Consider the following 57671-nt stretch of genomic DNA (forward strand, 5'->3'; position numbering starts at 1 on the left):
AATAATTTTTCACTAATTTTGACATACATATTGGGGTTTGTTTGGCGACTTTAAGATACTGAATTTCAGTATCTTAACCCAATATGTATACACTTTTCTTCCTTAATTATATTTCACCCAACGGGTTCAAATATTAGGTTTTTATTAACTATCCTGTTTTTTACTATGATTTATGGTTATCTGAGGGTGTATACCGACAAGCAATCTGTCGAAAATCAACGCTATGAAATTCTTAAATACGACGACCTCAAAAAACTCTCCATTGATGAATGGGTTCAAGAAACCGCATCGGGACTAAAATCGGTAAAAGACCGTAAAATATCGGCATTGCTGGGCCGGATGAGAAAAGAGAATATCTTTCTGGTAAGCGAGCTTTCACGGTTAGGAAGAAACTTAATGGAGGTGATGTCAATCCTTCATGACTGTATGGAAAGAGATATTAAAGTTTTTTCGGTAAAAGAAGGTTACGAACTAGGGAAAAACTTCAATTCAAAAGTATTGGCGTTTGCATTTTCACTTTCGGCTGAAATTGAAAGAAATTTGATATCACAACGTACCAAAGACGCCTTGTCCAGGAAAAAAAGTGAAGGGATGAAGTTAGGGCGTCCGCAGGGTTCTCAGAATAAGGAAACAAAATTAACCGGTAAGGAGGACGATATCAGAAAGCTGCTAGATAAAAAAGTGGCCGTCTCGGCCATTGCCCGAATACTGGATGTAAATCGTTTGACGGTCAGAAATTTTATCAAAACCAGAAAATTAGGATCGTTGAACCCTGAGAATTGAATATTCGTGCGGATTCCGGAAAAGAAATTCTATGCGACCCGTGTGAAATTTTTACTTTTCTTTAGTTGCAACCAATTTCCCAAACTGTTGGGGATAGCTTATAGAGCAGTTTACAATTATAGGGTATAAACTAAAAACATAGTTTATTATTTTCATATTGTATATTGTGCTGTCTAATCGATTATAATCTTCGGCAAACTGTATCTATCAATATGAAAAAGTCTTATTATCCACTAGTTTCAGGGATAACCATTGTTTTGTTTATTTGTAATTTGGTGCATGCACAGGATGGGCCAGATTACAAGAATAGTAAGCAAATTGAACAGCTATTTTTGAATGACTCAACTCAAAACTATCAATTCGCCGCATGGGCTTATTCATTTATAGGGGAATATCACAAAGCTCTAAAAACATACGATAAGTCTGGCGGTGAAGAGCCGGAATTTCCTTATTCAGATATAAATATTTTGTCTAAATACCAAGTTAGGCCAGCTGTCGATTACATAATCGAGCAGAGTAAAAAGGAAAAAATTATAATTATTAATGAAGCGCACCATCAACCTGCACATCGTGTTTTTACAGAATCACTATTAGAAGGACTCTATAAAAATGGATACCGTTATCTTGGTCTGGAAACTCTTGCAGAAGATTCACTACTTAATATTCGTAAATGGCCATTAGTGAATGATGGTTACTATTCCCGTGAACCTCAATTTGGCAATATGATCCGTAAAGCTCTGAAAATCGGGTTTACTCTATTTTGTTATGAAGATTTGAGTGATCCGGAAGGAAGAGAGATCGGAGAAGCAAAAAATATAAAAAAAATTATTGATAAAGATGAAAGAGCTAAGATATTGATTCATTGTGGCTTCGGCCATTTACTGGAAGATTATAATGTTGAGCCATTGAGAATGGCTGGCGCATTGAAAAAAATATCTGGTATTGACCCATTTTCTATCGATCAGGTCGATTGGACTGAGCATAGTAATTCGGCATATGAGGCTCGTTACTATCAGTTTGCTCAAACTCAATATTCTGCCGTTTTTATTGATACCAACGGGAATCCCTATAATATGAGAAGGGATTCAAGTCTGGTTGATTTGAAAGTGGCTCACCCACGCACGCAGTACATCTCTAAACGTCCAAGCTGGTTATTACGTAATGATAGTTGGAAAGAATATAAACTAGATAAAATAAAATTTGATATCAATTTCCCATGCTTAATTTCTGCTTATCCAATTAAAGAAGATGATAAAGCAGAAAGTGTTCCTATCGATCAAATAGAAATTAACAATTATGGCGAAAAATCACTGATTTTGCCTCCCGGAACATTTATATTACCCCTGACAGACCAAAACGGGAGGACACAAAAAAGACAAATAACTGTTAAATAAGATCTTAACTAGAAAAAGCCGTCGTGGCTATGCGCAATTTTTACCTGTTTGTAACGAAAAACTTAAGTGAACGGTAGGCTACTGCCACAATATTCTAAATTCATATAAAGATTTAAACCGCTATTTTCCGGCCATTTGTAATGAAAACCTCGAAGACGATATCAGGAAACTACTCGATAAAAAAGTGGCCGTCTCGGACATTGCCCGAATACTGGGTGTAAATTGCTTGACGGTCAGAAATTTTATCAAAACCCGAAAACTAGAATTGTTGACCCTTGAGAATCGAATATTCGTGCGGATTCCGGAAAAGAAAAATTCTACGCGACCCGTGGGAAATTTTTGACTTTTCTTTACCGGGAACCATTTTTCGATCCTGAAATAATTTTCCAATACAATGACCACGATGTAGGGGAGGTTTTGCTTTTAAGTGGTATAATATCTTAGTGAATTTTGCTTTTTTTCTTTTATTGAATAGATATTGCACAAATATTCTATATTCTTTCACTTTGAGTATTATTAACGTTATTTTTAATCATCAGAACTAATAATCTGATGTGAGAAATATTTGTAAAGGGCGCTGGATATTCCGGCGCCTTTTTTCGTGTACTAGTATAATATACCGGCGTCTCCGTTTCCTTGTGGGATTCTTAAAATCTTATTTTGCGTAATTTGAAAATTTGGCATTGTAAAAACGATTTCAGATGGAAAAGAATAGGCAATGATCATACTTTATTCACACAAAGGAAAAATCCCCAAATCCACTTACGAGCTGAGCGTGGATTTGGGGATAAGATCTGCAAATGGCAAAGAGAATGCCAGCTACCGGGCCACAGGCCGAATCTCTAATTTTTTGAAAACAACTGATCCGCCAGTTGAAAAAAGTTCAATATTTCCCTCATGTTTCTTTGGGAAAACCACATCTGTCATCACCTGCTCACCGCCGTTTGCGAAAATTTCAACGATTGATTTGTCGACAAGTATCTGTAAGGTAATCTTGCCATTTTTTGGTTTTACAGCAATGGATTCCACACTTGGGAACCGGTCGCTAAAACTGACATTACCGGACTTTGTCCTGTCAAAACTCAATGTGTTTTTTGCTGAATCGTAAGTAAGGATACTTTCTTCTCCCTCACTTTTTAATAACCTGATCCCAAACGTTTTTGCTGTTCCAATTTCTATTTCAGCCTTTAATTCATAGGATTCGCCATTATATTTCAGTGGTAGATTTTCTTTCACTTGAATATTTGTAAGTTCAATAGTCTTCTTGGCTATAAAAGATAACTCAATCGGCGTTTGTACCAAACGGTAACCGGCGTCTGTTTTTTTCAATGAAAGCTCGCGCGGAATTGACATGGCGCCTTTAAATTTTTCCGTAGGTACTTTATTTGCATATTCCCAATCATTAATCCAGCCAATCATCACGGGTTTTTTAGATTGAAGATTACCAAAAGGAATTCCTGCATAAAAATCTTTTCCCTCATCAATAAAAAGAATTTCGTCTTGCTTCTGCGGTGTGAAGTTTTTGCCGTCAAAGTCGCCAACGAAATACTGCATGGCAAGATAGTCCTTCTGTCTATGACCGCTTGAAAGCGTAAGTATCCATTTTTTTTCTTTCTCACCCTGAACCGGAATCTGGAACAACGCGCTGCATTCCCAGATTTTGGAAACATCTCCTTGCTTGCCAAATTCGCTTAACAGTTTCCAGTCTTTCAGATTGGGCGATTCATAAAACTGAACGGTATATTCCAGCGCTTTAACGACAGACATAACCCACTTTTTACCAGGCGCATACCAAAAAACAAACGGATCACGGAAATCGGTCAGTCCTATGTCCAGCACCGGATTCTTGTCATAATGTTTCCAGGTACGGCCCTTATCTGCACTGTATGCAAGATTTTGATATTGTGCTAGACCTTTCAGATTGGCGTGTTTGTGAGCCGTATAAATGGCCACCATACCATCCTTTTTACCCTTGTCAAAAAAGCCGGAAGTATTTGCACTGTCTACAACAGCCCCGCCCGAAAAGATCATGGTTTGCGTGGAATCGTCCGCATTTTTGAATTCCTCCAAAGCAATGGGCAAATGCTCCCAATGCAGCAGATCTTTGCTCACGGCATGTCCCCAGCTCATATGTTCCGATACATTTCCAAACGGATTATGTTGGTAAAACATATGATATTCGCCGTCCAGATAGACGAGTCCGTTAGGGTCATTTATCCAGTTTTCAGGAGCTGTGAAGTGATAAGCCGGACGATATTCTTCCTTTGAGGATGTTTGGGCAAAGAGTGCGCACGATGATGATACCAATGCAATCGCTGCAATCCCGATGGATTTGATCATAATTTAGAAAGTTAAGTAGCTCGGCAATTAGCTTTAAGCGATTGGCCCTTCAACTACATTATTATAGAAAGTTAACGTAATCCATGACTGCATCTGACTCAGACGCAGTCATGTTTTTTAAAATCCTGGATTCTGTTTATAAAGACCTTTTGTAAAACTAATCTCACGCTGTGGAATCGGGAGATATTCGTCTCTTCCAGCGGTAAATTTCGCTGTGGCTAAAAACTGTCTTCTCGTTTTTTCCTTGTCAATATAAGCGTTCAGTGTTTTTTCAGCAATTCCCCAACGGACCAGATCAAAGAACCGCGGACTTTCTGTTGCAAATTCCAGTCTTCTTTCCCATTGCAATGCTTTTCTTGCAAAATCCTGCGTCCATCCTGATGCATATTCTTTAATATTATATTTTGAAGGTAGAGTACCGTCTGTTTTCTTCAAACGTCCGGTACTGGCAGCTGCGCGTCTTCTGATCTGGTTGATCAACGGAAGTGCCAGTGCCTGTTGTCCGAGTTCAATATAAGCTTCGGCCTGCATCAAAATAACATCGTCATAACGTATGATATCAATGTTTTTGGATGTACCAATAAAGGGGCCTTCTTTGTGATAAGAGGCGCTGGTAGCTAGCTGCTGCTCTTTCATGGTATGGAAAAAACCATAAACGCCCGGGTCACGGATCCAGCTGTTGCTGAATGGTTTAGTTGCGTCATACTTATACGGATGTCCGTCAATACCGATGGTATGGTCTACGCGCGGATCGACAGTTTCCGTGTTAAAATCTACGTTTTTATCATTGAATGTATCAAACAGTGGCAATCCGTTTGCATCGGTTTTGTAAGCATTCGCCAAATTCTGGCTTGGCTGGTGAAATCCGCAGCATCCGTATTGAGGCGCTCCGTGAGGATAATTTAATCCTGTCACATAACTCAATCTGCCCGCTGCTGTACCATCATTGATCGAATACTGGATGGCGAAAATCGATTCGGGACCATTTTCAGTTTCAGCAATGAAATTTTCCGCAAAATCCGGCTGCAAACTATATTGTCCCGACGCAATAACCTGCTGTGTGAGCGTAACAACTTCCTGTAACCGGGTTTTGTTGATGCTCGTCACTTTGTGCGTATCATCCTGTTCATAAGCCTGATACAGTCTTAGTTTTGCAAGATAAGAAGCTGCGGATAATTTATTAGCACGGCCAACCTGGCTTTGTTTCTGAGGCAAATTATCAATCGCAAACTGGAAATCTTCTCCGATTTTATTCCACAATTCATCATTTTTATACCTGACATTCGACTCGTTTAGAATTTCCTCGCTGGTCATTACCTCCGTAATGTAGGGAATATTCTTAAACAACATTTTTAGCATGAAATGCGAGTGTCCACGCAAAAAACGCATCTCAGCTTCTCGTGTTTTTTTCAAAGGAAATTCTTCTTCGGTTACTGTATTTAAACTTGCCAAAGCGGCGTTGGCTCTGGAAATCGCTTTGTAAAAATTTTCCCAGGTATACGGATGCATAAAAGTCAGATCCGGCCTTGTCAGATTGTAATGTTCGTAAAAATCGACTTCGGCCACATCCGAAACGCCGCCCCCACCTTTGTAAGCGTCATCCGAGCGGACGCTTCCATAGACCCACATGCTGGTCATCGGGCCAATCATTTCATCATTTCCAATGCCTGCATAAGCGGCGGTTACCAGTGATTCAGCAGCGGACGCTGATTTAACATTATCAGAGGATAAAAGGCCCTGCGGTTGATAGTCGAGGTAATCCTTGCAGGATGAAGTGATCATCAAACTGCTTGCCAACGCAAGAGAATATATATATTTATTTTTCATTGTTCGGAAAGGATTAGAATGAAACATTTAGCCCAACGGTAAATGTGCGAGGAATAGGGATAGCGTTGATGTCCGTACGTTCAGGATCAGGCCCAAGGAAACTTTTGGATTTGACAAGGAAAAGATTTTCGGCCATCAGATAAACCCGGACGCGTTGCAGCTTGATTTTCTCTAAAAATGCAGAGTTGATCGCGTATCCAAACTGAACATTTCTCAACTTGAAATACGAAGTATTGACGTTGAAATAATCCGAAGTCCGCGTTTCATTGTTGGAATCAGACAGGGAAAGTGCAGGGATTTTTGAACTTGTATTCGTCGTTGACCATGCATCAAAAACACCCGGTCCCACATTCTCGCGACCTCTGACGAAGTTGTTGTAGAATGTATAAGAGTCAAATCCTTTTCTGCCAGCAATACCTGAACCAAATACAGACAAATCAAAGTTTTTGTAAAAGACTTCTACTTTCAGGTTATATTCAAAAGCAGGCAAAGTAGTACCAAAGAACACGCGGTCCAGATCATCAATTCTGCCATCTCCGTTCGTATCCACATAACGGATGCGACCAGGTCCTGCACCGACCTGAGTTGGTGCAGCATCCACTTCCTGCTGGTTTTGGAAAAGACCGTTTGTTTTGTAGCCAAATAAATCAAACTGCGAATGTCCAAGAATCGTGTTCGTTACGTTTCCTGCATAGGCAGCTCTTACCTCCTCAGGAAGCTCGGTGATTTTGTCACGGAAGCGGCTGATACCCGTCATGATGTTATAAGTAAAATCACCTTTTGGTTTTGCATAATATCCCATCGAAAACTCGAATCCGTTGTTGGATTTTGCTGCACCGTTTACCACTTTCAACTGTCCTTCTCCCACGGCTGAGGCGATTGGAGGGGTGATCAATATGTCGCTCGTTTTGCGGGTAAAATAATCGAAAGATCCCTGAATACTTCCATCCAGAAACCCAAAGTCTACACCAAAGTTCGCTTCATTGGTACTTTCCCATTTCAGGTTTGGATTAGCGCCCTGGATTGAAACAATACCTGATGGAAGATTTCCTGTATTGGCACCGTTAAGGTCATAGGCTGTTCCGATGTTGTAATACTGATCAAAAAAGCTGTTGTGACCGTTTGAAAACTGTGATTGTCTGGTGCCGTAACGTGTATCATACAAACCGAAACGGGCAAGATCTCCAATTTCCTGATTTCCAACACGGCCAACGCCAGCTCTTACTTTCAGGTTACTGATCTTTCTTACATTTTTAAAGAAATTTTCCTTATCAATTCTCCATCCAACCGAAGCTGCCGGAAAAATACCATAAGCATTTTGACTACCAAAACGTGAAGAACCATCCCGGCGAATTGTCACGGCGGCCAGATATCGATCAGAAAAGCCATAGTCAACCCGGGCAAATTGGGATAATAAACGGCTTCCTGTGCCAGTCCCGGTCACGTTCGTATTACCCGTACCTGCATTGAGCACAAAGTAGTCTTCGGTTTGAACACCAAATCCTTCTTTTCTGGCAATCTGGTTATCAAGCGTATTTTTGATCGCTTCGGTACCGATCAGAAATTTCAGATGATGTTTTCCAAGATCCAGGTTATATCTTGCCGTATTGGACCAGGTCAGACTTAAATAACGATTTTCATCCAAGGTCAAACTGTTGCTGGTACGCCCAAAAGAACCTTCTTCAAAAGCCTGTTCAATATTTTTGAAACGGTAATTGGCATTATCAGCGCCTAGACTTGTTTTCAGGAAAAGGTTTTTAATTGGCTGGAGTTCGACAAAAACATTGCCAAAAAGTGTCATCCGGTTGGTGTTGTCCCATTTGTTAATATCCTGCATGTGAAGCGGATTATTCCGATCTGAATACCCTGAGCCAATCCCGCCACCCCAAGAGCCGTCTTTTGCATAAACAGGAATGGTTGGTGCCATGGTCACCGCAAGGCCTGGTGTAAGCGCGCCACCAATATCCGTTGAGGCAAGCGTTTCATTGGAGGTTGCCAGTTGAACATTGGCGCCGATTTTAAGTTTTCCATCAAAAGCACTCGTTAAGGCATTGATACGGCCACTGATTTTTTGGTAATCCGTAAAACGCAGCATACCAGTATTTTTGAAGTATCCAAGATTGACTTGCAGCGAAGAAGTCTTGTTTCCACCTGAAATCGTTAGTTCATTGTTGGTAACAATTCCCGTTTTGTACATTTCTTTTTGCCAATCGGTATCACCGGCAGGCATGTTCGGATTGCCGCCTACGAAGGGTTGAACCGTTACTCCGTTTAATATAGGGTTTTTAAAATCCTTGTTCCAGTCAAACGTGTACAAGGCGCCATAACCGTCTTCCGGATTCGCACCGTCGTTTACCGAAGCTCTCCATAACGCACGTCCCCTGTCAACCGAGTTAAGCATTTTAAACCTTGAATATTTTTCAGACTGCGCGGAAATGCTGCTGTTAAAATCAATATTGATCTTGCCATTAGAATTTGCACCATTTTTCGTCGTCACAATAATAACCCCGTTGGAGGCTCTTGACCCGTAAATCGAGGACGAGGAAGCATCTTTCAAAACCTGAATCGATTCGATTGAATTAGGGTTTAATCCCTGGAAAACTTCGGGTCTTTTTGTAGGGACGCCATCAATGATATAGAGCGGATCAGTATTTCCCAGCGTGTTTGCTCCACGGATTAGAATCCTTGAATTGGTACCATTTGGTGAGCCTGTTTTTTCAATATACAAACCTGGAACCCGTCCTTGCAAAGCCTGCATCGGATTTCCCGAGCTGATATTTTTTAGCGGTGCCATATCAACGACCGCAATCGCTCCGGTCAAATCTTCCTTTTTGGAAGAAGTATAACCGACCACGACAACCTCTCCCAGGTTTTTAGAATCGTATTCCAAAGTCACATCCAGTTTGGAGCTGTTGCCAGCCGGAAGTTCCTGGGCGATCATGCCCACATAAGAAAATACCAGGGTTGCAGTCGAGGAAACAGAAATCGAATATTTCCCGTCAACGTCTGTGATCGCGCCGTTTGTCGTTCCTTTTTCAAGAATGCTCACGCCTGGCAAGGTTAACCCATCAGAAGCTTTGACGGTACCGGTAAGGGTACCTTTGGTTTGCGCCCAGGCTATTTGCATGGAACACAGGATGGTCAGGACCACCAATCGTAGTTGTTTTTTCATAAATTGTAGAAGATAACCGGTTTAATTAGTAAGGAATTTTTCAAGTTCTAAATCGGAAATTGAAGGCGTAGCACCCTGATAAGTGGCTACCAAAGCACCAACGGCACAAGCATTTTTAAGCGCCAGAGAAACCGGAGAACCGGCCAGAATGTGTTTGAGGAACATGGCCAGAAATGAATCTCCGCTGCCGATCGTATCCTGAACTTCCACCTGGTATCCGCCCTGGCTTGTAAAACCATCTTGGTCAAGAACCACCGCCCCGTTAGCTCCCAGTGTCAAACAGATCATTTGGAGCTCAAATTTGTCAACCAGAAATTTCATCTGTGTCTGCGCATCCGGCAGGATTCCATACCATCCGGCAACGATAGCGAGCTCATGCTCATTCACTTTTACGATGTCAGCTTTTGATAGTAAATATTCTATCGTCGGACGGTCATAATGCGGAGGTCGAAGGTTCACATCAAATACTTTCAGCGGTGCTAGTTCCAGTAAATGATATAAAGTGTCCTTCGTCTGCTGATTTCTAACGGCCAGACTGCCGTACAAAAACACATCCGATTTGGCCACCACTTCATCCAGTCGTGGATCCGGCTGTATATAATCCCAAGCCACAGGCTGGACAATTTTGTAGGCCACTTCCGTTTTATCGGTAAGATTTACTTTGACTATACCTGTCAAATGGGTTTCTCCGATCTGCACAAACTCGGTAGATAATCCCTTCCGGTTAAGATTTTCTGTCAATTCCACGCCCAGATCGTCAGTACCTACGCGGCTAATGAAAGTTGGGTTCAGACCAAAGTTTTTTAAATGAATCGCTACATTCATGGGCGCTCCTCCGGGCTGTTTGCCAGATGGAAGCATATCCCATAACATTTCTCCAAAAATTACAATAGAAGGTGTCATATCAACGGGTTGGATTAGTGTAAAACCATTGTTTTTTCAAGTCGCTCCAAAGAGGTCCCTTTTGTTTCCGGCATTACGCGCCATACGAAAATCAGCTGCAAAACCATCATCACTGCGAAGAACGAGAAAGTGATACCGCCGCCTAAAAATTCTGAGATGATGGGAAAGGAGAAGGCAACGACGGCAGCCATAAACCAGTGCGTAAAACTTCCGAGCGCCTGGCCGTTGGCGCGTACTTCATTCGGGAAAATTTCCGAGATAAACACCCAGATGACAGCGCCTTGGGAAAATGCAAAGAAGGCGATGTATACAAAAAGGAAAATAGGTACACCTGAAAAATCCTGAATAAAAAAGGCTCTTGCCACAAGGCTCAATGTCACGATAAGTCCCACCGAACCGATCAACATTAGCGTGCGTCTTCCAAACTTATCTATAAAATTGATTGCCAGTAATGTAAATGCAAAGTTGACCAAACCTATACCCGCGGAAGAAAGAAACGCTGATTTTGTCCCAAGTCCGGTCATTTCAAAAATCCGGGGACTATAATAAATAATCGCGTTAATGCCTGATACCTGATTGAAGATTGCGAACATGACCGCCAGTCCAACGGGTGATTTGTATTTGGCTGAGAACAATTTTGCTTTGGGCTGGCTTTTGGTATCCGCCGTACTTTTTAAAATGTCAGAAAGCGTCTCTTCGCTGGTTCCCGGGTCGATTAGTTGCAGTATTTGGCGTGCTTCATCCAGTTTGCCTTTTTTCATGACCAGCCAGCGTGGACTTTCCGGTACATAAAGTATAGCCAAAAGGAAAATCAAGGAAGGAACTGCCTGTATACCCAGCATCCACCGCCAGGCATCTTCTCCGAGATCCTGCATGAAATAATTTGAAAAATAGGCGATAAGAATACCGAAGACTACATTGAACTGAAATAGTCCCACCATTTTTCCACGTGAACGTGCGGGTGATATTTCGGATATATATAAGGGAGCAGCCACAGAGGAAGCGCCAACACCAAGACCGCCCATAAACCTGAACAACAAAAACAGATACCAGTCATTGGACAAGGCTGATCCAAGAGACGATACCAGGTATAGTACGGCAATCCAGAATAATGTTTTTTTCCTTCCAAGCCTATCTGCCGGAATGCCGCCCAGCATTGCCCCGATGACTGTACCGATCAAGGCGATTGATACTGTGAAGCCGTGTTCAACGGCTGTGAGCTTCCATAGGATCTGGATTGCTTTTTCTGCTCCTGAGATCACGGCCGTGTCAAATCCAAAGAGAAAGCCTCCCAGCGCCACAACGATTGACCAAACCAATACTTTGCTATTTTTCATTCCTAGTTCTGATTTTTTTATCAAAACTACGCTCCGAAGATGCTATGAATAACTAAATAATATCTCAAAAAAGTTAAACTTTGATACTAGGTCAACTTTAAGCTCTATATGGATCAAAATCAGCATTTTATAACATATTCAAGGAAAAATTGCAGCACTGTTATTTCAATTTTGATACACCCGATTTCAAAAATGATACATTTGATGATGTTACATTTTTAAAAATGGTACAATGCAGAGAATTGATGAAACAAAACTTGAACAAATCAGGCGTTTTTATATTCCAAGGGTGTTTGGCTATACCTGGCTTTAAAGGCCGTTGAGAAATAAGTAGGTGACGAGAAGCCAACGCTGTATGCAATATCGGCAACGGTAAGATCATTTCGTCTCAGTAAGAAACGCGCCTTGTTCAGACGTATTTGCTGGATGTATTCATTTACACTGAAACCCAGAAGCGCCTTTACTTTTCTATAAAGCTGCACGCGTGACATCCCCATGTCCCTGGCAATATCCTCGACGTTCAAATCAGAATTCCCGTAGCGTTCTTCGATATAGGCTGTGAATTCTGTGACAAATTTCTTGTCCAGTTTATTGGGATTGTTGGTCGATGTTGTCTCGATCGGTAGTTCGCTGGTGTAGTGTTCGCGGAGTATCGAGCGGTTGCGGAGCAGCGTCTTTATAGTTTCTTTAACAAATTTCAAATTGAATGGTTTTGTAATGTAAGCATCTACACCGGTCTGAATCCCTTCAATTTGTTGTTCGGTTGTATTTTTAGCAGTCAGTAAAATGATCGGAATGTGGGAAGTTCGGAAGTCCGATTTCAGAACGGACGCAACATGTAATCCATCTTTTCCGGGTAACATGATATCACAAACAATCAGGTCAGGGATTTGCTCAAAGGCTAGTTTCAATCCTTCTTCTCCGTTGCTTGCTTTAACAATCAGATAATTATCCTGAAGTTTTTGCTCCACCAGACGGATCAGATCATCGTTGTCTTCAATAAGTAGTATTGTCTGATCATGATGAATGGCTGATCTTAAATCAGGTATATCGGTTATCTTTTCTTCCGGAATTTCCATACTTCTGACCAGGGATATTTCATCGGTCGGCTCGTTCCATATTTCATTTTCTTCAAAATGATCCTTTCCAAGAGGAAGTTCTATGGTAAATTTAGTCTCCTTTTCGTGCTCACTCTCTACTGAAATTGTTCCGTGATGCAGATTGATCAGTTCTTTGGAAAGGGCCAATCCTAAGCCCGTACCCAGCGTTTTATAACTTCCCTCTCCCTGATAAAAAATTTCGAAAGCATGCTGAACTTCTGATGCGGTCATGCCGTGACCATTATCTTCAATCGTAATTTTGACGCTGTAATCGGTAACAGATTTTACGTAAATGTATATACGTCCTTTGTCGCGGGTAAACTTAAAGGCATTGGAAAGCAGGTTGAATATCACTTTATCAAGCATGTTGCTATCAAACCAAACGGTAATATGCGGTTGGGAAGTGATCATACGAAAATCAATTTTTCTTTTTACGGCCATTTTTTCAAAAGAAGCCATAATATCTTTCAAAAACCCGACAATATTTTGCTCGCTGGCCCGGATCATCATTTTATGCCCTTCGATCTTTCGAAAATCCATGAGCTGATTGACCAGACGAAGGAGCCGGAATGTGTTTTTTTTGATCAGATTCAGTTCCTGTTTTATGAGCGAATCTTTAATTTTTCCATTGTCCAGCAGATCCTCAACCGGTGCTAAAATCAATGTCAGCGGAGTCCGGAACTCGTGCGAAATGTTTGTGAAAAATTTCAGTTTAGCCTCATGTTCAACGGTCGCTTTGTCGGCCATTTTTGAAATCTGATCTTTTTGATCCGAAATTTCATGGTTTTGTTTTTCAAGTCTTTTATTGATTTTTCTATTTTCCCTCAGCGAATAAAACGATAAAGCCCCGAAGAGTAAAGCCAGCGCAAGTGTGATGGAGATCGCATAAATGATGATGGATTGATTTTCGGAAATAGCTCGTTGTTCTTCGATTTTATGCTGTCTTCTTTCAATATCTTCCTGCTGGGAGATTACTTTCTGGTTTTGAAGCTTCATAATTCTCACGTTCGAAGAATCGATAAGCGTACTTTGCAAACGGTTTTCCCGCTTGAATGGTTGTTTTTCCAGAATATTAATAGCGGTTCGAATTGATTCTTCTCCTCCTGTCGGATAAATTATGGTCGCGTTCAGAATATCCCGGTCAACCAGATCAATGCCTTCATTGATACCGTTTAAACCGTCAACTCCGATTATTTTAATTCGTTTTTCAAGACCCAGTTTTTTGCAAATTTCAAAAGCCCGGATTGCGCGCCGATCATTTTGACAGTAAATAAAATCAATCAGACGATCACTTTTTAGCAGCGTGGTCAGGTCATTTTCAAACGAATATTTATCCCAGTCACCGTCCAGTTTAGCAACCAGATGAATTCCCGGGAAACTGCTGATACTTTCGACAAATCCTTTATGACGGTCAATATCCGCTGATGATCCGGGTAGCTCGCTTATTTCAACAACATTACCTTTGCCTTTGAGGACGGTATTTGCATAAATCCCTGCGGTGCGTCCCACTTCGATGTTTTCCGCACCCACATAAGCTGTGTATTGATCGGACATCGTGCGCCGGTCAACAATTATAACCGGAATACCTTTTTGGTATGCTTTTTCAACAATGGGTGTAATCCTTTTGGCTTCATTGGGTGAGACAATCAGCAGATCTACTTTTTGATCGACCAATTGCTGTATCTGATCAATTTGTTTCAAGCTTTGTCCGTCTGCATCTTTCATCACAAAGTTAATTTCAGGATGAAAGGACAATTCCCGCTGCATATTTTCCAACATAGTTTTGCGCCAGTTGTCAGACCCGGTACATTGGGAAAAACCGATGGTGAACTGCCTGGTCTTGTCATCAGAACAGCCCAGAGCAATAAGCAAAATAATCAGGATTAACGCAGCAGACTTCAATTTTTTATTGTATTTGTTCTAGTGTAGGAAGGGTTAAAAGTATTACATTTTATTGGTCCAATCAAATTTTTTCTGCCATGCTTGTCCTGCATCCTCACGGGCAGACGGAATGACCACAGCCAGTGAAGTTTATAAAATCAGAAATCAATTTTATCCATTTTCCGGATTTGAATCAAGTATAATGATCTGATGGTTAGAATGTAGCATTTATTAGACGGGCACTATGTCATCAGTTACTGTTCTTATAACTGCTCTGTTCCTTTTGATGAATTCCACATATTCAGGTCGTTTTCGTTATCAATGTCTGTAAGTGTTTTAAGCAAACAATAAGTTAAATGATGCTGCCTGCATTTTTGAAGAGTTAGTTCAAGAACCTGCTCAGTACTCCACGGGATATCTTCAAAAAGAAAGGGTTGAAAATGTTTCATGCCCAGCAGATAATAGCCTCCGTCCATTGCCGGACCTATCACAACCTCATTTTCATCGAGCGCTTTCATAGCTTCTGAGATTATTGAGGCATCAAGTCCAGGGCAATCGGTTCCTATAATGACGATTTTTTGCTCGGACGTTTCAAATACTTCTTTAAAGGCATTGGACATTCGTTCCCCCAAATGCTCCCCATTTTGCAAACGGATGTTAAACGGATGTTCGATTACCGGTAAATCGCTATCCAAAGTATCAGAGAAGTAAAGGAACGTAGTATTAGCTGATTCGTTTATCTGCCTAAGGGTGTGGGTTACCAGCCTGCCATAAATTTCAAGTGCTTTATGATCGCCTATTGTTGCCGCCAAACGAGTCTTAACCCGGCCAAGTGTCAAATTTTTCAAAAAAACAATAACTGATTTTTTCATAAATAAAATGCTAGATTGTATTACCGCCACAGCTCGAACCTGCGCCTGCGGTACAGCCATAGCAATGCTGGCCAGTTAAAATCTCACGTTTATCGACCAGCTCCTGGTTGTACAGGCTGATATGGTTATAAGCAGGGTCGAATTTCATGTCCAGCATTTGATTAAAATCGCAGTCATATAACAAACCATCCCAGCCAACCGAAACCATAGACCTGCACATGACCCCGTTTGCAGCGGTGGGATTGAAAGCGTTGACAAGCTTTTCCATATAGCCGTCATAGTTGCCTGAGCTGATCAGATAATCCAGGTAGCGGCTAACAGGAATGTTGGTTATTGCAAACAGCTCATTGAATACAATTCCAAACTCATCGTAAAGTACTTTCTTGAACTGGCGCTCCAGGCCTTTCTGGGGCGCAGGCATAAATGCACCGTTTGGATTATATACCAGATTAAGGATTAGTCGGCTTCCATCAGCGCCGTAACCCTGGGCGTTCAGCATTTTCAATGCTTTTACAGAATCTTCAAAAACCCCTTTCCCGCGCTGCCGGTCAGTTTTGTCTGCATTGTAGAAAGGTAGCGAACTAACCACTTCAACCTTGTGGGTTTTAAAGAAAACAGGCAGATCATTGTATTTCGGATTGGCTACGATAATGGTCAGATTACAGCGCACAATAACATGTTTGTCCAATGCAGTCAGCTGTTCTACAAACCAGCGGAAATCCGGATTCATTTCTGGCGCTCCGCCTGTCAGATCAACTGTGGTGATTTGCGAATTTACAAGTGCATCCAGACACTGCTGCATGGTATGCCTGGTCATGATCTCTTTACGGTCAGGACCAGCATCCACGTGGCAATGTTTGCAAACCTGATTACACATTTTACCTACATTGATCTGCATCGTGGTGGTGCCTGTGGGTTTCAATGGAAACAAGGATGCAGCCTCAAGCTTTTGCTCAAAAAGAGGCAGATGTAAATTGTCAAAAACCTGGTCATGCAAGGTTTTAATCTGTATTGCTGAATCCGCTAAAAGATTTCCACTTGCTTTGAGTGATTTCATTCTTTGCTTTAGATAAAAGTACGACAAGAACATTTACATTGAAAGATCCTTTGCTTTGTTCATCATCTGCACACCGTGCACCAAAGTTGCACCACCACGAATGGCAGCAGCCACGTGTACGGCTTCCATCATTTCAGCTTCCGAGCATCCTTTTTCCAAGGTATCGGTAGTATAAGCGTCAATACAATATGGACACTGGACTGTATGGGAAACGGCCAGGGCGATCAGTGATTTTTCCCGGGCGGTCAGGGCACCTTCGGCAAATACTGAGCCATAATAGGAGAAAAACTTATCGGCAAGTTCTTTCTGGAATTCTCCAATTGCACCAAATTTTTTCAGGTCTTCCGGATTGTAGTAGGTGTTCATTTTTTTTCAGAATTTAGGTTTTAATTATATACGAGATTCGGAATTATATAGATTGAACATTTAGATATTACCTGTAATCCAGCATGGCTTTGTATTTTAAAGCAATTTTTGAAGGATCTTTTTTCATATAAAACATCGTAAATGCGGTCAGATTGGCAAGTTGCACGCGGAGCCAGCTATTGGTATCATATTTTCTTGCTGATACAATGACGTCTTTTGGAATAATTTTAAACCGTGCAATTTTCCAGATCCGGATGATGATATCATAATCCTCCATGATGGAATAATACTCATCGAAACCATGAAGCTGATCAAATAATGTTCGCGTAACAAAAAGCGTCTGGTCACCTCCACGGCACATCAGTCTGTTGAAACGGGTAAAATAGCTGTTGATTTTAAGCATATTTCGATCGGAATCAAAACGGAATCGGTAACAGCCTGCATCAAAACCACCTGATACTGCGCTTTCAATATCTTTAAAATAATCCGGATGGATGCCAACATCCGCATGAACAAAATACAATACGTCACCCCTGGCAAACCGGGCCGCGTAATTCATCTGAGCGGCTCTGCCCGGCCAGGGCGATTTTATTACGATGGCGCCAGCCTGAGCGGCTTTTTGCAAGGTATCATCTTTACTTCCCCCATCCGATACAATAACTTCAATTTGCTTACCGAGAGCAAGTTTAAATAAATCGCTGACAAGACCTGCAATGTTCGCAGACTCGTTATAGGTGGGAATAATAATACTGAGCTTCATAAGAATATGGGCATGATTACATCAGCTTATTGGACTGGGTTTAAAAGACATCCGATCTAAACCATTTTGTTATGCGTAAGTACGAATATATTGATCAAAAGTAAAAAACTGTTTTTCAATTGATTCATATGAAAGTCATAATCGCTATACTGTCGCTTTGCTGCATCCCCAGTTTTGGCCGTTGTCAGCCCAGCCCGGATACACTTAATTACATGATTGAAGTTGCATCTTTTAAAGTTGGGACAATGATGGCAACTAGGCTGCACCTTGGAAATGGAAAGACAAAGTATACATTAATCAGTAATGTGAAAGTCAATCTATTACTATACCATTTAAAGCTATTTTATAAGGTTGAAAGTAATTATATGAACAATAAACTGATCACTGCATTTGTAAATACCAAAAGCAATAAAGGAAATTTTTATACGCAGGTGATTGAAGTGAATGGTCGTTATTTTATCAAAGCGCACCAGTACAGTCACCATCTTGAAACTATTGAAACAGACCCAATTCTATACTCAGTAGCCAAAGCGTTTTTTGAACGGCCCCGGCAGGGTAAAGTGTTTGGAGAATATCTGGGTGATTATCTTCTTGTAGACAAGGTTTCAGAAGATGTTTATATCTTTAAACGCAAAGATCAGGTTGACGAATACACGTATAGTCATGACATCGTAAAAAGCATTGTTAAGAAGAACAGATTTATTGATTTTAAAGTCCGGCTGATCAAATAGCTCGTCAGTGTAACAGATATATGATTACTATAATGAAATGGATGTCGATCTTTACAGGTGTTTTCTTAGGCGTTTGGGGAATTGGTTTATTGCCAGTAACAGGTCAGATTAGCAAAGAACCAGATCTGAAATTGATTGAACAATCCGGGAAACTCCTTTTACAGGTCAAGATGGATGAGCCTGTTGATAGTCTTTCGCGTGTTTTGGCAACAATATCAACGGATGCGCTGATTGCTGGCCTGCCCACCGATGATGCCCGCAAAACATTCTGGATCAATATCTATAACGCCTATTTTCAGATTCTTGCTTCAAAGGAAAAGAAAACCAGACCAGCAATTTTTAAAGAAAAACTCATAACCATTGGCGGTATCAAACTAAGCCTTGACCAGATCGAACATGGAATCCTGAGAAGGTATCGGTCTAAGTTGAGCCTGGGTTATCTGCCCCAGTTTTTCCCGGGAAAGATCATCAAACAACTTGCGGTTTCTAAAATAGATTACCGTATCCATTTTGCCTTAAACTGCGGTGCGAACAGCTGTCCTCCGATCGCATTTTATGATTATAGTAAAATAGACAAGCAACTGAGCCTGGCAGCTTCATCTTTTTTAAAGACAGATACCGAGATTGACGCCGCTAAAAAGCAGGTAAGGGTCAGCAGAATATTGCAATGGTTCAAAGCCGACTTTGGTGGAAATAAGGGTATAAAAGTCATTTTGAATAAATACCTGAACCAGGATTTTTCGGGCTATTCATTAAAATTCAAAGAATATGACTGGACACAAAAAATGAAAAACTTCGATTCATAATCCTCAAAATCCTACACTATGTTTATTCTGGATGCAAAAGATATCTCTTCGCTGGAATCTCACCTGAAAAGCCAGGGATGGATATTGAAAGAAGAAAAGATAAGCCAGGTTTCAGTGCCGGGCGAAGGAAATATGAATTATGTTCTTCGTATCAGCACCTGGGACAGATCATTTATCGTCAAACAATCAAGGGCATATGTAGAAAAATACCCTCAGGTAAGCGCTCCGGCTGACAGGGTTTTAATGGAGGGTTTTTTTTACCAAACTACAAAGGCTGATCCGCTCATTGCCAGTCTTACCCCCCAGGTTATTGGAATTGATCCGGCCAATAATATCATGGCCCTGGAAGATTTGGGTCTGTCAAGTGATTTCATGTTTTTATATCATCCATCCAGGGTTCTTGATATTTCCCGGCTTGCGGAACTGACAGATTTTTTGAGCTGCCTGCATGTGAACTTTCAAGGTATTTCTACAAGGGAATCCTTTAAGAACAGTGCTATGAGGTCGCTCAATCATGAGCATATTTTTGTATATCCTTTTATGGAAAATGGATTTGATCTGGATAGGATCCAGCCTGGATTGCAGGCCGCCGCGGCTGATTATAAAAAAGATGATGTGCTAAAAAAAGAGATAGACCATTTGGGTCAGATCTATTTGTCGGATGGCAACTATCTTTTGCATGGAGATTTTTATCCTGGAAGCTGGCTTCAGACAAGACAAGGAATAAAGATCATCGATCCTGAGTTCTGTTTTTATGGCCCGGCTGAGTTTGACCTTGGTGTTATGCTCGCACATCTGCATCTGGCGGGCGAAACAGAAGCAGTGATAAATTTTGCCATCGATAGATATTCTTCCAGTATTCAAATCGATTACAACCTGCTAAACCAGTTTGTAGGAATAGAAATTATCAGGCGCCTGATTGGGTTGGCGCAACTGCCTCTGCATAAAACTTTGCAGGAAAAAATTGAATTGCTAAGATTTGCAAGGACGTTAATTGTGTCTTCATGATAAGAATTTGGCTGTTAACCTTGAAAATCCGGTATCTAAAATCACCTGAATCGGGAAAACGAATTGACCGGAATTTTCTGTCATTATACCATGGAATAAGAAGTTCCAACGCCAAAATCAGGAAAGTTTAAGATCGTTATGTGGCCAAACAATGTAAATAGAAAACCATTAAACTTACCAGTCTTTGATAAGTTTAATGGTTTTTACGAATTAAAGAGTTGCGATATCAATTACAAACCGGTAACGGACATCACCTTTTTCCATACGTTCGTATGCAGTATGAATGTCTTTAATATCAATCATTTCTATATCTGAAACGATGTTATTCTCTGCGCAAAAATCAAGCATTTCCTGAGTTTCGGCTATACCTCCAATACCGGAGCCACCAATACTTTTTCTGCCACCAAGCAAACTAAATGCTGCTATTTCAGCTGGTTTCGGAGGAACACCAACGCAAATTAATGTACCATCCGTTCTTAATAAGGAAAGATACATATTGAAATCATGCTCGGCAGAGACCGTATCCAGTATAAAATCATACGTGCCCATGGCAGCTTTGATCTGCTCTTTATCGGTAGTCACAACAAAATGGTGTGCACCTAATTTTTTTGCATCTTCTTCTTTTTTAGGCGAAGTGCTAAGCACCGTTACTTCTGCACCAAAAGCTACCCCGAATTTGACAGCCATATGGCCCAATCCGCCCAGGCCAAGTACCGCAAGTTTATGTCCTTTGCCCACTTTCCAGTGTCTTAAAGGAGAATAAGTGGTGATACCTGCACATAACAAAGGTGCAACGGCAGCAAGATCAAGTTTTTCTGAAATGTGCAATACAAATTCTTCACGAACTACGATGGTATTGGAATAACCTCCGTAAGTTGGTGTTTTGCCATCGCGCTCCAAACCATTGTAAGTCTGTGTATTACCTTCCAAGCAATATTGTTCAAGATCTCTTTTACAGTTTTCACATTCCTGGCAGGAATCGACCATACAACCCGTTCCGGCCAGATCGCCAACCTTAAATTTCTTTACATGGTCGCCGACTTTAACCACGCGGCCTACGATTTCGTGCCCTGGTACCATTGGGAATATTCCCGGAAACCAATCGTTTTTAATCTGGTGTAAATCAGAGTGACAAACCCCGCAGAAAAGGATATCAAACTGGACATCGTGCGGGCCCACTTCCCGGCGTTCAAAGGTCCATGGAGTCAAATCTGCTGCGACTGTCTGCGCTGCGTATGCTTTCGTTTCTATCATTTTATAGTATTGTTGAATAAAAAAATAAAGGTATAAACTTCCCTAACGAACAGATTGCAAGAATCAAACAATTGTATTATACAAATCAAACATTTGGAGATTTTACTAATACTGAACCCAACTGAATTAGTTTTCGGATACCTTTTCAGGTTATTTTAGCTATAAAATTAAAAACCGTTGCCGATTTTTTCGGCAACGGTTTTTAATAAAAAGACAATATTGAAACTACCAGAGTGGCTGTTTCAATTTAATAAAATAGATCCTGTTTTTGTCCACTTTACCCGTTGCGGGAAGAATTTTTGACATATAAGTTCCTGTCCCTGTAACTCCAAAATCATCATCGTTCGATACTGCGATCGTCGTAGAATTAATAATAGCCAATCCCTCAGCTTTGTCGTGCGGATACAACGAGGTAATGTCTGTCATAAGATCAGCTACCAATGTTTTTGTTACAGGTATGATGCCGTTTGAAGCAAGTGCCGCTGCTGTTTTCAGCTGTTCAACAGTAGAGCCGCTATAAAGTTTTCCTGTTGCTGCATTTGATGGATCCGAAATATCTGTCGCTCCGGAAATACTTATCTTATAGATTTTTTTAATCACTGTGGACCGGGTAGCATCCGTTGCATATTCACCGTCACGTTCCAGAACCAAAAACTCGGTATTACTGACTGCTACGATTTCGCTGTTCGCCTGAAGATTCGCACGATCAATAAGATATACGTATTCTTTGCTTGTTCCCGCAGCAATATCATACGACAAAATACGTGTAACCAGCGATCCCGATACTGCCGCGGAGGATGGATTGTACAAAGGAAACTGCATGATACCCACAAGGGTTTTTCCATCCGGTGTAATCGTCAGGCCTTCCATACCGCGGTTAGGTCTTCTGCTGGCAAAAACCAAAGGGATTTTGCGTCCGCCTTTGCCGCTTCCAAATGGGTTGATCCTTTCAATTGTTTTTCCGTCAGCATCAAAATGAACCAGGTGAGGGCCATATTCGTCGCTTATCCAGAAAGTACCGTCTTTGGCCATCGCCATTCCTTCCGAATCCAGACCGTCCACGCTATTAGTAAGAACGTTTCCTGCAAGATCCAGCGCAATTTCTCCACTGAATCCCTGACCAGCCGGATTAGGCAAACCGTTTAATTTGGCCCCGTTTTCATTTTTTAACTCAATGATTTTTTCAAGCAAAAGCTGCTGACCTGATAATCTGAATTTTCCGATTTGCGGTGCAAAACCTGGCGAAGCAAATACTTTGGAGTTCGCAACAGTACCATCAATATTAGGGCCGCGGTCTGTCAAGAAATAAAAGATATTGTGATCATTCGGATCTTGTACCAATGCTGATCCAAAACCACCATTGGATACATCAACGCCGTTTGCATTGGTAAGCACAACGGGATTGCTGGCTTCTGCCATTTCCGGATAGGTAATGGTTTCAATATCATGGTCCGTGCAACCAAGGCACATCATGATCGTTGAAAGTGTGAAGAGTGCTGGTAAATTCAGTTTCATATTCTGATGGTTAATTTTTTACAAAATTAAAGCCGCCAATTTTACCGCTGGATTAAGAAATGGGCCTGAAAATGAACAAGGTGTGAATTTTAATTTTGTTTTAATCTTAACAAACTGGTAATACTGATTTAATCTCCAAAAGAGTCTAATCCGTTTACTTTGTGAGTAATACAAAACTACTCACCATGTCAACGAAAAAACTTTTACTACCATCCACAGCCCTTTTGAGCCTATTGATTTTGGCAGGTTGTGAAGATCACCGTATGGCCGACAGTCCGGACATCGTCGTGCAAAACCGTTCGGTAACGCCGGTTCTTGCCAAATTCCTTCCTGGTGCAACCAACGGACGCATTGGAGCGAACAACCTTTCTATGTATTCATTGCTTAGCAGTGATGATGTTTTGGAACAATCGCCAAGTTACGTATTTGGCGGCTCGGCCGATGGCGCGGGTATTTTCCAAAATCCGGATGGAAACTATACCGTTCTTGTCAATAACGAAGACAATTTCGCAGTCTCACGTATTACACTCGACAAAACTTTTAAACCTGTTAAAGGTGAATACGTTTTGAATTCTGATGGAGGAACCTGGCGCTTATGTTCTGCAACCTTGGCAACACCTCTTGAACATGGGTTTGGACCTGTATTTTTGACTTGCGGGGAAAGCGGACAAGAATCTCGTACACATGCGCTGAAAGTGGATGCCAACGTAAACCAATCAAGTATTTCAAGAGAAATGGCAGGTCTTGGACGGTGGAGTGCTGAAAATGCGCTTCCGTTACCAAAAACTGCTTATCCGGGCAAAACGATTATCATGATCGGTGATGATGATTCGGATGTTAATGGTGGACAATTGGCAATGTACGCTTCCAACACTGTTGGAGATCTTGAAAATGGATTGTTATACATGTTGAAACGTTCTGATAACAATCAGAAGGAAATGGACATGAAACCGGGTACCGTTTATGATGTTGAATTTGCAAAAATTGAAAACCATAAAACACTTACCGGCGCTCAGATCAATGCCAAAGTAAATGATTTGAAAGGTATTAAATTCGGTCGTGTAGAAGATGTTGATTACCGCAAAGGTTCTGCTGCAAACGGACGCGAAGTTATTTTTGCAGTAACGGGCCAGGATAATTCAGGTGTTAACGCCGATTATTCGCGCTCTAAATATGGACGTATTTACCGTCTGGTATTGGATGAAAAAGATCCTTCGAAAGGAAAACTTGAAGTTTTACTGGATGGAGACGACCGCTCAGGAATCGCCAAAACTTTTCAGGATCCTGATAATGTTTGTGTGACTACCAACTACATATACATTATGGAAGATCCAAACGGATATGGTGATGAAAAACATGATGGTTATGTGTATCAATATAATCTGAACACAAGACAATTGACTCCGATCATTGAAATTGATCACCGTCGTACAGCCTCTGACGCTGCAAAATACAATGTTGGCGGAACTTCTAAATTGGGTTCATGGGAATCAAGTGGTATGATAGATGTATCGGATGTAACCGGTCGTCCAAATACTTTCATGCTTGGTATTCAGGCTCATACATGGAGAGGTGACAAGTACAAAGGTGTTGACGGAGGTTCTGTTCGTAAGAATGAGGATCAGGCCAGTCAGTTAATTCTGATCGAAGGTTTGCCTCGTTAATCCTTACCAATAATAAAAGACGCCTGTCCGGAATTTCTCTGGCCAGGCGTCTTATGTATTTTCAAATCCCACATTTTTTCAAAATATCTTTATGATTTTTAAATCTTTACTGCTTTTTTGCGGTAGGAAATACGGGTTGTTTAGTTTCCTTATTCTTGGCATTTTCCTGACCTCATGTCAGTCTGGTGCCGATTCAGAACAGAAACATTCCAAGGCGCAGATTATCAAACAGACTTTTATGCAGGATATAAATGGTCTGGATTCGGCTGTTAGCCGGTTGCAGCATGATCTTAAAACAAAACAGTCTGACACCGTTATACAAAATGCCTTTCGCAGCGCGAGGTTGGCTTACAAAAAACTTGAATTTATTTCCGCCTATTACAGTCCTGAAACAACCAAGGCACTTAACGGACCTAATATTCCTGAGGTGGACGATGATCTTCGTGTAAATCCCCCGCAAGGTTTTCAGGTTTTGGAAGAACTTGTTTTCCCGGTTGTAGATTCGTCAGCCTTCTCGGAAGGACTGGAAATAACCATAGTGCTTCGCTTACAAGTAAACCGGTTGCGCAAAATTTCTGAAAGTAATGAGCTTACCGACAGTCATGTTTTTGATGCGATGCGTCTGGAAATATTTCGTATTCAAACCCAGGGAATTACGGGATTTGATTCCCCGGTAGCCTTTCATTCTTTGCCGGAAGCAGCCAGCGCATTGACGGGAATGCGTGAAGGATTACAGGTGTATGCGCTCGACAAAAAGAATAAAGATCTTTCCGATCGGCTGAACAAGGCTTTTGAAAAAGCAATCGTTAACCTACATAATTCTGGTAGTTTTGATGATTTTGACCGACTGGAATTTATCAAAAATAACGCAAATGAGCTAAGTACACTTTTACTGGATGCTCAAAAAAGCCTGGAAATTCCGGTATTTACAGAAAGCCGGTTTTTGTCCGCCTCTGCAAAAACGCTGACCGATACCGGCGTTTTTAATGGTGATTATTTTGTCAATATGGATGAACAGCATAGTACGCCCGGAAAAATTGCACTGGGTAAAATGCTATTTTTTAATCCGGTTCTTTCTGCCGGTGCTGGTAGGAGCTGTGCCAGTTGTCACCAGCCGGATAAAGCTTTTAGTGATGGTGAAACAAAAAGTTTAGCTGTTGGTTTTGACGGGAAACGTATTAGCCGAAATGCACCAACCTTATTAAATGCCGCATTCCAAGCCGTCCAGTTTGCTGATTCCAGGGTTTCATTTTTGGAGGATCAGGCTACGGACGTTATACAAAACAAACAGGAAATGCACGGTTCGTTACCCCTTGCAGTTAAAGCATTGAAAGAAAATCCTGAGTATGCTAAATTATTTGCAGCGAGTTATAAAGATGGTGTCAATGAAGAATCTTTGAAAAATGCGATTGCAAGTTACATTCGCTCACTCAGAATGCCGGAGTCGAGGCTGGATACCTATCTTCAAGGAAAAACCAATACCCTGACACTGGAAGAAAAAGCAGGTTTCAACGTATTTATGGGGAAAGGGAAATGTGCTACCTGCCATTTTTTTCCTTTATTCAATGGAACCGTTCCTCCTTTTTATCAGGAAACAGAAAGTGAAGTTTTGGGTGTCCCGTCAACCGCGGAAGGTAAAAAAGTGGATGCCGATGTTGGTAAATTTATACTGACCAAACGTGAGCCGCATTTGTATGCTTTTAAAACACCAACGGTCAGGCAGGCTTCAAAAACGGCTCCGTATATGCATAATGGTGTTTATAAAACGCTCGAAGAAGTGGTTGATTTTTACGATCAGGGAGGAGGAAACGGACTTGGTTTTGAACTTCCCAACCAGACTTTACCTTTTGATAAACTGAATTTAACAACTCCTGAGAAAAAAGCGCTGGTCGCGTTTATGCGTGTCTTGTAATTTTGAAACTAATTATAAATTATTACTCAACAGAAGAGATGATCCATTTCGCGCTTAAAAACGTGAAATGGATGCGCAATTGAATTATCGGGCGGATGAAAAAATTAACTTTTCACCCTCTGCTCTCTTAATTCATGTCAAAAACAATATCACCACCATCGAATATCAGGTCAACTTTTGGTGTTTGCTGCTGAACATGGTGCAGACATTTGACAAATTTATCAGGTATAGCAAAAGCTTAATCTTACCGCTTACTCAAAGAAATTCCTAAATCTCCCTGTTTATTTTTTGATTGTATATTTTTTTATAATTTGGTTTTACGATCTGCTAATCAGTGGATTGGAATTTGGTTTTGTATATAATTGAAGCCTTATGAAATACTTTGTACTATTGTTTTTATTAGGAATAAGCTGTACCGGTTTTGCCCAGCGCAACCATGATCAGGACATACAGGACAGTGTAATTGGCTGGTGGAGCAATAACAGATTCGATCATCTAAAACCGCAGACTGACCCGATTTGGAAAAAGAAAGAGGTCATTGTCAATGAGATGGTTAAATGGATGAAAGCGAGTTATACGCCTGTTGGTGGTTTGGGTACTTCCTCGCGGTACATCAACAGCAAAGGATATGGGGTTGATTTTCTGGTTTGGAATGTAAGTCACGATAAGGAGTGGACGGAAGCCAATGGCAATTTCAAGCCAATAGCCGAAGAAAATACAAAATTTGTTATGGCTGCTAACCAATTATTTGGAGCCCATCCAATTAGTTTTATAAACACTGGAAATGAATTTTATTTTGCGATACAGCCAGACGGCTATGGTGCTGATAGTCAGAAGAATGATCGGCGAAATGGTTTAGACCCGCGTATTCATCCCAATGCTTACAGATACATCACTAGGGTAAATGATTGGTGTACAGTATACCTGGCGCCGGATAACAAGCTTCCATGGATTCCGGTGAGTAAAGGCGAACTTTTGGAAAAGGCGGAAGAGGGGCTGCAAAAAGTGCTTGAAGACAAGAGAAAGCAGGTTGTATCGCAATGGCCGGATAACAAGAAAAGTCAGGAAGAAGCGCTGGACTATTTTGAGAAAGGGGATATTGCCAAATACAGAAAGAAAATACAGGAATTAAAAAGCCGTCACGCAAATTCCCTGAAAGAAGCAGCAGTAATCCGGAGTATGCAGCCCAACATGTTCAGCTTTGAAACCGATCCGGATATTTTTAAAATAGATAATTATGCAAAAGAACTGAATCAGGCGTATCAGGTTATGAAACTGGATGCGACAATAATGGCCAAAGTGAATGACGTAACTCCTTTGTGGGTGGCTGTTGCATTTCCATTTGAAAACAAAGAAAATGGTAATCAGTTGTTTGAAATGTACACAGCGATGTCTCAAAACATCAACTATGATTATATCTATAATTACTTTTATGATGCCGAAAAAATTAAAGGTAAAATGTACTCGCCAGCCAATGCAGTTGCTTTAAAAGTGAGGCTGGATGCTTACCGGAATAAGACGGCGGGCACACAAAGTTTAATTGCAAAAAAACAGGGAAATCTACCTGCCGGTGTCGTGTTGTTTGACGATTTTTCTCAGGAGCAGGTGGGAGGGAAACCGGCTGGCTGGCATTTTAGTTCGACGGGAAAACCGCATATCATTTCCAAAATTGAAGGCGAAACCAGGAACTGGTTAAAACTGGGATATGGTAATGAATTATCGCCTGCTACGTTGCAGAGTTTGCCCGAGAATTTCAGCCTGGAATACGATGTTGTCACTTCCGGATTTGATGGCAGGTGGGGCGCAAATCTTACCATGGAATTAAAAGGAAGTAAGAAGGGCAGCGATGGCGTTGTATATTCTTCCACTTTGACAACCAGCATTACAGCCGGCAATCAAAGTGCGTTGGAAGCGAATCATGATTACCGGGGAGAATTAAAAATCGATCTTTTAAACTACCCTTCTAAAATGGATTATAATGATAAGGGTGGCTATTTCAACGTAACCCAGCCAGTATTTACCAGTACAAAACGCAAAGTACATGTTCAATTGGTTAAGAAAGGCCAGATGATCTCTATGTCTCTCAACGGGAAGGAACTTACTAATTCTTTACAGTTTAAAACTAAATATGGTAAACCTTGCGGTGATTGCAGTATTCCTGGCGGTTTGGTTTACAATTTGGTCATTAGAAATTTTACGCAGGAACCTGAAACGGTTAATTGTTATATTGGGAATGTTAAGATTTCAAAGCTTTGATTTTGAGTGATGAATGTTAAGTGATGCTCGAATGAATCGTTATATATTTCGTATTATGTAGGTAATCGATGCATCCCTTGAATGTTAAATAACGAGGGCAATTTTTACCGCTGTTAAAATAAAGAGGGCAAAAATGACGAAAATTTGCCCTCGTTATCAGGATTTATCAAAAAACTGGCAACAAATCAGGTAATTGAAATAAAATTGGCATCACCAAATTTAATTTACATATAATACTTTCTTTTATATACTTTTGAAGTAATCTAAGCGACCTGCCAAACAGATTACACATCATACCCAATGCTGAAAATTACGAATTATAAGAAATCATATAAAAAAGACATCGTTCTTGAAGTTGATAATTTAACAATAGAATCAGGAATTAACTGGATTCGAGGGGCTAACGGGACTGGAAAAAGTACATTTCTAAAATCCGCGGCTGGCATCATTGCCTTTGAGGGAGAACTTGTGTTAAATTCGGGCATCAGCATAAAAAAACAGCCCATAGCTTACCGGAAACAGGTCAATTTCGCGGAAGCTGAACCGGTATTCCCGGAATTTCTGACAGGAACAGATTTAATCAAATTGTTTACAAAAGCAAAAGGCGTGCCCACAAACCAGGCTGATTATTTTATAGAAACCATGAAAATGCAGGCTTACGTGAGAGATCCGATCGGTACTTTTTCGAGCGGTATGCTGAAAAAACTATCACTTTTACTCGCATTTATCGGTCACCCCAAACTGGTTTTGCTGGACGAACCGCTCATTACCATGGACAGCGAATCCCTAAAAACCTTGTATAGCTGGATTGTCGAATATTATTCCAAAGAGGGGACAAGCTTTTTACTTTCGTCACATCAGGCTCTGGAAGATTCTTTTTTACCAACCATACAAGAGTTGTTGGTGGATGATCAAACTATAAAATACGTATGACAAAGATTTTGATAAAAACGTTTGCTGCCGGTTTTTACAAAGTTCATGCGGGTTTGCTGTTAACCTTGTTTGTGACTTTATTTATTAATTTCTTTTTTACCAATGTCCTGAACCAAACCCATCTTAACCAGGAACAAATCCTTTTAAACAATCTAAAACTGGTGCTTACTTCGGTTAGTAATCCTGTTGCAATGGGAATGCTTTTCCTGATCTGGCTCGGGTATACTGTGAAGAGTTGTCAATATGTAGCAGCGCAATTGACATTGAATCAGCATCAGTTTTTGTTTTATAGCAGCAACGCAATGTCGTTGAGAAAACAATTTCAGACCTGGTTCATACTTCAATCCGTAATTTCGATACCCATTCTGGTACTTGGTTTTTTTGCCATCGGTGTAGGATTTGTCTTCGATTACCTTTTGATCCCGCTTATTATTCCTATCTACTTGCTGTTACTGCTTTTGGGAAGCGCATGGTATTACACCAGATTATTGAAGAATCCTGGTGAAGAAAAATCAAAATCATATATCCCGGATTTATTAAAAAATTTCCCAAAACCATTTTTCAGCCTTTTTCTTTATCAGATTGTCTACAAATTCAAACTCACAATTGGGATAATCAAAGCGATTTCAGCAGTTCTGATTATTGGTATGTATGCCTTGTTTCGGGATAATCCAAACGATATCCGAATAGCAGGCATTAGCATTCTGGGGGTGGTTGCTGCTCATACTGTTTTGATTTATCAGTCGAACGAATTTGAGCGGTCTTATTTAACCGTTTTTCGTAATTTTCCTTACACGAAACAGAGATTATATTTTCAATTTGCTGTTCTGTATTTCCTGCTGATAGTACCTGAAATCATTTTGTTTTTCTGTCTGTACAATTCAATAGCGGTCCGGGTTTCATTATTGGGTTTGAGTTGCGCACTTTTGCTACGGACCATTTTATATTGGCAAAATCAAAAGATGGGAGATTATTTAAAAATCGTTTTTGCCTTGTTTATTTGTTCCTCGCTTGCGGTTATGTTCGGGGGTATTTACTGGCTGACGATTTTTTATATTGGGGTTTCTATCTTTATTTTTAACCGAAGTTATTACAGGTTATTGGAATAAGTCAGGGACATTCCGAGGTGAGAAAAATATTTAACCTATTCATCCTGTGTTAATTTGAAAAAAAATGAACCTGTATACCTACCGAAATGCAACACTGGATGATGCGGAAAAACTTAAATTGGTTGGATTAAATTCCTTTGGCCAGTTTAAAAATCAGTTAACAGTGGAGCATTGGGAAAAGCTGAAAACATATCTGGAAAACGAAGATAATTATGTTTATTTATTGAGTAAATCGACTTGTTTTATCTGTGAATTTGAGGAGGAGATTATTGGCATGGCGTTTGTCATACCTAACGGAAATCCAACAGATATTTTTCAGGAAAACTGGGCTTACCTGAGAATGGTGGGCGTACATACGCATTTTGCAGGAAATGGTATAGGCAGACAGCTGACCCAAATGTGTATTGATTTTGCCAGAACGACCAATGAAAAAACGATTGCTTTGCATACTTCGGAATTCATGGACGCTGCGCGCCATATTTATGAAACGGCCGGTTTTTATAAATACAAAGAACTGGAACCCAGACTAGGGAAAAGATACTGGCTTTATCTTCTTGAATTGTAGGGTTGGATGGCTTGTTTGGAAGTTGAAAAATTCTTCAACAACTGTTTTGACAATATCAGTTATAAAATATTTCCCGCAATCCGGACACAACTAAGTCCGATTTGGAAACAAGGTTCACCTGAGTTTGTCAGAATTTTGCATTGTAAAAATTAAAATAAAGCAAAATGCAAAAGACAATATTTATAACGGGTGCGTCAACAGGTTTGGGCAAAGCTACTGCTAAATTATTTCAGTCAAAGGGTTGGAATATAATCGCAACCATGCGGAATCCTGAAAAGGAAACAGAATTGGGCCGGTTAGAAAACGTAACATTGTTGCCACTGGATGTAACTGATCCCGAACAGGTTAAAATTACAGTAGCAAAAGCAATTTCTCTACATACCGTCGATGTGGTGTTTAACAATGCTGGTTATGGCTTGATGGGTGCATTGGAGGCATTTACCGATGAACAGATTTTAAAACAGGTGAATACCAATCTTCTCGGAGTAATCCGCGTCGCACATGCTTATATTCCACATTTCAGAGAAAAGAAAAGTGGTCTGTTTATCAGTACTACCTCTATGGGTGGACTTTTAGGATTTCCATTACATTCCATTTATCATGCTACCAAATTTGGGATTGAAGGCTGGTCGGAAAGTATGTCGTTTGAACTGGGTTTACATAATATTGGTATAAAAACGGTCGCTCCCGGCGGTATCGCAACAGATTTTTTAAACCGGTCGCTTGATCGGAGTTTACACCCGGCTTATCAGGATCTGGAAGACAAATTATTTGCCATGACAGATGCGATGATGGAGTCAGCCGCAACGGCGGCACAAATTGCAGAAGTTGTCTACGAAGCCGCAACAGATGGAAAAGATCAGATTCGCTATATTGCAGGAGAGGATGCGAAAGCGATGTATGCAAGGCGGTTGGAAATTGGAAGTGAAGAATCCAGAAAAGAGATCAGAAAACAGATCCTGGGATAATCAAAAAACTAAATCCGAATGAATAACATTAATTCCATATCTGAGTTTTGTCGCCTGGTATCCTTACCGGAACCGTTGCATCCGCTGGTAACGGTATTGCGAGTTGCGGATATGCGTTTTACTAACAGCGAGGCATGGGAGCATTTTTGGATGAATTTTTACTGTATTTCCTTGAAGAGAGATATCACTGGAAAAGTAAAATATGGTCAGCAGTATTACGATTATGATAAGGGATTAATGACTTTTATTGCGCCAAAACAGGTTCAGTCGCTAAATGCTCCTCATGACGAAGTTTTAGGTTCGGAATCCGGCACCGGATACGCGCTCTTATTCCATCCCGATTTTCTGTATAAACATCCACTTGCAACCACGATCAAAAACTATAAGTTTTTTTCTTATGCCGTGAATGAAGCGCTGCATCTTTCAGAAAAGGAAGAGAAAAATATCGTTGAAATTTTTGAGAAAATCCAGGCTGAATATCAGCATATCGACCGGCATACCCAGGATATTATTCTTTCCCAGATTGATCTGTTATTAAATTACAGCAACCGTTTTTATGAAAGGCAATTTATTACCCGAAAAGCCGTAAATCATGATGTGCTGACAAGAATGGAAACGCTTTTGAGTGAATATTTTGATAAGGAAAAAAGCATTGAAAATGGAGTTCCCAGTGTGGAATCGATAGCGGAGCAACTTCATATTTCGCCTCATTATTTAAGTGATTTGCTGCGTTCTCTTACCGGAAAAAGTGCACAGCAACATATTCAGGAAAAGTTGATCGAAAAGGCAAAAGAATACCTCACGATAACCAATCTTTCAGTTGCTGAAATTGCCTATCAACTAGGCTTTGAATATCCGCAATCCTTCAACAAACTTTTTAAAAAGAAAACGAATATTTCGCCGTTGGAATTTCGGCAAACGTTTAATTAAGAGTTGCAGTAATCCGTATTTTATAGATAAGTTAACCGGATGTTCCGGTTGGCTTATTTCATTTTTTATCAATCAAATTACCACCCATGGTAAATTCTGTTACTCCTTTTGAATTGATATAGTCAATATAAGTGGGTCCGTCAACTTCGAACTCCCTGGTGGTATAAAGTTCTTCGCTTTCACTTTCATTCTTAGGCTCCGCCAGGTTTTTATCATTGCTGCAAGAGGTAATTGTTAATATGAAAAAAATAGAAAGAGTAAGTAGCTTTTTCATAAATTTTTGATCGTTTAATCACTCTTTTGGCTTATAAGTTTACTTGTAGTCAGTATTTTAACGATTTTAAACTATAAACTGATATGTACTTATTTAAGAAATTGTTGGCCGGGAAAAAGCTAACGGACAGGTAGCGCAGGTTTAATCGGAATGGCTTAAAGCACCATTAATTTCAAAAAAATATTTTCCGTATTGATTCATTACGTAGCTTTGCCAATGTATTACGATGATCATTATCGGTGGACAAATTTAAACAATGGATTGCTCTTGGTTTGCTAAGCCTCATGCTTATAAAAGTGTGGGTGATTCCGTTGTTGTATCTGGATTTCGAAGTTCGTCGTGATTACATCGTTGCAAATCTTTGTGTAAATCGTAACAGGCCGCAGCTGCATTGCGACGGAAAATGTTATCTGGCAAAAAAACTGGCCGCGCTTGAAGAGCAGGAAAAGAAACAGGCAGAAAGAGACTATATGTCCAAGCTGCTTTTTCAACCGATGGAGTTGAAAAGTTATGAGTTGGATATGCCTTCATGTCAGTTGCGGGAATCCAATCTGGTCTCATACAATTTCTTGTTGCAAGTAAAAATTTCAAAGCTCTCTCCGGATATTTTTCATCCGCCAACTTTCGCTTAAACCATTTTCAGGAAATTTTTTTCTTTGTTCAAGCAGGACTCAAATTCTGTTTTAACGCCGAGATGCCTATGTTTTCCGGGTTATATAAACTATTGGTTCCGAAAATCCTGTAAAATGGTAATTCCCATCCAAAACGTGTCTTTCTGTTAAGGTCAAAATTCCGGTTTTCAGGATATTTTTTGATCTGATAGTCAGCACTTGCTGATCAATAAATTCTTTCTTTTCTTTTATATCGCCATGAACAAATTGTTTGTAGTGGCTGCTGCGCTTTTGTTTTCGGCATCAATTTGTCGTGGACAAAATATCGCGCACGCTGCTAAAATCCCTGAAAATATAGAAAAGCTGTTGCAGAAACATGCCTGTCTGGCTTGTCATAAAGCCGATACACGTGTGGTTGGGCCAGCCTATATGGAAGTTGCCAAAAAGAAGTATACCAAAGAACAGATTCTGGAGCTGGTTTACAATCCCAAGCCTGCGAATTGGCCGGGTTATCCACCGATGACTCCGATGAAACATGTTCCAAAAGAAGATGTGTTAGTCATTGCCGGCTGGATTAATTCCTTGGCTAAGAAATAAATGAAAGTGGTGGATTTTATCAAAATACCATCCTGCATAAACCCCATTCAAAGGCAGATAAATCAGCTGCATATTGGATAAGGATAAACTGTAATGAGAAAAACTGCCAGGACGTTTGTCTGGCCGTTTTCTAAGATTTTTTAAATATATTCTGTTGATATTTTATTGTTAAAATTATGAAAATCAAATACTTGTCCGTTTCTATTTTAATTTCTTTTTTATGTGCTTCTCTGGTGCTGGTTTCCTGCTCAAATGATGATGTAGTGATTGACCCGACCAGCAAAGGCGATCTGAGAATTGAGTTTGATAATGTAGTAGGAGACCGTGATTTGGCCCTGAATTCCGGGAACTACCAGAATGCAGCGGGTGAATCATTTTCGGTAACAACACTGAATTATTATGTTTCAAACATCAAACTTTTACTGGCGGATGGAAGTAGTTATACCATTCCAAAAGATTCAAGCTACTTTTTAATCCGTGAATCCAATTCGGAATCTCAGACGGTAACCTTAAAAAATGTACCTGCCGGAGAATACACCGGCGTGCAATTTATTATCGGTGTGGATAGTCTGAAAAGTGTTTCAGACATCTCGCAGCGCACAGGAATACTGGATATCGGTAGCGGCCCAACCAATGATGAAGCGATGTACTGGGACTGGAATCCGGGCTATATTTTCTTGAAACTGGAAGGCATTTCGTCAGTCGCTACTTCGGCAAATAGCAAGTTTTATTATCATATCGGTGGATTCGGTGGCCGCAATGCAAAAACAATCAATAATCTTAAAACGGTAAAAGTTGATTTTGGAGGAAAAAAAGCGTCGGTGACCAAAGATTTGAGTCCGGAAGTACATCTACTGGCAGATGTATTGAAAATATTCAGCGGTTTCACCCAGGTTAGTATCAAGGTAAATACGGGTGTAATGTTTACAGACTTTTCTCAAAACATTGCTAATAATTATGTCAATATGTTCACTTTGGATCATATTCATGCGGATTAATTTAAATGAAAATCTTAACCTGATGCGTAAAATTTGTCTGGCTTTGATATTCTTTTCAGGTATGATTGTTAGCGGATGTAAATCTGATAGTGAAACGCCTGACCCTGAAACAGGCATTCCTAAACCTGTCAACTGGATGAAGCCATCACATTTTCCAGATCCGGTTTATGATATGTCAAAAAATCCTCTTACAGTAGAAGGAGTGGAGCTGGGGCGCTTTTTGTTTTACGACGGAATTTTGTCACGGACCAATGATATTGGCTGTGGTACCTGTCATCAGCAATCTGCCGCTTTTACACATCATGGGCATGAGCTCAGCCATGGTGTTGATGATCAGTTGGGGACTCGAAATGCGCCAGCAGTTCAAAACCTGGCATGGAGCACATCTTTCTTTTGGGACGGAGGCGTTCATGACCTTGATTTTGTCCCGCCCGCGCCAATTCAGAACAAGGTTGAAATGGGAGAAACGGTTGGTAATGTGATGGAGAAACTAAGAAACACGCCTGTTAAAGGTGCCGCTGTTCCGGTAAACTATCCGAAGATGTTCAAGGCTGCTTTTGGTTCGGAAGAAATTAATACCGAACGAATGATGAAAGCCTTGTCACAGTTTATGCTTTCGATGGTTTCGGCTACCTCGCGTTATGATTATTATGTTTTGGGCGATGCTTCGGCGATTACTACACAGGAAAAAGAAGGCCTGGTACTTTTCAAACAAAAGTGCGGCAGCTGTCATGGGGGTGAATTATTTACTGATTTCAGCTTTCGGAATAATGGTATTACCCCAAACAAAATCAATGATCAGGGAAGGTACGCCATCACACTTGACGAAGGCGACCGGATGAAATTCAAAGTGCCAAGTTTGAGAAATGTCGCGCTGACTGCTCCCTATATGCATGACGGACGTTTCCACGCATTGTCGGAAGTACTTGATCATTATGCCAATGATCAGAACAGCAGCAAAACAGATAGTATGTATGTGTCACCGACACTGGATCCGGTACTGATGGTAGCGGGTCAAAAACGTGGCATTCGATTAACGGCGCAGGAAAAACTTTCAATCATTGCCTTTTTGAAAACCCTGAACGATGAGCAGTTTATTGCTGATAAACGATTTTCCGATCCCGGAGTTGGTACTGCATTATAAAAACAGATTTATGAAAACCAGATATATTGCCCTTTATATTCTTTTATTATGGTCGCCGGCGACTTTTGCCTGCGATGCCTGCGGCTGCTCAAACAGCGGCGCTTATTTTGGTTTGATGCCCCAGTCGAACAAATCGCTGCTGGGTATACGCTACAACCGCATGAATTTTGTCACACATCCGGACAGCCACGTACTCAGAACCGAAGAAACCTTTAATGTTACGGAGGTTTACGCACGTTTTTTTCCAATAAAAAGAGTGCAGGTAATGGCATTTCTTCCGTATCGTTTTGCCCAGCAGGTTACTACTTCGGATACCAAAAAACAAAATGGCCTTAGTGATGCAACCATCCTTGTCAACTACAATGTCATCAACACATTGATGGACAAAGAAAAAAGTTCGGCTTTCAATCACACACTGATGGTGGGCGGCGGAATCAAACTACCAACAGGACGTTTTCGTTACGATGAAAACAATGTCACGGATGTAGCAAACGCCAATTTCCAATCAGGAACGGGTACTACCGATTATATTTTGAATGCTTTTTATACCATCAATAAAGATCAATGGGGACTTGCCATGAACGTTTCCCGGAAGTTTAACACCACAAATTCTGACCATTACCGTTTTGGTAACCAGCTTTACGGAACGGCGGATTTGTATCGCTCCTTCAAAGTTGGGTCTTATTCGCTGACACCCAATGTGGGTGTGTATGCTGAAAAATCAGAGCTTGGTGTACGTGATGGAAAAAAGGTATTGGAAACAGGAGGGACCTTGTTGAGCGGGACCGTTGGGCTGACACTTTTTGCAAATCGTTGGACAATTGGGTTAAGCGCACAAAAACCTTTAAGTCAAAATCTTTCAACCGGTTTTGTACAGGCGCGTTCACGTGCACTTATTCAGGTGGGATTCTTATTTTAATTTTATGAAAAAACTTATTTATATCCTTAGTCTGGCCACTTTTTCCTTGTGCATTTTGGCCGCATGTAATGATGATAAGGAGTCCACAGAGCCTGAACCGGTTCAGGTAGAAGGTGATGGGAAATTGCGTTTGAAATTTGATAATGTTGTTGGTAATCAGGATCTGGTACTGAATGACGCTGTGTACAAAAATAGTGTCGGAGAAGATTTTACGGTTACAAAATTCAATTATTTCGTAACCAACATCAAGCTCCTTCGCGCCGATGGAACGCAGTATATTATTCCACAGGATTCCAGTTATTTCAGAGTAGTGGAGCAGGATTCTCTTTCCCGGACCATCACCCTGAACCGTATCCCAAAAGGCAGTTACACCGGCGTGGAATATATTCTGGGTGTGGATAGTCTCAGAAGTGTTTCGGGAATTGAGAAGCGGGGAGGAGCACTGGATCCATCCGGAGATATGGCTGGCGATGGCATGTACTGGGCGTGGAGTTCGGGTTATATTTTTCTGAAATTTGAAGGATATTCTTCGCAGTCTACTTCTGCAAATGGTAAGTTTTATTATCATATCGGTTTTTTTGGAGGTTACGACAGCAAAACGGTTAATAATATCAAAACCATAAAACTGGACTTCGCTGGCAATAAAGCAGTGGTTGGAAAAGATACAATTCCCGAAATTGGCATTATCGCCGATGTGAAAAAAGTTTTTGACGGGCCTGTGCCGCTCAGCATTGAGAAACATCCGAGCATAATGTTTGACTTTATATTTTCAGCCGAGGTCGCCAATAATTACAAAAATATGTTCAGGATTGATAAGATAAATTCAGTTTCCAAATAACCAGAATTTGATTCCCGGTCATGCGTTCCGTTATTGCTTATATAGTATTATGTTCTATTATGCTACCCACACTTAGTCCGTGGGGAACGGTTGCCTATTTCCATGTCAACAGAACGTATATTGCCAAGGTTCTTTGCGAAAACCGAAACCGCCCTGCACTATTGTGCAACGGAAAATGCTATCTGGCCAAATTGTTGAAAAAACAGCAGGAAAAGAAGGACAAGGAAACAACGGAACGGGTAGAAAACATGCCTCTTGCCCAGTTATTCTGTGTTCCGGTTTTCTCATTCACATTTGCTGAGAAGTTATTTATCCGAAAAAAACCGGTTTATTTTACTTATACATTAGCACATTACATGGCCTTTTTAGGTCAAATCATTCGTCCGCCGAGGTTTTTACAGGCCATCTCGGACTTCTAATTCTCTGTTTAATTTATCAATATCAAAAAAAGCATTTCATGAATGCCTGGAAAAACTATGTCTTTTTTTGTCGTTTTCCGGCTTTCAATTACTAACAAATTCTATGAAACATATTCTGATTTTACTAGCGGCTGCGGCCTTGTTTTCTTCTTGTTCAAATGATGATGATTCTTCTGAATCGGTGACGCCGGTTGCTTCTCAAAAGACCACGATTACTTTCGATGCACGTGCAGGCAGTTCGGATTTTGCCCTGAACAAAGATTTTACAATCGGTACTCAGGTTTATAATTTTACAAAACTCAGGTATTGGGTGAGCAATATTTCGCTTACCGACTCGAAAGGTGTGGAATATAAAGTGCCAAATTCTTACTATCTGATGGAAGAAGTCGGGGATATGGATCTTACCGGAACGGTTAATGATAATAATATGATCTATCCGGCCAACAAGCGCGAATCCATCACGCTTAATGATATTCCGGCTGGTGATTACAAAAAAATCACATTTTCAATTGGCGTGGATCCTAAATACAATGATAATCTGAGCTTACAGGCGGGCGAGCTTTCGATTGCCAGCGGTATGAGCAGCATTGCCTGGATGTGGCATACAAGTTACATTTTCTCATCCATTGCAGGAACAGTAAAGCAAGGGACAGATACCGCCACGTTTTCATCAGAAACGGGATTGAACGCCAATTTTAAAACGGTATCTGTTGAATTTACTTCCAGTGTTGATTTATCAAAACCGGTGATTCTTAATGTGGATGTCACAAAAATATTTGATGGGGTTGATCTTGTCAAAAATCCAAAGATCAATGCGGCCAGTGCAACTTTAATGTCTGCGGTTGCCGGAAATATGGCAACCAAAGCTGTTACGCTCGGCTCGGCCACAAAATAAATGAATCAATTCAAAGCAATCATTCTGGCAGGGATTTTAATAAATGTCCTGCCAGCGTGCAGCAAGAATGAAAATGTTTCGGAGCCTCAGGTGTATCACCTGGAGGTTCCGGAGCACTTTCCACCGCCTGCTGCCGACACAGAAAACCCTGTAACATCAGGCGGTGTAGCGTTGGGAAGGGAATTGTTTTTTGATACAAGACTCTCGGCTAACAATAATATTTCCTGCGCAAGCTGTCATTTGCAATCCAAAGCTTTTAGTGACGGCGTTGCATTAACCAGCGCCGGAGCTTCCGGTACCAGTCTTCTCAGGCACACACCAGCTCTTTTCAATCTGGCCTGGGCGGATCATGGTTTTTTCTGGGATGGAGGATCTTCCAATCTTGAATCACAGGCGTTTGGTCCGTTAACGGCACACGACGAAATGGGCCAGGATTTAATCCAGCTAGTTACCGAGCTTAATGCCGTTCCAATGTATGTTCAAAGTTTCAAAACAGTATTCAATGAAGAAATCAAACCGCAGAATATCGTCAAAGCATTGGCACAATTTGAAAAAACGCTGATTTCTGGCAGTTCGAAATATGATCAATATAAATTGAGGAAACCCGGTGCAAACCTGAGTTCGCTTGAATTAAAAGGTATGGAGCTCGTTCGAACAAAGTGCCAGGGATGTCACGCAGGTGAACTTTTTACAGATTACAGCTATCATAACAATGGTATTGACATAGATTTTAGTAACACCGATCACGAAGGAATTTACCAGGGCAGATACCGGATCAGTTATGATCTTTCTGATCTGGGAAGTTTTAAAACCCCTTCGTTGAGAAATCTGTTATTAACCGCTCCTTATATGCATGACGGCCGCTTTGCCACTTTACAAAATGTAATCGACAACTATTCTGAAAATATCCGGCATTCACCGACACTTGATCCTTTACTTCCGAAAACGGGTATGAAATTAACGAAAGAGGAAAAAGAGGCGATAATTGCATTTCTTGCCACTTTAACGGATTACACTTTTGTTGGCAACCCTCTGTTAAGTAAACATTAATAATATGTTGTTATATTAAGTCAGGTAGTAAACGAGCTGTTATCTGCCCGCAAGCATTCCAAGATATAGATTGATTGTTGCAAACTTCTTCCCGATGGCAGTCCAAAGCTCAGCCGCATACATTTCGAAAACTGATCCTGCATAAGTTTGTTTCAATTCGGTAAATTTTACAGAAAGAGTCGATGTATATTATCATTCTGTTAACTCCTTCATAGTGAGTTATGCTTGTTTAACTTTGTAGTAGTATTACTATTATTGTGACTCGTTTTAAAGTTTTTACCTGTTTTGATGATGAAGTGGATTAAAAAAAAAGAATGGGTTTATGCCGCGGTTACCGCCTTGCTGTTTGCAGGCGGAGTCATTTATTTAATTTTGCAGCCGGATTATGACGAACATTTTATTAATAAACTTGATAGCCGCAATAGTTTCAAAATTTTGTCAAAGAAAGAGAAAAAGGATTCGATTTTCATCCGCGTCGACGGTCTGTCTAATGCAAACTATGGCCTCAGATTAGATCTTTACATTCACGACCAGAAGGGGAAAACGTATAGACGCTTTTATTCAGAACTTATTAAAATACCAGCCGGTGAGATTCATGCAGCTTTTAAAAGAAAACTTCTAAGAGATTCTTCGGCTGCACAGTTGACTTATATACCTGAACAAAGTAAGAATGTGGCTGGTCAGATTGTTTTGAAAACGGGCTTTTTTTGAATTCATGATATAAAACACGAGCCACGAAACATCAGGAATGATTAAATTTACTTGTCGACAGTCTTTTAAATAAAACTTATATTTAATATGACGATGAAGACATTTAGCTGCATAATGGCAGCATTTATCTTGCTTTTGAATGTAGCTAAATCCTATTCCCAAGGGAACAAAATTGTAAAAGCATCAGGTAAAATTGTTGATATCAGGGTAGGAGACAAATTAAGAAAGGGAGGATGGAATCTGGATGCTTCGGTCAGGCCGGATGTATATGATGCTTATGTTCCGATGGAAGGCAGGTTTGTCACTTTTATTACCGATATAGATTCTATTCAGTTTAACGTAAAACCCGGAGACTATCATTCGTTTGTAGTTTTGATCAATGGAAAAGATAGTGCTTTCACCGCAATCAAGGGAAGTTTGGATCTACCACGTGCAAGGTTTTCGGATTCGTATAAAAAAGTACATAAAGGCAAAACATTTGTAGAGATCCCGCAGGTATACGAACTTATGAATGTTGTGATAGCTCTCACAAAGGAAGGGAAGAAGGATAATGGAATGGCAATGAAAAATACCCCTTATTATGCCGACGTGCTTCACTGGTTTGACAAATTCTCAAATGAACCCGTAGTGATGGAGGTTAATTTGGCACTCGAAAATTCAGAAAATTATTCCGCGATAAAAATGGATGCCTACGCATTCGAATTTAAAGACGGGCATATATTGCAAAGTACGGTTTATGATAGAATAGGTTTTTCGCAAACAAATAATATCGCCTACATGATACCAAAACTGCATGAGTTTGCAGAGAAAACAAGATTTTCCGATTTCTACACAGTTCACCAGGCATATTATAATGGACTCATAAAGAATTACAGAGATTCTATTGGCGTACCGGAAATGCAAAAATGGCTCAAAATTAATTTCCCATCGACCCGATACGATTCTTTTAAAATCATATTTTCACCCCTCGTTGCAGGTAATCAATCAGCAACCTGGTTTGATTATGATAATTTTAAAGAAGCCCAGGCGCATGTGAATTTTCCTTTTCGGGGCAAAGAGCAATCCGAATCATATTCGAAAGAGGCTTTATTGGTAGTGGATGGTAATATTGTGTTCACTGAACTTAATCATGCCTTTATCAATCCTGAAAGTGAAAAGCCGCAATATGCCAACAGGATTCAAAAGGCTTTTGAGAATTTGGGTAGATGGAACGATTCGCAAAAACCGGCTAAATATTATAATGATGCCTTTTCGTCCTTCAATGAATATATGAACTGGGCGCTTGTTTGTGTGCGTTACATAGATTATTTGCCTGAAAAAGAACAGGATAAGCTAATCAAAAAAACGGAAAATATGATGGTTAATTCGCGGGGATTTTTAAAATTTGCCGAGTTTGATCAATTTGTGGTGGCACTTTACAAAAAAAGGAAAAAGGGGCAGGTTGTAGCTGATTTATATCCGGAAATTATAAGCTGGTTTGAGAATAACAAGACATAAATTAATGTGCTGGTTTTCAAAGCTTCCTTTCAAAGGGAGAGAACATGTCAGGTTTACCTTGTCGAGAAGTCTGCCGGGGAAATAGAATGACTCATAATCACAAGATTACCGGAAAAGTTAAAGATCAAACAAAAAAAATGGCGGCCAGTATATCGGCCGCCTGTAATCTGCAACAGAAACCGGGCGCTATTAGCTGGTACGTTCCTGTGGTCCTAGACCAATCTATACAGGCGAAACCTGTTATTTGCATAACGTTCATTCTATTAATTCATGGAAAAAGGCAGTTCTTAGCGATCTGCGAACTGGTCGGCCAGCGTTCCATTCAAGATGGTTCCAATAATAGAATGAATGAGATTACGGCGTAAGTTAGTATTATTTTAAATAACATAGTGCCTCTGAATTCTTTTAAAACATCAATAGTGAGCTTTCATTTTAAACGACAAATAGGAATTTAACAATAATTTAAACTAGCAGATCAAGCAAAAAGTACCTGTTGAAATGGTTCAGATGCATGCCTCCACTGCGCAAGCGCAATTGCCCGTAGTACCGTATTAGAAAAACGGAGATCTGGTCGTAACTTGCCTTGCGATTTACTCAGTGCTATACAATGAATTATTTGGAAATAGAAAATAAACCCAAAAACTGCCTTTTAACTTTTTGTCTGTTCTTTCTTGTTTTGACAAGGGTATGCAACGCGCAGACTCCGGAGTTTTATGCTCCACTGGATTACAGCGTATTAAAGACAAATACCAGTTTTTCAAGGCCGGATTCACTGCTTTTGGTACTGAAAGAAAAGTACAATAAAGCCGTTGCTGCCAATAACGAGCTTTCGTCCGCCGGATATTTAAAGCAAATAGGAGAATTGCTATTTGTTTCCGGGCATTATCCGCAGGCACTGGATTATCTTCTTCGGGCAGATAAAATTTACCGAAATCATCCTGATAAAAAACCGCTGGCAGAAAATCTTGTGCTTTTGGGGGAGCTGTATTACCGGAGCAGACAACCGGCTCAGGCCAGGAAACAATATAACGAAGCTTTAAGCCACTATAAACAGCTTAAATTGACATCTGGTATGGCTCTTGTCTACGGCCATATAGGATATCTGTATGAAAAAAAGCAGCTTTACGATAGCGCTTTTTATTTTCAAAATAAGGCATTGTCGGCATATACGACAATAAAAGAGGAGCGGGGAATTGCGAAGATCTATGAAAATATTGGCAGCATTTATGAGGATAAAGAAAAATATGATTCTGCCTATGTTTATTTCAACAAGGCTTATCTTCTCAATACACGCAGTGGAAATGAGATTGCTCAAATCGAAATTCTTAATAATTTGGGAGATGTTTTACGTAAAACCGGCAAGTATCGCCAAGGGTTAGCACTAAGTTTGCAAGCGCTTGATCTGGCAATGAAAAAGGGAGAATATTATCAACTTTCAAGCGCCAGTAATGACGTTGCCAAAGCGTATAATTTTTTAAACAAAAACGACAGCGCCTTTTATTATCTCGCCCAGTCCCGTCAGTACCTGAACGATATATATTCTCAGGAAAGCAACAAACAACTTGCTTTGCTTCAGACCTTGTATGAAATTGAAAAAAAAGACAACGAAATAGAAAGTCTGGTACATGCAAGGCAGACAGATCTTTTGGTCAATATTTCGGCAGGAGTTGTCATTGTTCTGGTTCTTTTAATAACAGGTTTGATTATCAGCAGACAGCGTCTGAAAATTAAAAACGAACAAAAACTACATGCACAGAATAGCCAGGTTTTTCAGGCTCAGGCTCAGTTGATGGAAGCTGAACTTGAAAATAAAAGGCTTTTGGAAGAAAACCTTACACAGCAGCTCGAAATAAAAACCAAGGAACTCACCAGCTATACCCTGCACGTAATCCGCAAAAATAAACTGCTGGAAGACTTGCAGTCGCAGCTGGAAGCGATGGTGAAAGAAGAAAAAAGGGATCAGAAAAAACAGATCAAACAACTATCGCTGCAAATCAGTGAAGGGCTTAGTGACGATCAGCACTGGGAAGAATTCAGAGGGATTTTTGAGCAGGTTCACCAGTCATTTTTTGACAGACTTCAACAACAATGCGATGCGCTCACGTCAAATGATTTGAGGCTGATAGCCCTGATCAAAATGAATATGACGCCTTCGGATATTTCCACCTTACTGGGCGTTTCCCAGGATAGCCTCAGAGTTATGCGTCACCGTCTCAGAAAGAAACTCAATCTTGCAGCAGGCGAAAATCTTTCAGCCTTTATTCAGACAATTTAACTTCTTAACATTTAGATAATAGTAACTTAACAGAAGCTTAATGGCTTTTTTTTACTTCTTAATTTGCTTTAAATCAGTATTTTAAATTGATATATTCATCTTTGTTTCTTTCTTGTAACGCTATAAATCCGGCTGTTTCCTTTTTGTAACGCGCCTTATTTGGATCGCTGCAATTTGTTTGCACACCTTCGTATCATCATCGGAGAAAGCAAATAGTTGCTTTGATCCTTTAACGCTTGCGAATGGAAAACATGGTTTACAGATTTTATTTTATAATAGCCTTTTTGCTGATTTCAATATCTGCATCTGCCGGAACTTTAAAAGGAAAACTGCTTGAAGCAGCAACCGGGCAGCCAGCGCTTGGCGTCGTTGTGATGATTGAAGGGACAAGTTTTCAGGATGTATCAGGGCTGGACGGAAGTTTTTCAATCGCAAACATTTCCGAGGGAAATTACAAGCTGGTTGTACGCCATCTTTCTTATCAGACTATCATCAAGGATTTTGAAATCTCAAAGTCAGGACAACTTCAACTGGACATTTTCCTGGAACCTGCCGCCAATCTGATGCTTAATGAAGTGGCCGTGATTGGTAAAAAAGACAACACGACGGATCAGGCCGCCAGATCTATGGAACGCAGTGCGAGCCAGGTCATGAATATTGTCTCAGCCAAAACGATCCAGATTTCGCCTGATCTTACTGTTGCTAACGTTATTCAAAGAATGTCGGGTATTTCCATCGAGCGTAACAGCAACGGCGACGGGCAATATGCGATTTTACGCGGGATGGATAAAAGATATAACTATACGCTGGTAAACGGGGTGAAAATTCCGAGTCCGGACAATAAATACCGGTATGTCCCTCTTGACATTTTTCCATCGGATTTGCTGGATCGCCTCGAAGTATACAAAGCGCTGACACCGTCGATGGAGGCAGACGCCATTGGTGGAGCCGTAAACCTGGTTATGAAAGATGCACCGGACCGGTTTATGTTATCGGCCAATATTTCAAGTGGTTATAACGAGCTTTTTATGCAGCGTGATTTCAAGAGTTACGATTATAAAAATGTTCAGACCAAATCACCTTATGAAAAAAACGGAAGTCAGTACAATGCTACTCCTTCCGATTTTTCCAAAGCACCACTACAATACAGTTCCAAGTCGCCGCTTCCGAATTTGCTGGGAAGTCTGGCCATTGGAAATCGTTATTTTGACAGGAAACTTGGTGTGCTTTTAGCAGGAAGTTATCAAAATACATTCCGTGGAAGCAATAGCCTTTTCTTTGATTCAGAAACGGTAGACACACTTAGAGGCGAGACGCTTACTAAAAGAAATGAAAGGCAATATTCCGAGCAGCAGACACGCTATGGTCTTCATTCCAAACTGGATTTTCGTATTAATGACCGGAATAAAATCCAGTTTTATAATGCCCTCATGAGCCTGACCAATGTCCAGGTAAGAGATGTGAAATCAACCCAGCTGACGATTGGCGGTTATGATCCGGTGCTGGGAAATGCTACGCTGGGATATTCAACCCGTTCGCGCTTAACCCGCCAGAAAATTTTCAATAGCACATTGCAGGGTAAACATCAGCTGGACGAACATTGGGGAGTAAATTGGTCGGCTGTATATTCCAAGGCAACTAATGAAGTTCCCGATAATGTAACGATTCCGCTGGCGGGAGTTCGCAAGAATTTTGTAGATAAACCAACAACCGTAGACGATGCAACGGTACGATGGGAACATAACAGCGACCGTGATCTTGCTGCTTATCTGAATGTTACTTACAAACATACCGTCGGGTCGACCGATCTGGAATGGATGGCAGGCGGACTTTTCAGGGATAAAAAGCGAACCAATTTTTATAATAATTATCAGTTACGGCCAACTAATCTTTTTGCTGAATACGGAGTTGATTTTAACAAGTATTCCGAGATTGATTTTACAATTCAGAATCCCCGTGGCTCTGTCGCCACGGCACTCAACTATGATGCATCGGAACAGATTAAAGCAGGTTATCTACAATTGAAAGCAGAATCTGCGATGCTTGAAGTACTCGGAGGCGTGCGTGTAGAGGCCACCGATCAGGGTTATTCCATGAAATTTCCAATTGGTGAGGAAAGGCCGGAAGGGAGCCAGGTGTATACAGATATTTTACCAAGTTTGCATTTGAAATATAAAACAGACGGTAATGTCAATCTACGCGCTTCTTATTTTCGCTCACTCAACAGACCCGGTTTTTTTGAAATTGTTCCTTATCGTATCGTAAACGAGGAATATCAGGAACGTGGAAATGCGGATTTGAAAAGAGCAATTGCTGATAATATTGACCTTCGGTATGAACTTTTTTCCAAACCTTCCGAGCAATTTATGGTGGGTCTTTTTTACAAACATATCAAAAATCCAATTGAGTATACCTTACAAAAAGATGCAATACGAGGTCAGGATATATTTTATTCTCCGGGAAATTTTGGAAATGCAAACAACTACGGACTTGAACTGGATTTTATCAAGTATATCAAAATGTTTGGTGTAAAGGCAAATTATACCTATACCCATTCAGAAATCACCACGCCAAAATCCAAACGAATCCGTAATGAAAGTGGGGATCTTGAAACCATTAGCGTCGAGCAGTCAAGACCGCTTTACGGGCAATCCGCTCACGTAGCCAATCTTTCTCTCTTATTCAAAAACGCGAAAAAAGGAATTGATGCCCAGTTGGCAGGTGGTTTTACAGGCGAGCGGATCAATACAGTTTCCCAGTTTTTGGACAATGATTTGTGGCAAAAAGGATTTATCCAGCTGGATGCATCTTTTGAAAAAACACTTAAAAACGGACTGGGACTTTTTGTCAAAGCGAACAACCTTCTTAATACGCCGATGGAAGTATTTATGAAGAATTTCAGCGCAGCTAATAAAGATGTTGCTGATCAAAACAGCCAGAAAACAACGTTGATGCGCCGTGATTATTACCAACGGTCTTACCTGATCGGCTTACGATTCAAATTCTAAAACTTTTTATAAAAATTACTTATCAATCTCGAATTCAAATGAAAAATCTATTTATTTCTTGCGCACTGGCTATGTTAGCGCTCGCATCTTGTACGGACGACAGTGAGGATACTGCACCAGTAATTGATGTACCGGTAGTGCAGGAATCCGTTGCAGGTGAAGTTTCCGGTGTGTGGACCAAAGGAGGAACCTACAAAATTACCGGCCATATCCAGATTCCGAAAGGCAAATCGCTTACAATTGAAGAAGGTGTCACCGTTCTTTTTAGTGATTCTGTTGTCAAACCGGAAGTTGTGATCTTAGGGAATTTGTACAGTTTGGGAACAGCTGCGGCACCTGTGAAATTCACCGTACCCGATAGCTGGAAAACAGCCAAAAATCTTTACGGAAATCTTTGGGGCGGGCTTATTGCCGGTCCCGAATCCGCAGAATTGGTTTTAAGCAATACCATCCTTGAATACGGTGGTGCGGTGACGACAGAAGAGTCGCCATCGGTGAAAGCAGGCTTGTACAAAGCAATGGCCGGCCAGCATGTTCCTGTGCTTTACTACCCGAACGTGAAAGGAAAACTGGTTGTTACGGGCAGCACGATCCGTAATTTTAACGAGGATGGTTTTTATATTGAAGGCGGCCAGGTTATTATCGCCAACAATTATTTTTACACAACAGGTGTTTCCGGCGGTGATGCCATTAATATCAAATCAGGTGTTCAGGCTGATATTGCTTTTAATGTTGTTTACAGTCCTAATACAAATGCACTTAAATTATCCAGCACGGGTGACCGCACTCCGCAAGCGTATATCGTAGGGTATAACAATACGATTATCAATGCAGGATGGAGAAGACCAACCACAAAAGGCGGATCGGTTTGGCTTGAAAAAGCAGTTCGTGTGGATCTGTACAACAATCTTCTGGCTAATGACCGCTATGGAATTAAAAGAGATCCGGGAAATCCTGAGGATGCAAGATCGGTTATCAGCAATACTTTCTATTACGGGTATGATCAGACTACAACAAGTCAGTTCCAGCCTTCAACCGAAATTGTAAAAGGTACTAATGATATTATTTCTGCCAAAGCAGGTGAAAATGATCCGAAGTTTGTCAATTATGCGTTGTCCACGGCTACTGCGAATGCTACGTATGATAACGCCTGGGACTTTCATTTGCAAACCGGATCACCTGCGCTTACAAAAGGAAAAACCGATTTTACCCGTCTTTTTGCAAACGGCATTGTCGTAAACGGTATTACCTACAAATCTCCTGCACCAGCAAATTACATCGGTGCGTTGGGTACCAAGTAAATTTTATCTCCCGGAATTGAAACCATTTCCGGGAGTTTTTTAATGATTTACCAATTTATTGTTGTGAAAAATCTGATCTGCCCTATTGCCATCCTGACGTTGCTTTTATGCGGTTGTCAGGAAAAAAAACAAATGTCTGAAACGCCTGTTTCAAAAGAAAACGAGATATCTGTTGTTGAACCTTTGTTTGTAACTGACACCGTCGCTCACGATTCGGATGATCCTGCCGTTTGGATAAACCCGCAGGATCCTGCCCAAAGCCTGATTCTTGGAACGGATAAGGATCAGAACGGAGGCTTATATGTTTTTGATCTTGAAGGGAAAGTTCAAAAAGAAAAAGTTGTTCAGGGTCTTCAGCGTCCAAACAATGTTGACGTAGAATACGGCCTGATGCTGGGAGGGAAATTAACAGATATCGCGGTGGTTACAGAGCGGTTTACACACAAGCTCAGGATTTTTTCCCTGCCTGATATGAAACCCGTGGATGGGGGAGGTCTTGATGTTTTTGTTGGCCAAACGAAAGCAGGAGAACGTGATTTAATGGGCATTGGCCTTTATAAAAACAAGTCCGGAAAAATCTACGCGATCGTTGGGAGAAAAACCGGTCCAACAAGCGGGAGTTACCTTTGGCAATATCTTTTGGAAGACAACGGCAGTGGAAAAGTCAATGCAACGCTGGTCCGTAAATTCGGTACTTACAGCGGTTTGAAAGAAATAGAATCGATTGCGGTGGATGATCAGCTTGGTTTTGTATATTATTCAGATGAAGGAAAAGGCGTCAGGAAATATTATGCCGATCCTGAAAAAGGAAATAAAGAACTGGCACTTTTTGCCACCACCGGTTTTACAGAAGACCACGAAGGAATATCAATTTATAAGCTTACGGATACCACAGGGTATATTTTGGTTTCCGATCAGGGAGCAAATCAGTTCAAGATTTTTGACCGTCAGCCAAATCTGGATAGTACAGGGATGCAAAAGCTCTTTAAAACCATAAAAGTAAAAGCAAATCATAGTGACGGTTCTGAAATGGTATCGATTCCATTAAACAAAAATTTCAGGAATGGACTTTTTGTAGCTATGAGTGATAATAAAACGTTTCACCTCTACCGTTGGGAAGATATTGCAGGGAAAGAGCTGTTGAAAATTGAGGTGAAATAGTAAGGGAACTATTTCTTTGAGGCTAGATCTTAAAACTTCAAGCTGATTGCTGCCGGTTACACCTGGCTGTAATCAGCTTTTTTATTTTAAATTAAAACAAAAAAATACCTGGCTGATTCTTAACTAAATATGAGGTCTTAAAGACACGGACGAGAATCGAAAACAAGTGGTATAGATTCGAAATGAGTAAAAAAAATAATTAATAATGAGTAATTTTTTTGTAACCACAATTAAATTACGTAATTGTAACTTTTCTGATAAAATGTCGTCCTAAAAGATGGCAGATAAAGAATTATTTGTTTGCCGTCAAGTCTGATTTTATTCACTTTTAAACCTGAATTTACCTATGCCGTGAGAAGTATTATCCTTAAAATCTATTAGTTAATCAATTTTTCAATTCCCTCTTACAAATTTCAAATTTTATGTTTCAAAAAATCCGAACAGTAACAACAGCACTATTTTTTTCAACATTAGTTTTTTTATCATCCTGTACAGACCACAACATTGAGCCTGGTGTATTTGGACTTACCACATTAAAATCTTTTGGTGGTTCAGGTTATCAGGTGCAAATTGACGCATTGGGCGACAAACCTGTTACTGAATACGGCATCGTTTACACGGCTTATCCTCGCGGATTGGGCGATCATAACATACAACCGACTGTTGCAGATAACAAGATCAAATTTACCTCTCCGATCACGAAGGGAGTAAATACCTTCACTGGGACCATACCTAATTCCGGGTCTACTTTTTATTATTACCGCGCTTATGCCATCGTAGACAATATTCCTGTGTATGGCACTTATCTGGCTTATACTGTGCAGGCTCCTTGATTTGTCAAAACCTTCGTAAGGTGAAATAATAGACAAAAACAAAAAGTCGGGAGGTGCTTATGCGGCAACTTCCGACTTTTCTATTGGGAGTGAGCATAAAACGAGGGAGGAGAAATAGAAAATTGATTTCACAGATTTGTATTGATTTGTAACAAAGAGTGTTCTGAAAAATTGTCTTTTTTGTATTGAATTTGGTCATTTACATATTACGAGAGAACAAAATCAATTATATTTATAAATGTTCGGTACCGTGTAATTTTAAAAGTTAATCTAATTTTAAAATCATCAGAGATATTTAGAGTATGGAAACAATAGTCATAACTACAAAAGGAGGGAAGTTAAAAGCATTAAAGGCTTTTCTTCTTGCGCTTGAAATCCCATTTCAGGATGAGAGTTCAAAATCACATGACGATGAGGAGTTCGTGGCAAATATCCAGGCTGCGGAAGAAGATATAAAAGCGGGTAGAATTATGACGGTAAAAGGGAAGAAAGAACTTCACTCTATGTTGGATAATTTATAAGTTACCAACTTCAATTTACCGATCAGTCTTTAAAAGATATTCAGCGAATTAAACGGTCGGGAAATAAGCCCTTATATAAAAAATTGGTTGCTTTATTGGAAGAGCTTGTTGATCATCCGGAAACTGGTACCGGTAAACCTGATTATTGAGATGCTATGAATTGCCAACTTGGTCCAGAAGATTATCTCAGGAACATAGATTAATATATCGTATACATGAATCAGCAGTAAATGTTGTCGTTTTATCTACCTGGGGTCATTATGATGACAAATAGGTGGTGTATACTTAAACCATCATCTCTCAAACCGCCTCTCGCCAATCTGCTGTCTCCACATCGCAAAGTATAATCCCTTTTTATTGAGCAAATCCTCGTGCGAACCTGTCTCAACAATCTTTCCTTTTTCCAGCACATAAATTACATCCGCATGAAGAATTGTAGAAAGTCTGTGCGCAATTAAAATCGTCATCTGTTGCCGGTCGGTTGAAATATCCCTGATTGTTTGGGTAATATCCTGTTCGGTCAATGAGTCGAGTGCAGATGTTGCTTCGTCAAAAATCAGCAGTCTAGGCTTTCTTAAAAGCGCCCTGGCAATCGAAATTCTCTGTTTTTCACCACCTGAAAGTTTCATGCCATTTTCTCCCAGCATGGTCAGCACACCGTTGGAAGCTTTGGCTATTAAGGCAGTAGCGGAAGCTTTTTCAAGCGCCTGGTTAATTTCAATATCCGTGGCCGAAGGTTTGGCATAAAGAAGATTTTCCCGAATTGTTCCTGCAAATAACTGCGTATCCTGCGTTACAAACCCGATTTGTCTTCTTAAAGGATTGTAAAGAATGGTTGAAGAATCATCTTCGTTGAAATAAATATGTCCCTCAACAGGTAAGTAAAGGCCGATCAAAAGTTTCACCAACGTAGACTTTCCAGAACCTGAGGGCCCAACAAAAGCAATTGTCTGACCCGATTTTACGCTAAAAGAAATGTCATCAATAGCATTGTAGCTGGCTGATTGGTGACGAAATATCACCTGATCAAATTGAAGGCTTGTCAACGGCCCGACTTCCACGGAATTTTCAGGTCTTTGTTCGATAGGTTTATGCATCAGTTGGTCAAAAACCTTGACCGAAGCATCCACTTCCCTGAATTGTAATATCAAATTTCCAAGATCCTGTAAAGGGCTGAAAATAGCTGTTGAAATAAACTGCATCGCAATCAGCTCGCCAGTGGTAAGTATCTTTCTGAAAATCAGCCAGAGTAAAATGAACAGAATGGATTGCTTTAAAAGATTCAGGGTGACGCCTTGCAGAAATGTTAACATCCCGACTTTTCGCGCCTTAAACATTTCCAGCTGAAAAATTTCCAGCGTTTGTTTGTTCAATCTTCTGATCTCCGAAAATGTTAGTCCCAGACTTTTTACAAGCTCAATATTGCGCAAACTTTCTGTAATAATACCCGCTTGTGCATTGGTCTGTTTATTAATATTCCGCTGAATGCTTTTTATCTTTTTTGACAAAAGGCCTGTAAGCGAGCCGAGTACAAGTACTCCGATCAGAAAGACAGGAATCAACATCCAGTTTTTGTTGATACTGTACCAAAGTAAAAAGCCAATGGAAATCAGTGAGGAAAAAAGAATATTGATAAACGAATTGGTAAAACGTTCCGTATCTGTTTTTACTTTCTGCAATATCGACAAGGTCGTGCCGCTTCTGTTTTCTTCAAACTCCTGAAACGAAAGCCGGAGCGTTTGTTTTAGTCCGTCGTTAAAGATATTCATACCAAAATGCGCCACCGCTTTTCGGGTAAGATATTCCTGATAGGATTTAGAAAGTTTGGCAACGACCGCGATACCAACCGCGATTCCCAGCCAGTACAAAACACTGTTTATGAGTTCTTTTTCAGAGAGATTTTTCGGATTTCCTGCATAATTATCAACGATTTTCCCAAAGATCAATGGATCAAGAAGCGTTAATAACTGCGCAGAACCAGCCAGAAAAAGTGACAAAATGATTAGCCGCTTTTGTGGCCGAAGATATTTCCAGAGTGTTTTCATATAATGTTTAACTGCACTTTACTTGTACAATTCCTGTACCAGAATTTCAAAAGGTACGGTAAATTTGAACGTAATGATTACACTTTGGAGTTTTATAGAAGTCTTTCAAAGAAATAATTATGATATGAATCACGTCAGTAAAATCGGGTTTGGAGGGAGTTGTCATTGGTGCACGGAAGCAATCTTTCAATCATTAAAAGGAGTGGAGCGTGTGGAGCAAGGTTGGATAGCTTCTCAAAAGCAAAAATCAAACTTTTCGGAAGCTGTTATCGTGCATTTCAATCCGGAAATTATTTCGCTGGAAACACTGATAGCCGTTCATCTGCATACGCATAGCTGCACCTCACAACATAGTATGCGCTCAAAATACCGGTCGACAATTTATGTTTTTAGTCCGGAGCAGATTAAGCTTTCCCAAGACACAATAAAGGTTTTGCAAAGTGAATTTGACAATCCGATTATTACTACGGTTGAAGCATTCTATGAATTTAAACTCAATCAGGAAACGTATCTGGACTACTATTATAAAAATCCTGAAAAGCCTTTTTGTAAAAATATTGTTACGCCCAAGTTGAGATTGCTATTGCGCCAATTCTCTTCCGCTGTTGATCAAAATAAGTTATCCGTAGATTCTTTGAACGGTTTGTAATCCAATCAAAAGTAAAACTGCCGGGATATTACCGCATAGCAAAGTTGTCGTAATGAAAATTGCTTTTGTCGAAATCATATTGGGAAAGTCCTTTGAGAAGGCAATTGGCAAAGTCTGCGGGTCCGCAAAACCAGATACTTACATGCTCAAAACTGCCGACGACATTATGAAGCATCTTCGCTGTCAGATATTCGTTTTGGCTGGAATTTAAATGATAAAAACTAACACCGCTTTGTTGGCACAGGTTTTCGAGAGAATCCGGAAACATGGTTCGCTTTTCCGAACGTGTTGAATACCAAAAATCAATAGGTTGAGAGATTTCTTTCTCCCTGGCGAATTGTTCCAATCGGGCCAGAAATGGTGTAATCCCAATGCCCCCTGCAATCCAGATTTGTCTTTTTGATGAGGATTTGAAAACAAATTCGCCATATGGCCCTTCTACCTGAACATTTTGTCCTATCTGCAAATGTCGGGCTAATTCACCTGTGAAATTTCCAAGGGATTTAATAGCAAAACGAAGTGAATTCGGATCGCTTCCGGAAGATGCTATTGTGAAAGGATGCGGCTCACGGTCGTGCTCAAACCGAAGAAAAACATATTGGCCGGGTTGATGAAAAAATGCTTTTTGATTCGTCGAAATCTGTAAATCAAGAATGCCTTCTCGCGGGTTTTGCAGCTCAACTATCTCGCTATTCATTTTGCGGGAAACACCGATTTTTTGGAAAAGTGAAATAAAAGCCGCGACAGAACCAATTACAACCAATATCACTAAGAAATAACCTCCGGGCGTTCTTAACCAGTGTTCTTTGATTTGGGCAGTAGCTCCGTGATAGGCTGCCACAAGGAAAACTGCCGGAAAAATCCTGTGCGTTTTTCGGAAAATGTGATACGGGATTTTCCTGAACAAGGCAATGAGAACCAAAATAATCGTTAGGTAAAATATCCATTCTACCAACATTACACCACTTTGAAAAAGTCCGATTTCCAAATCCGAGAATTTGCTTCCGTCGGTTAATTCACCGGGATCGGTAACCATACCGGCCGTGACAAGTAAATGCGGTACTTTTTCACTGAGCCAATGAAATAGCATAAAAATAGTTGCGAAAACTCCTGTCCATTTATGTATTATGTAAGCTTTGTCAAGGCCTTTCATCCGGCGATTCATCCACGGAATGCGTAAGGAAATAATCATGGATAAAACCATGAGAGATAAAGTTGATATGCCTGTCAGAAAAACAAATTGTTCACGAAATTCCCATCCGTTCGGATTGTTAATGAGGTGACCGGGACCGGGTGATAGGGCAAAAGTTATCCCTGCAACCACTAGGGCGCCGGTGATCCATTTTGTTGTGGGTTTCATAAATTAAGAAAGAATTGGCCGAAGTATCTGAACTTTTCTACCAAAGCAACTGAGCTTCGACCGGATTTTGAAAATAGAGAAGTGCGGATTAATTCATCTCAATAACCAACCGTTTACCATCCGGAATGGCAAGATCATAAACGGCCTCTATTTTTTCAAAGGGCATACTTACGGTCTCAATCTTGATTTTTCCATCTGCCGCCAATTGAAACATTTCAGGTAAAATCTCACTGAATAATTTTCCAATATCCTGGCGGGTCAGGCTTCCTAATCCTGAACCGGTTAAATGCAGATTAACGCTCCGTAATGTGGAGGCAGATAATTGCAGGATATCGCCCGCTACGCTGCCAACGGAAACAAACCTGGTTTTGGGTGTGAAGGAACCTTGCTTTTTTAAGGAAGAAAGAATCAGTTCCGCGGAATGGCCCCACAAATAATCAACGATGACGTCGAAGGGTGTTTGATTGTGAATAGTTTGAAGTTGGTCAATCAAAGAATCATCTGATTGTTGAAGTGAAATTACTTCGTCGGCTCCAAGTTCCAAAAGTGCTTTTAAAGATTCTGGATTCCGGCCCGTAGCAATGATTTTTTTTGCTCCATAGTAGCGCGCAATCTGCACAGCTATGCGGCCCGTAACACCTGTTGCTCCGTTGATCAACACCGTTTCTCCAGATTGCAGGTCTGCCTTAAACCGCAGTCCCATGGCAGCTCCGATTACTGCGTTAGGGAGAGCAGCGGCAGTTATAAAATCAAGATTATCCGGCACAACGACTATTCTGCCTTTTTCTATTACAGCTTTTTCTGCGACCATGCCATCCATACTGATAGCATAAACACGGGTGCCGTCGGCCAAAATTCCTACGCCGTCGCTTCCGATAATGCGTGGCTTCGGTGCGATTTCATTGGAGTAATGGCTTCCGCTTGCGATACTGCGATCCAAATTTTTAATCGCTGCTGCTTTGACATACATCATTATCTGATCATCATTTGTGATGACAGGTTCAGGACATTCTTTATATTGTAATATTCCATCTTGCGGATTCATGATTGCTGCTTTCATCTTTCGTTTCGTTTTTTTGTTTGATGAAACAAAAGTAGCATCAGGTGATTCCGTCAAACGAT

At 40.5% G+C, this 57671-nt stretch carries 48 protein-coding genes; 32 read left to right on the forward strand and 16 right to left on the reverse strand.

Features of this window, described 5'->3' with window-relative positions; all coding sequences use genetic code 11:
* The first annotated feature begins 165 nt into the window (after positions 1-165).
* Positions 166-783: a master DNA invertase Mpi family serine-type recombinase gene (locus tag FZF08_RS28550; protein ID WP_159477233.1), complete on the forward strand. Its 618-nt coding sequence runs from the start codon at positions 166-168 to the stop codon at positions 781-783.
* 212 nt (positions 784-995) lie between these two features.
* The gene (locus tag FZF08_RS28555; protein ID WP_159477236.1) at positions 996-2177 is read left to right on the forward strand and encodes a hypothetical protein; all 1182 of its coding nucleotides are present in this window, start codon (positions 996-998) and stop codon (positions 2175-2177) included.
* Between the two features lie 819 nt (positions 2178-2996).
* Here the strand turns inward: FZF08_RS28555 and FZF08_RS28560 are convergent.
* From FZF08_RS28560 to FZF08_RS28605, 10 genes are all read right to left on the reverse strand, one after another.
* Positions 2997-4517 (reverse strand): glycoside hydrolase family 32 protein, encoded by a 1521-nt coding sequence (locus tag FZF08_RS28560; protein WP_159477239.1) that lies wholly within the window; start codon positions 4515-4517, stop codon positions 2997-2999.
* A gap of 117 nt (positions 4518-4634) precedes the next feature.
* On the reverse strand, positions 4635-6344 hold the full coding sequence (locus FZF08_RS28565; RefSeq protein WP_159477242.1) for a RagB/SusD family nutrient uptake outer membrane protein: 1710 nt from the start codon (positions 6342-6344) through the stop codon (positions 4635-4637).
* A 13-nt stretch (positions 6345-6357) separates the two neighbouring features.
* Positions 6358-9516, reverse strand: coding sequence for a TonB-dependent receptor (locus FZF08_RS28570; RefSeq protein ID WP_159477245.1), 3159 nt, complete (start codon positions 9514-9516; stop codon positions 6358-6360).
* A 21-nt stretch (positions 9517-9537) separates the two neighbouring features.
* On the reverse strand, positions 9538-10419 hold the full coding sequence (locus tag FZF08_RS28575; RefSeq protein ID WP_159477248.1) for a carbohydrate kinase: 882 nt from the start codon (positions 10417-10419) through the stop codon (positions 9538-9540).
* A gap of 14 nt (positions 10420-10433) precedes the next feature.
* Positions 10434-11756 (reverse strand): sugar porter family MFS transporter, encoded by a 1323-nt coding sequence (locus FZF08_RS28580; RefSeq protein WP_159477251.1) that lies wholly within the window; start codon positions 11754-11756, stop codon positions 10434-10436.
* A 266-nt stretch (positions 11757-12022) separates the two neighbouring features.
* A complete protein-coding gene (locus tag FZF08_RS28585; RefSeq protein WP_159477254.1) occupies positions 12023-14758 on the reverse strand; it encodes a substrate-binding domain-containing protein in 2736 nt (911 codons plus the stop codon).
* 242 nt (positions 14759-15000) lie between these two features.
* The gene (locus FZF08_RS28590; protein WP_200837185.1) at positions 15001-15669 is read right to left on the reverse strand and encodes a TIGR04282 family arsenosugar biosynthesis glycosyltransferase; all 669 of its coding nucleotides are present in this window, start codon (positions 15667-15669) and stop codon (positions 15001-15003) included.
* Positions 15620-16666, reverse strand: a complete 1047-nt coding sequence (gene arsS, locus FZF08_RS28595; RefSeq protein ID WP_159477257.1) for an arsenosugar biosynthesis radical SAM (seleno)protein ArsS — start codon at positions 16664-16666, stop codon at positions 15620-15622. Before arsS ends, FZF08_RS28590 begins: the two co-directional genes overlap by 50 nt.
* A gap of 33 nt (positions 16667-16699) precedes the next feature.
* Positions 16700-17032, reverse strand: coding sequence for an arsenosugar biosynthesis-associated peroxidase-like protein (locus FZF08_RS28600; protein ID WP_159477260.1), 333 nt, complete (start codon positions 17030-17032; stop codon positions 16700-16702).
* Positions 17033-17099: 67 nt separating this feature from the next.
* Positions 17100-17792, reverse strand: a complete 693-nt coding sequence (locus FZF08_RS28605; RefSeq protein ID WP_159477263.1) for a TIGR04283 family arsenosugar biosynthesis glycosyltransferase — start codon at positions 17790-17792, stop codon at positions 17100-17102.
* A 128-nt stretch (positions 17793-17920) separates the two neighbouring features.
* Here FZF08_RS28605 and FZF08_RS28610 point away from each other — a divergent pair, with 128 nt between their 5' ends.
* From FZF08_RS28610 to FZF08_RS28620, 3 genes are read left to right on the forward strand one after another with little or no spacing between them, the layout of a single operon-like run.
* On the forward strand, positions 17921-18523 hold the full coding sequence (locus FZF08_RS28610; RefSeq protein ID WP_159477266.1) for a DUF6134 family protein: 603 nt from the start codon (positions 17921-17923) through the stop codon (positions 18521-18523).
* Positions 18524-18543: 20 nt separating this feature from the next.
* On the forward strand, positions 18544-19329 hold the full coding sequence (locus tag FZF08_RS28615; protein ID WP_159477269.1) for a DUF547 domain-containing protein: 786 nt from the start codon (positions 18544-18546) through the stop codon (positions 19327-19329).
* An 18-nt stretch (positions 19330-19347) separates the two neighbouring features.
* Complete coding sequence (locus FZF08_RS28620; RefSeq protein WP_159477272.1) at positions 19348-20337, forward strand: phosphotransferase; 990 nt, start codon at positions 19348-19350, stop codon at positions 20335-20337.
* 210 nt (positions 20338-20547) lie between these two features.
* On the opposite strand, the gene FZF08_RS28625 is transcribed toward FZF08_RS28620, so the two are convergent.
* Positions 20548-21591, reverse strand: a complete 1044-nt coding sequence (locus FZF08_RS28625; RefSeq protein WP_159477275.1) for an NAD(P)-dependent alcohol dehydrogenase — start codon at positions 21589-21591, stop codon at positions 20548-20550.
* Positions 21592-21816: 225 nt separating this feature from the next.
* Positions 21817-23106, reverse strand: a complete 1290-nt coding sequence (locus tag FZF08_RS28630) for an esterase-like activity of phytase family protein (RefSeq protein WP_200837186.1) — start codon at positions 23104-23106, stop codon at positions 21817-21819.
* Positions 23107-23291: 185 nt separating this feature from the next.
* Here FZF08_RS28630 and FZF08_RS28635 point away from each other — a divergent pair, with 185 nt between their 5' ends.
* The 8 genes from FZF08_RS28635 to FZF08_RS28670 all read left to right on the forward strand — a co-directional run bounded on the left by FZF08_RS28635 (position 23292) and on the right by FZF08_RS28670 (position 33443).
* Entirely contained in the window at positions 23292-24770 is a 1479-nt protein-coding gene (locus FZF08_RS28635) for a hypothetical protein (RefSeq protein WP_159477278.1), read from the forward strand.
* A gap of 91 nt (positions 24771-24861) precedes the next feature.
* Positions 24862-26682: a cytochrome-c peroxidase gene (locus tag FZF08_RS28640; RefSeq protein WP_159477281.1), complete on the forward strand. Its 1821-nt coding sequence runs from the start codon at positions 24862-24864 to the stop codon at positions 26680-26682.
* Between the two features lie 372 nt (positions 26683-27054).
* Positions 27055-28938, forward strand: a complete 1884-nt coding sequence (locus FZF08_RS28645; RefSeq protein ID WP_159477284.1) for a hypothetical protein — start codon at positions 27055-27057, stop codon at positions 28936-28938.
* Positions 28939-29238: 300 nt separating this feature from the next.
* Positions 29239-29871, forward strand: coding sequence for an ATP-binding cassette domain-containing protein (locus FZF08_RS28650; RefSeq protein WP_159477287.1), 633 nt, complete (start codon positions 29239-29241; stop codon positions 29869-29871).
* Positions 29868-30980 (forward strand): hypothetical protein, encoded by a 1113-nt coding sequence (locus tag FZF08_RS28655; RefSeq protein ID WP_159477290.1) that lies wholly within the window; start codon positions 29868-29870, stop codon positions 30978-30980. Before FZF08_RS28650 ends, FZF08_RS28655 begins: the two co-directional genes overlap by 4 nt.
* Positions 30981-31044: 64 nt before the next feature.
* Complete coding sequence (locus tag FZF08_RS28660) at positions 31045-31545, forward strand: GNAT family N-acetyltransferase (RefSeq protein WP_159477293.1); 501 nt, start codon at positions 31045-31047, stop codon at positions 31543-31545.
* 164 nt (positions 31546-31709) lie between these two features.
* A complete protein-coding gene (locus FZF08_RS28665) occupies positions 31710-32513 on the forward strand; it encodes an SDR family oxidoreductase (RefSeq protein WP_159477296.1) in 804 nt (267 codons plus the stop codon).
* Between the two features lie 18 nt (positions 32514-32531).
* Positions 32532-33443 carry an AraC family transcriptional regulator gene (locus FZF08_RS28670; RefSeq protein ID WP_159477299.1) on the forward strand — a complete coding sequence of 304 codons (912 nt, stop codon included), beginning with the start codon at positions 32532-32534 and terminating at the stop codon, positions 33441-33443.
* Positions 33444-33501: 58 nt separating this feature from the next.
* Here FZF08_RS28670 and FZF08_RS28675 read toward each other — a convergent pair whose 3' ends face one another.
* On the reverse strand, positions 33502-33717 hold the full coding sequence (locus tag FZF08_RS28675; RefSeq protein WP_159477302.1) for a hypothetical protein: 216 nt from the start codon (positions 33715-33717) through the stop codon (positions 33502-33504).
* A gap of 284 nt (positions 33718-34001) precedes the next feature.
* Here FZF08_RS28675 and FZF08_RS31645 point away from each other — a divergent pair, with 284 nt between their 5' ends.
* From FZF08_RS31645 to FZF08_RS31955, 18 genes are all read left to right on the forward strand, one after another.
* Positions 34002-34349, forward strand: a complete 348-nt coding sequence (locus FZF08_RS31645; protein ID WP_200837187.1) for a hypothetical protein — start codon at positions 34002-34004, stop codon at positions 34347-34349.
* A 237-nt stretch (positions 34350-34586) separates the two neighbouring features.
* The gene (locus FZF08_RS28685) at positions 34587-34925 is read left to right on the forward strand and encodes a cytochrome C (protein WP_159477305.1); all 339 of its coding nucleotides are present in this window, start codon (positions 34587-34589) and stop codon (positions 34923-34925) included.
* Between the two features lie 176 nt (positions 34926-35101).
* Complete coding sequence (locus tag FZF08_RS28690; protein WP_200837188.1) at positions 35102-35923, forward strand: MbnP family protein; 822 nt, start codon at positions 35102-35104, stop codon at positions 35921-35923.
* Positions 35913-37067 carry a cytochrome-c peroxidase gene (locus tag FZF08_RS28695; protein WP_229216737.1) on the forward strand — a complete coding sequence of 385 codons (1155 nt, stop codon included), beginning with the start codon at positions 35913-35915 and terminating at the stop codon, positions 37065-37067. The genes FZF08_RS28690 and FZF08_RS28695 overlap by 11 nt, the downstream gene beginning before the upstream one ends.
* Before the next feature lie 10 nt (positions 37068-37077).
* Positions 37078-37986, forward strand: a complete 909-nt coding sequence (locus FZF08_RS28700; protein ID WP_159477308.1) for a hypothetical protein — start codon at positions 37078-37080, stop codon at positions 37984-37986.
* A 4-nt stretch (positions 37987-37990) separates the two neighbouring features.
* A complete protein-coding gene (locus FZF08_RS28705; protein ID WP_229216738.1) occupies positions 37991-38824 on the forward strand; it encodes an MbnP family protein in 834 nt (277 codons plus the stop codon).
* Between the two features lie 59 nt (positions 38825-38883).
* Positions 38884-39243, forward strand: coding sequence for a hypothetical protein (locus FZF08_RS28710; protein WP_229216739.1), 360 nt, complete (start codon positions 38884-38886; stop codon positions 39241-39243).
* Between the two features lie 103 nt (positions 39244-39346).
* Complete coding sequence (locus FZF08_RS28715) at positions 39347-40138, forward strand: MbnP family protein (RefSeq protein WP_159477314.1); 792 nt, start codon at positions 39347-39349, stop codon at positions 40136-40138.
* Complete coding sequence (locus tag FZF08_RS28720; RefSeq protein ID WP_159477317.1) at positions 40139-41188, forward strand: cytochrome-c peroxidase; 1050 nt, start codon at positions 40139-40141, stop codon at positions 41186-41188.
* Between the two features lie 288 nt (positions 41189-41476).
* Entirely contained in the window at positions 41477-41899 is a 423-nt protein-coding gene (locus tag FZF08_RS28725; RefSeq protein WP_159477320.1) for a hypothetical protein, read from the forward strand.
* Positions 41900-42013: 114 nt separating this feature from the next.
* Positions 42014-43396 (forward strand): DUF4932 domain-containing protein, encoded by a 1383-nt coding sequence (locus FZF08_RS28730; protein ID WP_229216740.1) that lies wholly within the window; start codon positions 42014-42016, stop codon positions 43394-43396.
* A gap of 607 nt (positions 43397-44003) precedes the next feature.
* Positions 44004-45671 (forward strand): tetratricopeptide repeat protein, encoded by a 1668-nt coding sequence (locus tag FZF08_RS28735; RefSeq protein ID WP_159477326.1) that lies wholly within the window; start codon positions 44004-44006, stop codon positions 45669-45671.
* Positions 45672-45913: 242 nt separating this feature from the next.
* On the forward strand, positions 45914-48679 hold the full coding sequence (locus FZF08_RS28740) for a TonB-dependent receptor domain-containing protein (protein WP_310590623.1): 2766 nt from the start codon (positions 45914-45916) through the stop codon (positions 48677-48679).
* A gap of 38 nt (positions 48680-48717) precedes the next feature.
* On the forward strand, positions 48718-49980 hold the full coding sequence (locus tag FZF08_RS28745) for a right-handed parallel beta-helix repeat-containing protein (RefSeq protein ID WP_159477329.1): 1263 nt from the start codon (positions 48718-48720) through the stop codon (positions 49978-49980).
* A 132-nt stretch (positions 49981-50112) separates the two neighbouring features.
* Positions 50113-51141, forward strand: a complete 1029-nt coding sequence (locus tag FZF08_RS28750; protein ID WP_159477413.1) for a phytase — start codon at positions 50113-50115, stop codon at positions 51139-51141.
* A gap of 422 nt (positions 51142-51563) precedes the next feature.
* Positions 51564-51974, forward strand: a complete 411-nt coding sequence (locus FZF08_RS28755) for a hypothetical protein (protein WP_159477333.1) — start codon at positions 51564-51566, stop codon at positions 51972-51974.
* 302 nt (positions 51975-52276) lie between these two features.
* Positions 52277-52495: a DUF2683 family protein gene (locus FZF08_RS28760; protein WP_159477336.1), complete on the forward strand. Its 219-nt coding sequence runs from the start codon at positions 52277-52279 to the stop codon at positions 52493-52495.
* Positions 52496-52655: 160 nt separating this feature from the next.
* Positions 52656-52769 carry a type II toxin-antitoxin system YoeB family toxin gene (locus tag FZF08_RS31955; protein WP_229216741.1) on the forward strand — a complete coding sequence of 38 codons (114 nt, stop codon included), beginning with the start codon at positions 52656-52658 and terminating at the stop codon, positions 52767-52769.
* Positions 52770-52788: 19 nt separating this feature from the next.
* Here FZF08_RS31955 and FZF08_RS28770 read toward each other — a convergent pair whose 3' ends face one another.
* Positions 52789-54540, reverse strand: coding sequence for an ABC transporter ATP-binding protein (locus FZF08_RS28770; RefSeq protein ID WP_159477339.1), 1752 nt, complete (start codon positions 54538-54540; stop codon positions 52789-52791).
* 124 nt (positions 54541-54664) lie between these two features.
* On the opposite strand from FZF08_RS28770, the gene FZF08_RS28775 reads away from it, so the two are divergent.
* The gene (locus FZF08_RS28775) at positions 54665-55189 is read left to right on the forward strand and encodes a peptide-methionine (S)-S-oxide reductase (RefSeq protein ID WP_159477342.1); all 525 of its coding nucleotides are present in this window, start codon (positions 54665-54667) and stop codon (positions 55187-55189) included.
* 28 nt (positions 55190-55217) lie between these two features.
* On the opposite strand, the gene FZF08_RS28780 is transcribed toward FZF08_RS28775, so the two are convergent.
* Positions 55218-56549 carry a ferric reductase-like transmembrane domain-containing protein gene (locus tag FZF08_RS28780; RefSeq protein WP_159477345.1) on the reverse strand — a complete coding sequence of 444 codons (1332 nt, stop codon included), beginning with the start codon at positions 56547-56549 and terminating at the stop codon, positions 55218-55220.
* A gap of 88 nt (positions 56550-56637) precedes the next feature.
* A complete protein-coding gene (locus tag FZF08_RS28785; RefSeq protein ID WP_159477347.1) occupies positions 56638-57609 on the reverse strand; it encodes a zinc-binding alcohol dehydrogenase family protein in 972 nt (323 codons plus the stop codon).
* Between the last annotated feature and the right edge of the window lie 62 nt (positions 57610-57671).

Source organism: Dyadobacter sp. 3J3 (assembly GCF_009801115.1).
In the GTDB taxonomy this organism is placed as follows: Bacteria; Bacteroidota; Bacteroidia; order Cytophagales; family Spirosomataceae; genus Dyadobacter.

Excerpts from the sequence above, each read along its gene's own strand:
- FZF08_RS28550 (WP_159477233.1), top strand. The coding sequence starts at position 166 with ATGATTTATGGTTATCTGAGGGTGTATACCGACAAGCAATCTGTCGAA.
- FZF08_RS28555 (WP_159477236.1), top strand. The coding sequence starts at position 996 with ATGAAAAAGTCTTATTATCCACTAGTTTCAGGGATAACCATTGTTTTG.
- FZF08_RS28560 (WP_159477239.1), bottom strand. The coding sequence starts at position 4,517 with ATGATCAAATCCATCGGGATTGCAGCGATTGCATTGGTATCATCATCG.
- FZF08_RS28565 (WP_159477242.1), bottom strand. The coding sequence starts at position 6,344 with ATGAAAAATAAATATATATATTCTCTTGCGTTGGCAAGCAGTTTGATG.
- FZF08_RS28570 (WP_159477245.1), bottom strand. The coding sequence starts at position 9,516 with ATGAAAAAACAACTACGATTGGTGGTCCTGACCATCCTGTGTTCCATG.
- FZF08_RS28575 (WP_159477248.1), bottom strand. The coding sequence starts at position 10,419 with ATGACACCTTCTATTGTAATTTTTGGAGAAATGTTATGGGATATGCTT.
- FZF08_RS28580 (WP_159477251.1), bottom strand. The coding sequence starts at position 11,756 with ATGAAAAATAGCAAAGTATTGGTTTGGTCAATCGTTGTGGCGCTGGGA.
- FZF08_RS28590 (WP_200837185.1), bottom strand. The coding sequence starts at position 15,669 with ATGGCTGTACCGCAGGCGCAGGTTCGAGCTGTGGCGGTAATACAATCT.
- arsS (WP_159477257.1), bottom strand. The coding sequence starts at position 16,666 with ATGAAATCACTCAAAGCAAGTGGAAATCTTTTAGCGGATTCAGCAATA.
- FZF08_RS28600 (WP_159477260.1), bottom strand. The coding sequence starts at position 17,032 with ATGAACACCTACTACAATCCGGAAGACCTGAAAAAATTTGGTGCAATT.
- FZF08_RS28605 (WP_159477263.1), bottom strand. The coding sequence starts at position 17,792 with ATGAAGCTCAGTATTATTATTCCCACCTATAACGAGTCTGCGAACATT.
- FZF08_RS28610 (WP_159477266.1), top strand. The coding sequence starts at position 17,921 with ATGAAAGTCATAATCGCTATACTGTCGCTTTGCTGCATCCCCAGTTTT.
- FZF08_RS28615 (WP_159477269.1), top strand. The coding sequence starts at position 18,544 with ATGATTACTATAATGAAATGGATGTCGATCTTTACAGGTGTTTTCTTA.
- FZF08_RS28620 (WP_159477272.1), top strand. The coding sequence starts at position 19,348 with ATGTTTATTCTGGATGCAAAAGATATCTCTTCGCTGGAATCTCACCTG.
- FZF08_RS28625 (WP_159477275.1), bottom strand. The coding sequence starts at position 21,591 with ATGATAGAAACGAAAGCATACGCAGCGCAGACAGTCGCAGCAGATTTG.
- FZF08_RS28630 (WP_200837186.1), bottom strand. The coding sequence starts at position 23,106 with ATGAAACTGAATTTACCAGCACTCTTCACACTTTCAACGATCATGATG.
- FZF08_RS28635 (WP_159477278.1), top strand. The coding sequence starts at position 23,292 with ATGTCAACGAAAAAACTTTTACTACCATCCACAGCCCTTTTGAGCCTA.
- FZF08_RS28640 (WP_159477281.1), top strand. The coding sequence starts at position 24,862 with ATGATTTTTAAATCTTTACTGCTTTTTTGCGGTAGGAAATACGGGTTG.
- FZF08_RS28645 (WP_159477284.1), top strand. The coding sequence starts at position 27,055 with ATGAAATACTTTGTACTATTGTTTTTATTAGGAATAAGCTGTACCGGT.
- FZF08_RS28650 (WP_159477287.1), top strand. The coding sequence starts at position 29,239 with ATGCTGAAAATTACGAATTATAAGAAATCATATAAAAAAGACATCGTT.
- FZF08_RS28655 (WP_159477290.1), top strand. The coding sequence starts at position 29,868 with ATGACAAAGATTTTGATAAAAACGTTTGCTGCCGGTTTTTACAAAGTT.
- FZF08_RS28660 (WP_159477293.1), top strand. The coding sequence starts at position 31,045 with ATGAACCTGTATACCTACCGAAATGCAACACTGGATGATGCGGAAAAA.
- FZF08_RS28665 (WP_159477296.1), top strand. The coding sequence starts at position 31,710 with ATGCAAAAGACAATATTTATAACGGGTGCGTCAACAGGTTTGGGCAAA.
- FZF08_RS28670 (WP_159477299.1), top strand. The coding sequence starts at position 32,532 with ATGAATAACATTAATTCCATATCTGAGTTTTGTCGCCTGGTATCCTTA.
- FZF08_RS28675 (WP_159477302.1), bottom strand. The coding sequence starts at position 33,717 with ATGAAAAAGCTACTTACTCTTTCTATTTTTTTCATATTAACAATTACC.
- FZF08_RS31645 (WP_200837187.1), top strand. The coding sequence starts at position 34,002 with ATGCTTATAAAAGTGTGGGTGATTCCGTTGTTGTATCTGGATTTCGAA.
- FZF08_RS28685 (WP_159477305.1), top strand. The coding sequence starts at position 34,587 with ATGAACAAATTGTTTGTAGTGGCTGCTGCGCTTTTGTTTTCGGCATCA.
- FZF08_RS28690 (WP_200837188.1), top strand. The coding sequence starts at position 35,102 with ATGAAAATCAAATACTTGTCCGTTTCTATTTTAATTTCTTTTTTATGT.
- FZF08_RS28695 (WP_229216737.1), top strand. The coding sequence starts at position 35,913 with ATGCGGATTAATTTAAATGAAAATCTTAACCTGATGCGTAAAATTTGT.
- FZF08_RS28700 (WP_159477308.1), top strand. The coding sequence starts at position 37,078 with ATGAAAACCAGATATATTGCCCTTTATATTCTTTTATTATGGTCGCCG.
- FZF08_RS28705 (WP_229216738.1), top strand. The coding sequence starts at position 37,991 with ATGAAAAAACTTATTTATATCCTTAGTCTGGCCACTTTTTCCTTGTGC.
- FZF08_RS28710 (WP_229216739.1), top strand. The coding sequence starts at position 38,884 with ATGCTACCCACACTTAGTCCGTGGGGAACGGTTGCCTATTTCCATGTC.
- FZF08_RS28715 (WP_159477314.1), top strand. The coding sequence starts at position 39,347 with ATGAAACATATTCTGATTTTACTAGCGGCTGCGGCCTTGTTTTCTTCT.
- FZF08_RS28720 (WP_159477317.1), top strand. The coding sequence starts at position 40,139 with ATGAATCAATTCAAAGCAATCATTCTGGCAGGGATTTTAATAAATGTC.
- FZF08_RS28725 (WP_159477320.1), top strand. The coding sequence starts at position 41,477 with ATGATGAAGTGGATTAAAAAAAAAGAATGGGTTTATGCCGCGGTTACC.
- FZF08_RS28730 (WP_229216740.1), top strand. The coding sequence starts at position 42,014 with ATGGCAGCATTTATCTTGCTTTTGAATGTAGCTAAATCCTATTCCCAA.
- FZF08_RS28735 (WP_159477326.1), top strand. The coding sequence starts at position 44,004 with ATGAATTATTTGGAAATAGAAAATAAACCCAAAAACTGCCTTTTAACT.
- FZF08_RS28740 (WP_310590623.1), top strand. The coding sequence starts at position 45,914 with ATGGAAAACATGGTTTACAGATTTTATTTTATAATAGCCTTTTTGCTG.
- FZF08_RS28745 (WP_159477329.1), top strand. The coding sequence starts at position 48,718 with ATGAAAAATCTATTTATTTCTTGCGCACTGGCTATGTTAGCGCTCGCA.
- FZF08_RS28750 (WP_159477413.1), top strand. The coding sequence starts at position 50,113 with ATGTCTGAAACGCCTGTTTCAAAAGAAAACGAGATATCTGTTGTTGAA.
- FZF08_RS28755 (WP_159477333.1), top strand. The coding sequence starts at position 51,564 with ATGTTTCAAAAAATCCGAACAGTAACAACAGCACTATTTTTTTCAACA.
- FZF08_RS28760 (WP_159477336.1), top strand. The coding sequence starts at position 52,277 with ATGGAAACAATAGTCATAACTACAAAAGGAGGGAAGTTAAAAGCATTA.
- FZF08_RS28770 (WP_159477339.1), bottom strand. The coding sequence starts at position 54,540 with ATGAAAACACTCTGGAAATATCTTCGGCCACAAAAGCGGCTAATCATT.
- FZF08_RS28775 (WP_159477342.1), top strand. The coding sequence starts at position 54,665 with ATGAATCACGTCAGTAAAATCGGGTTTGGAGGGAGTTGTCATTGGTGC.
- FZF08_RS28780 (WP_159477345.1), bottom strand. The coding sequence starts at position 56,549 with ATGAAACCCACAACAAAATGGATCACCGGCGCCCTAGTGGTTGCAGGG.
- FZF08_RS28785 (WP_159477347.1), bottom strand. The coding sequence starts at position 57,609 with ATGAAAGCAGCAATCATGAATCCGCAAGATGGAATATTACAATATAAA.